37 protein-coding genes and 1 pseudogene (1 of these 38 running past the window's edge) are annotated in these 41852 nt (G+C 48.7%); 16 read left to right on the plus strand and 22 right to left on the minus strand.

Annotation, left to right across the window (positions count from 1 at the left end; all coding sequences use genetic code 11):
* The 7 genes from HMPREF9446_RS13640 to HMPREF9446_RS13670 form a co-directional block, all read left to right on the plus strand.
* Positions 1 to 89, plus strand: the final stretch of a protein-coding gene (locus tag HMPREF9446_RS13640; RefSeq protein WP_009126291.1) for a class I fructose-bisphosphate aldolase. Its footprint begins 964 nt before the window's first position; only the last 89 of its 1053 coding nucleotides appear in the window; the start codon falls outside the window, past its left edge; its stop codon occupies positions 87 to 89.
* A gap of 119 nt (positions 90 to 208) precedes the next feature.
* Positions 209 to 622, plus strand: coding sequence for a hypothetical protein (locus HMPREF9446_RS13645; RefSeq protein WP_009126292.1), 414 nt, complete (start codon positions 209 to 211; stop codon positions 620 to 622).
* 84 nt (positions 623 to 706) lie between these two features.
* Positions 707 to 1357: a DedA family protein gene (locus HMPREF9446_RS13650; protein WP_009126293.1), complete on the plus strand. Its 651-nt coding sequence runs from the start codon at positions 707 to 709 to the stop codon at positions 1355 to 1357.
* Between the two features lie 18 nt (positions 1358 to 1375).
* Positions 1376 to 2023: a DUF47 domain-containing protein gene (locus HMPREF9446_RS13655; protein ID WP_009126294.1), complete on the plus strand. Its 648-nt coding sequence runs from the start codon at positions 1376 to 1378 to the stop codon at positions 2021 to 2023.
* Between the two features lie 13 nt (positions 2024 to 2036).
* Positions 2037 to 3056: an inorganic phosphate transporter gene (locus HMPREF9446_RS13660; RefSeq protein ID WP_009126295.1), complete on the plus strand. Its 1020-nt coding sequence runs from the start codon at positions 2037 to 2039 to the stop codon at positions 3054 to 3056.
* Between the two features lie 93 nt (positions 3057 to 3149).
* Positions 3150 to 4814, plus strand: coding sequence for a putative transporter (locus HMPREF9446_RS13665; protein ID WP_009126296.1), 1665 nt, complete (start codon positions 3150 to 3152; stop codon positions 4812 to 4814).
* A 48-nt stretch (positions 4815 to 4862) separates the two neighbouring features.
* Entirely contained in the window at positions 4863 to 6851 is a 1989-nt protein-coding gene (locus tag HMPREF9446_RS13670; RefSeq protein ID WP_009126297.1) for a fructose-bisphosphatase class III, read from the plus strand.
* A gap of 2 nt (positions 6852 to 6853) precedes the next feature.
* Here HMPREF9446_RS13670 and HMPREF9446_RS13675 read toward each other — a convergent pair whose 3' ends face one another.
* The 6 genes from HMPREF9446_RS13675 to HMPREF9446_RS13700 form a co-directional block, all read right to left on the minus strand.
* Complete coding sequence (locus HMPREF9446_RS13675; RefSeq protein ID WP_039969623.1) at positions 6854 to 8134, minus strand: LA_2272 family surface repeat-containing protein; 1281 nt, start codon at positions 8132 to 8134, stop codon at positions 6854 to 6856.
* A gap of 1 nt (position 8135) precedes the next feature.
* Complete coding sequence (locus tag HMPREF9446_RS13680; protein WP_009126299.1) at positions 8136 to 9692, minus strand: sulfatase; 1557 nt, start codon at positions 9690 to 9692, stop codon at positions 8136 to 8138.
* A gap of 42 nt (positions 9693 to 9734) precedes the next feature.
* Entirely contained in the window at positions 9735 to 11393 is a 1659-nt protein-coding gene (locus HMPREF9446_RS13685) for a long-chain fatty acid--CoA ligase (protein WP_009126300.1), read from the minus strand.
* Positions 11394 to 11542: 149 nt separating this feature from the next.
* Entirely contained in the window at positions 11543 to 12631 is a 1089-nt protein-coding gene (locus HMPREF9446_RS13690) for a GDP-L-fucose synthase family protein (protein ID WP_009126301.1), read from the minus strand.
* 93 nt (positions 12632 to 12724) lie between these two features.
* Positions 12725 to 13804: a GDP-mannose 4,6-dehydratase gene (gmd, locus tag HMPREF9446_RS13695; protein ID WP_009126302.1), complete on the minus strand. Its 1080-nt coding sequence runs from the start codon at positions 13802 to 13804 to the stop codon at positions 12725 to 12727.
* 78 nt (positions 13805 to 13882) lie between these two features.
* A complete protein-coding gene (locus HMPREF9446_RS13700; protein WP_009126303.1) occupies positions 13883 to 15055 on the minus strand; it encodes a dicarboxylate/amino acid:cation symporter in 1173 nt (390 codons plus the stop codon).
* A gap of 127 nt (positions 15056 to 15182) precedes the next feature.
* Between HMPREF9446_RS13700 and gnd the strand changes: the two genes are divergently transcribed.
* The 3 genes from gnd to pgl are packed head-to-tail and all read left to right on the plus strand — an operon-like array spanning position 15183 to position 18889.
* The gene (gene gnd, locus HMPREF9446_RS13705; RefSeq protein WP_039969660.1) at positions 15183 to 16658 is read left to right on the plus strand and encodes a decarboxylating NADP(+)-dependent phosphogluconate dehydrogenase; all 1476 of its coding nucleotides are present in this window, start codon (positions 15183 to 15185) and stop codon (positions 16656 to 16658) included.
* 21 nt (positions 16659 to 16679) lie between these two features.
* Positions 16680 to 18176, plus strand: coding sequence for a glucose-6-phosphate dehydrogenase (zwf, locus tag HMPREF9446_RS13710; protein WP_009126305.1), 1497 nt, complete (start codon positions 16680 to 16682; stop codon positions 18174 to 18176).
* The gene (gene pgl / locus HMPREF9446_RS13715; protein ID WP_009126306.1) at positions 18173 to 18889 is read left to right on the plus strand and encodes a 6-phosphogluconolactonase; all 717 of its coding nucleotides are present in this window, start codon (positions 18173 to 18175) and stop codon (positions 18887 to 18889) included. Before zwf ends, pgl begins: the two co-directional genes overlap by 4 nt.
* A 36-nt stretch (positions 18890 to 18925) precedes the next feature.
* Here the strand turns inward: pgl and pdxH are convergent, their stop codons facing one another.
* The 7 genes from pdxH to HMPREF9446_RS13750 form a co-directional block, all read right to left on the minus strand.
* The gene (pdxH, locus tag HMPREF9446_RS13720; protein ID WP_009126307.1) at positions 18926 to 19444 is read right to left on the minus strand and encodes a pyridoxamine 5'-phosphate oxidase; all 519 of its coding nucleotides are present in this window, start codon (positions 19442 to 19444) and stop codon (positions 18926 to 18928) included.
* A gap of 308 nt (positions 19445 to 19752) precedes the next feature.
* Positions 19753 to 20454, minus strand: a complete 702-nt coding sequence (locus HMPREF9446_RS13725; RefSeq protein ID WP_009126308.1) for a LytR/AlgR family response regulator transcription factor — start codon at positions 20452 to 20454, stop codon at positions 19753 to 19755.
* 11 nt (positions 20455 to 20465) lie between these two features.
* Entirely contained in the window at positions 20466 to 21533 is a 1068-nt protein-coding gene (locus tag HMPREF9446_RS13730; protein ID WP_009126309.1) for a sensor histidine kinase, read from the minus strand.
* A gap of 27 nt (positions 21534 to 21560) precedes the next feature.
* Positions 21561 to 22781 (minus strand): ABC transporter permease, encoded by a 1221-nt coding sequence (locus tag HMPREF9446_RS13735; protein WP_009126310.1) that lies wholly within the window; start codon positions 22779 to 22781, stop codon positions 21561 to 21563.
* Positions 22782 to 22801: 20 nt separating this feature from the next.
* Positions 22802 to 23548 carry an ABC transporter ATP-binding protein gene (locus HMPREF9446_RS13740; protein ID WP_009126311.1) on the minus strand — a complete coding sequence of 249 codons (747 nt, stop codon included), beginning with the start codon at positions 23546 to 23548 and terminating at the stop codon, positions 22802 to 22804.
* 13 nt (positions 23549 to 23561) lie between these two features.
* The gene (locus HMPREF9446_RS13745) at positions 23562 to 24794 is read right to left on the minus strand and encodes an efflux RND transporter periplasmic adaptor subunit (RefSeq protein ID WP_009126312.1); all 1233 of its coding nucleotides are present in this window, start codon (positions 24792 to 24794) and stop codon (positions 23562 to 23564) included.
* A 31-nt stretch (positions 24795 to 24825) separates the two neighbouring features.
* The gene (locus tag HMPREF9446_RS13750) at positions 24826 to 26205 is read right to left on the minus strand and encodes a TolC family protein (protein ID WP_039969630.1); all 1380 of its coding nucleotides are present in this window, start codon (positions 26203 to 26205) and stop codon (positions 24826 to 24828) included.
* Positions 26206 to 26529: 324 nt separating this feature from the next.
* Between HMPREF9446_RS13750 and HMPREF9446_RS13755 the strand changes: the two genes are divergently transcribed.
* From HMPREF9446_RS13755 to HMPREF9446_RS13765, 3 genes are all read left to right on the plus strand, one after another.
* The gene (locus HMPREF9446_RS13755; protein WP_039969632.1) at positions 26530 to 26751 is read left to right on the plus strand and encodes a DUF4492 domain-containing protein; all 222 of its coding nucleotides are present in this window, start codon (positions 26530 to 26532) and stop codon (positions 26749 to 26751) included.
* Between the two features lie 43 nt (positions 26752 to 26794).
* A complete protein-coding gene (locus HMPREF9446_RS13760; protein ID WP_009126315.1) occupies positions 26795 to 28369 on the plus strand; it encodes a cytochrome ubiquinol oxidase subunit I in 1575 nt (524 codons plus the stop codon).
* A gap of 109 nt (positions 28370 to 28478) precedes the next feature.
* On the plus strand, positions 28479 to 29621 hold the full coding sequence (locus tag HMPREF9446_RS13765) for a cytochrome d ubiquinol oxidase subunit II (protein ID WP_009126316.1): 1143 nt from the start codon (positions 28479 to 28481) through the stop codon (positions 29619 to 29621).
* A 57-nt stretch (positions 29622 to 29678) separates the two neighbouring features.
* Here the strand turns inward: HMPREF9446_RS13765 and HMPREF9446_RS18780 are convergent.
* The 8 genes and pseudogenes from HMPREF9446_RS18780 to HMPREF9446_RS13805 all read right to left on the minus strand — a co-directional run.
* A pseudogene (locus HMPREF9446_RS18780) lies at positions 29679 to 29750 on the minus strand (monofunctional biosynthetic peptidoglycan transglycosylase); the annotation flags it as partial.
* 95 nt (positions 29751 to 29845) lie between these two features.
* Entirely contained in the window at positions 29846 to 30520 is a 675-nt protein-coding gene (locus HMPREF9446_RS13775) for an OmpA family protein (RefSeq protein ID WP_039969663.1), read from the minus strand.
* Positions 30521 to 30614: 94 nt separating this feature from the next.
* A complete protein-coding gene (locus HMPREF9446_RS13780; protein WP_009126319.1) occupies positions 30615 to 31943 on the minus strand; it encodes an MATE family efflux transporter in 1329 nt (442 codons plus the stop codon).
* Positions 31944 to 31962: 19 nt separating this feature from the next.
* Positions 31963 to 33126 carry an N-acetylglucosamine-6-phosphate deacetylase gene (nagA, locus tag HMPREF9446_RS13785; RefSeq protein WP_009126320.1) on the minus strand — a complete coding sequence of 388 codons (1164 nt, stop codon included), beginning with the start codon at positions 33124 to 33126 and terminating at the stop codon, positions 31963 to 31965.
* Between the two features lie 29 nt (positions 33127 to 33155).
* Positions 33156 to 34487, minus strand: a complete 1332-nt coding sequence (locus HMPREF9446_RS13790; protein WP_009126321.1) for an ABC transporter substrate-binding protein — start codon at positions 34485 to 34487, stop codon at positions 33156 to 33158.
* 5 nt (positions 34488 to 34492) lie between these two features.
* Positions 34493 to 35284: an ABC transporter permease gene (locus HMPREF9446_RS13795; RefSeq protein ID WP_009126322.1), complete on the minus strand. Its 792-nt coding sequence runs from the start codon at positions 35282 to 35284 to the stop codon at positions 34493 to 34495.
* On the minus strand, positions 35281 to 36054 hold the full coding sequence (locus HMPREF9446_RS13800; RefSeq protein WP_009126323.1) for an ABC transporter permease: 774 nt from the start codon (positions 36052 to 36054) through the stop codon (positions 35281 to 35283). The genes HMPREF9446_RS13795 and HMPREF9446_RS13800 overlap by 4 nt, the downstream gene beginning before the upstream one ends.
* Positions 36055 to 36187: 133 nt before the next feature.
* Positions 36188 to 37579, minus strand: coding sequence for a polyamine ABC transporter ATP-binding protein (locus HMPREF9446_RS13805; RefSeq protein ID WP_009126324.1), 1392 nt, complete (start codon positions 37577 to 37579; stop codon positions 36188 to 36190).
* Between the two features lie 209 nt (positions 37580 to 37788).
* On the opposite strand from HMPREF9446_RS13805, the gene HMPREF9446_RS13815 reads away from it, so the two are divergent.
* A complete protein-coding gene (locus HMPREF9446_RS13815; RefSeq protein WP_039969666.1) occupies positions 37789 to 38553 on the plus strand; it encodes an SDR family NAD(P)-dependent oxidoreductase in 765 nt (254 codons plus the stop codon).
* A 270-nt stretch (positions 38554 to 38823) separates the two neighbouring features.
* Positions 38824 to 39639: a carboxymuconolactone decarboxylase family protein gene (locus HMPREF9446_RS13820; protein WP_009126327.1), complete on the plus strand. Its 816-nt coding sequence runs from the start codon at positions 38824 to 38826 to the stop codon at positions 39637 to 39639.
* A 42-nt stretch (positions 39640 to 39681) separates the two neighbouring features.
* On the opposite strand, the gene HMPREF9446_RS13825 is transcribed toward HMPREF9446_RS13820, so the two are convergent.
* A complete protein-coding gene (locus tag HMPREF9446_RS13825; RefSeq protein ID WP_009126328.1) occupies positions 39682 to 40638 on the minus strand; it encodes a DMT family transporter in 957 nt (318 codons plus the stop codon).
* A 152-nt stretch (positions 40639 to 40790) separates the two neighbouring features.
* Here HMPREF9446_RS13825 and HMPREF9446_RS13830 point away from each other — a divergent pair, with 152 nt between their 5' ends.
* Positions 40791 to 41642: a helix-turn-helix domain-containing protein gene (locus HMPREF9446_RS13830; RefSeq protein ID WP_009126329.1), complete on the plus strand. Its 852-nt coding sequence runs from the start codon at positions 40791 to 40793 to the stop codon at positions 41640 to 41642.
* Positions 41643 to 41852: the final 210 nt, after the last annotated feature.

Consider the following 41852-nt stretch of genomic DNA (forward strand, 5'->3'; position numbering starts at 1 on the left):
AGGCTTTCCAGAAGCCGATGAAGGAGGGCGTGGAGTTGCTGAATACAATACAGGATGTGTATCTGGACCGGACGATAACGATAGCGTAATAGTGAAAGAGGACAGGGTGCGTGAGGTGAACGCACCCTGTTTTCTTTTCAGAGAAGATGAAAATAAAAGTTTGAATGGTTTCTTCTCTTGAAAAATACTTTTTATATTTGCGCCCGCTATGGTGAAGTATATCTTCTATATGTTGTTAGGGTTGTTCCTTATATCGAAGGTGGTGTCGGCTTCCGGTGATATAAAGGAATGCAAGGTGCTACATACCATGGACGCACGGCATGCTCCCGAAAAACGGTATATCCTATCGGAGGGGGACTTCAAGCAGTATGCGTCCGGAGTGCAACATGAATCTTACCATGACAAGGCAGACCATGCCAGTATCGGAAATAACTTTTCGTTCCGTTGTACCTCTCCTTCCAAGATATTGAGGAACCATACAGCCTCGATCACTGCCAGAATCGTGAGGTCTCTGAAGACCTTGCTTCCCGAAGAGAAAATGACTTCCTTTTCATTCGGCATAAATTCTTTCAACTTCTCTTACAGGTATTATGTCTATACCTTGAGGCGTATCCTTATTTAGTGCTTTCCTTTCTTTTTTCAAAGAGGGTTCTATCTCTTTGCGCCTTTCTCTTGTTTTTATGTAAGCACTGATAAATGATACAAAATGGATTTTTTATTGGATTTCATTCTTCATGTCGATCAGTATATGATTGATATTGTACAAGAATACCATACCTGGGCGTATGTCATCTTGTTCTTGGTTATTTTCTGTGAAACCGGTCTGGTGGTTACACCGTTTCTGCCGGGGGACTCCCTGCTGTTTGTGGCAGGTGCCATTGCCGCACAGCCCGATATGCCTGTCGAGGTAAATGTGCTGGCCTTGATTTTGTTTGCTGCCGCTGTTCTGGGCGATTCCTGCAATTATATGATAGGGCATTTCTTCGGGAGGAAGCTGTTCGGTAATCCCGATTCCAGGATATTCAGGCAGAGCCATCTTGAGAAAACACATGAGTTTTATAAAAAGTATGGCGGCAAGACCATTATCCTTGCACGCTTTGTACCCATCGTCCGTACATTTGCCCCGTTTGTGGCGGGGATGGGCAAGATGCACTATTACTATTTCATGCTGTACAATCTGGCGGGCGGGGCGTTGTGGATTGTCATTTTCTGCTACGCGGGATATTTCTTCGGAGACCTTCCCTTTGTACAGGAGAATCTTAAACTGCTGATTGTCGCCATTATAGTGGTGTCGGTATTGCCCGCCGTGGCCGAGGTGGTACGCGCCCGTCTGAAAAACCGTAAACAAACGAAATAATTTTAAATATACACATTTATGAAAAATTCTTTTTTTAGCAGGTTTACACCCAAAGAACCCAAGTTTTTTCCTTTGCTGAAACAATTGTCTGAAATACTGGCTGCTTCGTCGGAACTTTTAGTGGAGAGCCTGAAACATGACTCTCCTGAAGAAAGAACCGGTTTCTATAAGCGGATCAAGGATATGGAACGTGAGGGGGACAAGCTTGCCCACCGGATTCTGGACGAACTGGGAACTACTTTCATCACACCGTTTGACCGTGAGGACATTCATGACCTGGCTTCAAGTATAGATGATGTGATTGACGGCATAAACAGCTGCGCAAAACGTATTGCCATCTATAACCCGCACCCCATCTCCGAAAGCGGGAAGGAACTGAGCCGTATGATTCAGCAAGAGGCGGAATGCATTGTCAAGGCAATGGACGAGCTTGAGACTTTCCGTAAGAATCCGAATACCTTGCGCGGGTATTGTTCGAAAATGCATGACATTGAAAACCAGGCGGACGATGTGTATGAGTTCTTCATCACCCGGCTTTTTGAGGAGGAGAAAGACTGCATCGAACTCATCAAGGTCAAGGAGATTGTATATGAGCTGGAAAAGACGACCGATGCCGCAGAGCATGTGGGCAAGATATTGAGAAGTTTGATTGTGAAATACGCATAAACAGGCACACCACATGGAACTATTAGTGATTATCATCGTATTGGCTCTGATATTTGATTATATCAACGGTTTTCACGATGCGGCGAATTCAATAGCCACTATTGTATCTACGAAAGTACTGACCCCTTTTCAGGCTGTGATATGGGCTGCTTTCTTTAACTTCGTAGCTTTCTTCATAGCCAAATGCGTCATAGGAGGCTTTGGCATAGCCAATACCGTATCGAAAACGGTAGTGGAACCCTACATTACATTACCCATCATTTTGGCGGGAGTGATAGCTGCCATTGTCTGGAACTTGTTTACGTGGTGGAAAGGCATTCCTTCGTCGTCGTCGCATACCCTTATAGGCGGTTTCGCGGGAGCAGCCATCATGGCTCACGGTTTTGAGGCCATCCAGATGAATATCATCCTGAAAATTGCGGCTTTCATCTTCCTGGCTCCTCTGATAGGTATGGTCATTGCGTTCGGATTTACCCTGCTGGTGCTTTATGTCTGCAAACGGGCACATCCCCATGCTGCCGAACTCTGGTTCAAGAAACTGCAACTTGTCTCTTCGGCTCTGTTCAGCATCGGACACGGCTTGAACGATTCCCAGAAAGTGATGGGTATCATTGCCGCTGCCATGATAGCGGGACATTCCGAAGGGTTGGGAATGGGGATAAACAGCATTAATGACTTGCCGGACTGGGTGGCGTTTTCCTGTTTTACGGCCATTTCACTGGGTACGATGTCCGGTGGATGGAAAATTGTAAAGACGATGGGAACCAAAATCACCAAGGTAACCCCTCTGGAAGGAGTCATTGCAGAGACAGCCGGTGCCTTTACCTTGTATCTGACTGAATATCTGAAGATTCCGGTGAGCACGACGCATACCATTACGGGAGCCATCATCGGGGTAGGAGCCACCAAGCGGCTGTCGGCGGTCCGTTGGGGAGTTACCAAGAATCTGATGACTGCCTGGGTACTGACCATTCCGGTGAGCGGATTGCTGGCGGCGGCTGTTTATCTTGTCGTGGCTTTTTTCCTGGGGTAGATTTTAAATGTTAACAATGTTTCTTGCTTAATATTTTTGACCTCGGTAGATACTTTCTATCTTTGCAGCCTGAAACTGTAAATTGAATACACTTTGGACTGGTTGTATAGTTTGTTTGTTGAACACTCCGCTTTGCAAGCGGTTGTAGTGCTTTCGTTGATTTCCGCCATTGGATTGGGGTTGGGAAAAATACATGTTTGCGGCATTTCCCTGGGAGTGACATTTGTCTTTTTTGCCGGTATTGTTGCCGGGCATTTCGGCTTGTCCATCGACCCGCAGATGCTGAATTATGCGGAAAGTTTCGGATTGATTATTTTTGTCTATGCACTGGGCTTGCAGGTCGGTCCCGGATTTTTCAGTTCATTCCGCAGCGGGGGAGTGAAACTAAACATGCTTGCATCGGGTGTCGTATTGATAGGTACGCTGATGACGGTACTAGGCAGCTACAGTTTAGGAATCTCCCTGCCTGATATGGTGGGGATTCTTTGTGGCGCCACGACTAATACACCGGCGCTGGGAGCCGCGCAGCAGACCTTGAAACAGATGGGGCTGGAAGCCAGTACTCCGGCATTGGGATGTGCGGTGGCTTATCCGTTGGGAGTAGTGGGAGTGATCTTGGCGGTACTGGTTATCCGTAAGCTGCTGACCCGTAAAGAGGATCTGGAACTGAATGAAAAAGAGGATGCGAACAAAACTTATATTGCTGCATTCCAAGTACATAATCCCGCTATTTTTAATAAGAGTATCAAGGAAATCGGGGGACTGAATTATCCGAAATTCGTAATTTCCCGTCTGTGGAGGGACGGGAATGTGAGCATTCCCACTTCCGAAAAAGTGATCAGGGAAGGTGACCGCCTGCTGGTGGTAACCTCTGAGAAATATGCCCCTGCATTGACCGTGCTTTTCGGTGAGCAGGAACATACGGACTGGAACAAGGAGGATATAGACTGGAATGCGATAGACAGCCAGCTGATTTCACAACGCATTGTAGTGACGCGGCCGGAACTGAACGGTAAGAAGTTGGGGTCTTTGCATCTGCGCAACCATTATGGAATCAATATCAGCCGGGTGTATCGTAGCGGGGTACAACTGCTTGCCACTGCTGAGCTTACCCTGCAGTTGGGTGACCGCTTGACTGTAGTGGGAGAGGCGGCTGCCATTCAGAATGTGGAGAAGGTGTTGGGCAATGCCGTCAAGAGTCTGAAAGAGCCTAACCTTGTCGCCGTATTTATAGGTATCATTCTGGGACTGGCGTTGGGAGCCATTCCTATTTCCATTCCAGGCATCAGTGCCCCGGTGAAACTGGGACTGGCAGGCGGCCCCATCATCGTAGGAATCCTTATCGGTACGTTCGGGCCGAGAATGCACATGGTAACTTATACGACACGAAGTGCAAATCTGATGCTCCGTGCATTGGGACTCTCCCTCTATTTGGCCTGTTTGGGGCTGGATGCGGGTGCCCATTTCTTTGATACGGTATTCCGTCCGGAAGGGTTGATGTGGATAGGCGTCGGTTTTGCACTGACGGTAATCCCTGTATTGATTATGGGAATTGTGGCTTTCAAGGGGATGAAGGTGGACTTCGGGACAACGGCAGGAATGTTGTGCGGAAGTATGGCGAACCCGATGGCATTGAACTATGCCAATGATACCATTCCCGGTGATAATCCGTCTGTGGCCTACGCTACGGTTTATCCGCTATGCATGTTTTTGCGGGTAATCATAGCGCAAGTCCTGCTGATGTTCCTCATCGGCTGACAGGCCGGTTCAGTCGTAAAGCTTAAAATTGTAAATTTAAATGATATTATGGGAAATATAACTCCGGAAAGTATTGTCAATGACCTGCGTTATTTGCAATTATTGTCACGCAGTTTTCCTACTATAGCGGATGCCAGTACGGAAATCATCAATCTGGAAGCAATCTTGAATCTGCCAAAAGGTACAGAGCACTTCCTCACGGATATACACGGTGAATATGAGGCTTTCCAGCATGTCCTGAAAAATGCGTCGGGTGCCGTAAAGCGTAAAGTGAACGAGATTTTCGGGCATACCTTGCGTGAGAGTGAAAAAAAGGAGATCTGTACACTGATCTATTATCCGGAGGAGAAGTTGCAGCTGATAAAGGAACAGGAGACGGATTTGGATGACTGGTACCTGATTACCCTGAACCAGCTGGTGAAGGTCTGCCAGAATGTTTCTTCCAAATATACGCGCTCTAAAGTGCGTAAGGCGCTTCCGGCAGAATTCTCGTATATTATTCAGGAATTATTGCACGAGTCGAGCATAGAGCCCAACAAACATGCTTATATTAATGTGATTATCAGTACAATCATCTCGACCAAACGTGCTGACGATTTCATAGTCGCCATGTGTAACTTGATTCAGCGCCTGACTATCGACTCTTTGCATATCGTGGGTGATATTTATGACCGCGGACCGGGTGCGCATATTATCATGGATACGCTTTGTGACTATCATAACTTTGATATTCAGTGGGGTAACCATGATATCTTGTGGATGGGAGCTGCATCGGGCAATGATGCCTGCATAGCCAATGTCATCCGTATGTCTTTGCGGTATGCCAATCTGGCGACTTTGGAAGACGGGTATGGTATCAATCTATTGCCGCTTGCTACTTTTGCAATGGATACGTATGGAGACGATCCTTGTACGATCTTTGCGCCGAAGATGAATTTTGCGGACGGAGAATACAATGAGAAGACTTTAAGACTGATTACGCAGATGCATAAGGCGATTACCGTCATCCAGTTCAAACTGGAAGCGGAGATTATCAGCCGTCGTCCGGAGTTTGGGATGGAGGACCGCAAGCTGTTGCACAAGATCGACTTTGAACGGGGCGTATTTGTATATGAGGGGAAAGAGTATCCGTTGCGTGATACCCACTTTCCGACCGTTGATCCCGCTGCCCCGTACCGCCTCTCGGACGAGGAGCGTGAACTGGTGCACAGGATTCACACTTCTTTCATGAACAGCGAGAAACTGAAGAAGCACATGCGTTGTCTGTTCACATACGGCGGAATGTATCTGGTGTGCAACAGTAACCTGCTGTATCATGCTTCAGTGCCTTTGAATGCTGACGGTAGTTTTAAGCAGGTCCGCATCGGAAAGAAAGAATATTGGGGGCACAAGCTGTTGCAGAAAACGGACCAACTGATACGTACCGCCTATTTTGACGAAGATAACTCTGACAAGAAGCAGTTTGCGTTGGACTATGTATGGTATATGTGGTGCGGGCCGGATGCTCCTTCTTTCGACAAGGACAAGATGGCGACGTTTGAACGTTATTTCATCGCAGATAAAGCATTGCATAAAGAGACCAAGGGACATTACTATTCCCTGCGCAATGAGGCGGAGGTCTGTGACCGCATCCTCGATGAATTCGGTGTGGAGCCCGGACCTCATTCGCATATCATCAACGGGCATGTTCCGGTGAAGACCATCAAGGGAGAAAAGCCCATCAAGGCCAATGGAAAGTTGTTGGTAATTGACGGCGGTTTTTCAAAGGCCTATCAGCCGGAGACGGGAATTGCGGGCTATACCTTGGTATATCATTCACATGGCTTGCAGTTGGTGCAGCATGAACCCTTCCAGAGCCGTCAGAAAGCGATAGAGGAAGGACAGGACATCAAATCCACCACCTTTGTCATAGAATTCAATTCCCAACGTATGATGGTGAAGGATACTGACAAGGGAATGGAACTCGTGACCCAGATAGAGGATTTGAAGAAACTGTTGGTGGCGTACAGGACGGGATTCATTAAGGAGAAACAATAGGATCAGAAGAGTACCACTCCGCCTTCTATAATCATCCCTTTGTCGTAGGTCACCCCTTTGGTGTAGTAACGGCTGCCACCATATCCACCGGTAAGGAAAACGCCCAGGCGGTCCGTAAGTCTGTATTCCAGATTGACACGGGCCTGCAGGGCATACAGGCGGGCGGGGATGCCGTAGTTCTTGTTTTTGAAGGTTTCGATATGCTGGTAGCCTAAGTCGCCGCTGATGAACAGTTGCTTGTAAAGGGGCAGTTCCAGACCTGCGCGGTAGAAAAGGGCAGCCGAAAACTTGTCGCCGAAATCAAGGTAGTGGGTGCCTCCTCCCAAGATAGTGTAGAAAAGCCTGTTCTTGAAACGGGCGCCGACATTCAGTTTGGTGGCATTGCCGCCGAAAAGCATCATTTGTACTTTGGTATGGGGATTGGCGTTGACCAGTCCTAACTGGAAGCCGTCCAGACTTTTTTTATAATAGTTGAATAATCCGATCTGAATGCCTTTGGCCCGGATGGCCATGTTGACGGCAGAAAGTTGTACGCCTTTAGCCGTGCCGCCCGTTACGTTACCTAAACCGGAAATCTGGAGACCGGTCATATCGTCGGCTGTGATATTGGCAAGTCCGGCAAGCTGTACACCTTTAAGATCCTTGCCGACGACACTCAGTAATCCGGAAGAGGCAACTCCTTTGAAATTGCCGCCTGAGATATTGGCGAGACCGGCAAATTGCAGGCCGGAGGCACCGTCACCACTGACATTCAACAGGCCGCCCAGGATAACTCCCCGGCTGTTGTCTCCGTTGATGTTTGCCAGACCGGAGAACAGAACGCCTTGGGCATTGTTGCCGGTGATACCTACCAGTCCGGAAACGGATAGCCCGGTGAGGTTATTTCCGTTGATATTGCTGATACCGGCTATTTGGACGCCACGCATGCTTCCGCCCACCATGTTGGAAAGCCCTGCCGTCTGTAACCCGTTGGCATCTCTGCCTACCACCGAGCCAAGCACATTGGCTCCCAGACCATCCAGACGGTTCATGGAAGAGAATATACCGAGATTGAAGCAGGTGCTTCCTACGGTATCGGTGCGTTGGGTAGATATGTTTTTCCACAAGGAGAGATTGATGCCTATCGGACCATGGTCTGTGCGGGGAGTACGCTGTTGTTTCCGGGGAGTGTTTCCGGATGACTTCCGGACGGTGTCGTTGGGGGCACTGCTCCGGTTTTCTTGTGAAAAAGCTGCCCCTGCAAAGAACAGGGACAGTAAGAAGAGTGAAAATATCCGTTTCATATTATTTTTTGATTTCATCGGGCCAGGGAGCCGGTTGCCGGGTAGCACGCAGAATGGGACGTTGTGCATTTACTGACCGGAGATAGTTGCCTAATTTTTGGGACAGTTCGTTGACGAGTTCCGGCTTCTCCGGGGCAAGGTCATGCTGCTCGCTGATATCCGCCGGGACATTGAACAATTCACGTTTGCCGTCTCCGAAATAATATACCAGTTTCCAGTCACCGGAACGAATGGAGCAGGTAGCACCGATGCCGGGACCGGAAGGTCCCCAGCTGTGGGGATAATGCCAATATATATCCCGGTTCTTCATTTCACCTTTTCCGGTGAGCAGAGGCATGAAACTGATGCCGTCCCGTTGCTGTACGGTGGTATAGTTATCTATCCCTGCCATTTCAAGGATGGTAGGGAAAAAGTCTTCGATCATCAGATAGTGGCCGCACTTGCTGCCAGGAGTTACGACACCCGGCCAGCGTACAATCATAGGTTCGCGTACACCACCTTCATAGGCAGAACCTTTTCCGCTGTTGAGCGGGTAATTTTGTGTATGCAGCTGTCCGGCACGGGTATGGGCTGCCAGTCCGCCGTTGTCGGACATGAAAATGAGGATGGTATTTTGCGTGAGGTGATTCTTGTCCAGATAGTCCATGAGGTCTCCCAAGCTTTTGTCCATACCTTCGATGAGGGTAGCGTAGGCGGCTTCTACCGGTGGCAATCCCTTGTCAAGGTATTTCTGGTAAAAGCGCATGTCGGGCTGTATCGGTGTATGGATGGCATAGTGTGCCATATAGAGGAAGAAAGGCCTGTCCGTTTTCTGCGCGTTGTCCAGTGCTTTCATGGCCTCTATGGTAAGGGCTTCACTCAGGAAGGTGTCCGTACCATGATATTTCTCCAAGCCCGGGACAGCGGCCAGCGGGCTCCTGCCGTCTGCTTTATTGCCAAAGTTTTCCTTTCCGTAGTAGCTGGCGGGCGAACCGGCGGCATGTCCGGCGATATTGACTTCGAATCCCATCTTCAACGGATCGGCTCCGGGTGTGCTTTCCGCACCGAAATGTGCTTTCCCGCAGTGAATGGTATGATAACCGTTGTCTTTGAGTAACTCGGCAAGAGAGGTGACCTGTGTGGTCCGTTCCACACCCGGTTCCTGGCAGATGCCGTTGACGTTCCATTCGGGATAAATCATAATGGAGTCCGGTTGCTCATGTGTCGTATTTTTACGTAATGTCCAGCTGGTGACACGGTGCCGGGCGGCATTCATTCCGGTAAAAAGGCTGACCCGTGTGGGCGAACTGACACTGCAGGCATAGGCTTGCGTGAACATTTTGCCTTGCGCCGCCATTCGCTCCATATTGGGCGTATGATACGTGTCATTGTACTTGGTACGCTGTGTCCAGAACGGCAGGGATGTATCCTGCCATCCCATATCATCCACCAGGAACAGAATAATGTTCGGATGTTTTTCCGGAACGGATGCAGCACCGGTGGAAGGCATGCTGCAAACTTCTTCCGCCATACCGCACAACGGCAGCATGGCGGCAGATAGTAAGATTTTGCTTTTCATAAAAGGAATCACAACCTGATAATTGATTTTCTATTGCTTGTCTCATCCTTTAGCCTCTTGGTACAAGAAGCGTTTAATGGATTTTTTGGGCGTTTTTTCAAACTCTTCCGGATAGATTTTCATTTTGAGAATCTGGCTGTATGCAGGAAGTTCGGCGTTAAGGGCGATGCGGTTTTCCTCCATGACCCGTTCGATATCGTCATTATTCAAGCCATGGGCAAAAGCATCGTCGAAATCCGGATAAACCAGGCCGACCAACTTTTCGTTTTGTTGTACGATGATACTTTCAGCTACATACGGCAGGTTGTTCAATTTGTCTTCAATCTCTTCGGGATAGATATTTTGACCGCTTGGACCGAGAAGCATATTCTTGCTGCGCCCTTTAATGGTCACATTGCCTTCAGCATCCATCAAGGCCAAGTCACCGGTGCGCAGCCAACCTTCTTCATCCATAACTTCCCGTGTGGCTTCTTCATTCTTGTAATAACCCAGCATGACATTAGGGCCACGGCAGACAATTTCTCCCGGTATATTTTCCGGGTCGGGAGAGAGGATCTTTACCTCCATACGTGGAGCGGCTTTTCCGCAGGAACCTGCCTTGAAGCGTGACCAGTCCTCGTAGCAGATAATGGGGCCGCATTCCGTCATGCCGTAACCTACCGTATAGGGGAAGTCTATCATGCGCAGGAATTGTTCCACTTCCTGGTTGAAAGCGGCACCGCCTACGATTACTTCCGCGAAATTGCCACCGAAAGCATTGATTACCTGTTCGCGGACAGTCGATTTGATCTTGTCGTTGATGATGGGTACTTTCAAGAGCAGTTTCATGGTCGGCGTTTCCAGCTTGGGCAACACGTTTTTCTTGATAATCTTTTCGATGATGAGAGGAACGGCCACTACCAGATTGGGCTTTACTTCCGCAAATGCCTGGAAGATGATTTTGGGACTCGGCATACGGGTGAGGTAGTAGATGTGGCAACCTACCGCAAATTCGTACAGGAACTCGAATGCCAAGCCGTACATATGTGCCATGGGCAGCATGCACACCAGCTTGTCACCGGCCTTCAACGGCAGCACCTCGAAGGCGAAGTGGGTATTGGACCAAAGGCTGCGGTAGGGAAGCATGACACCTTTGGAGTAGCTGGTAGTACCGGAAGTATAGTTGATAACTGCCAGTTCTTCGGGCTGGTCCTGGTGGTAAGCGACATGTTCTTTACGGAAATTCTTGGGGTATTTCTTGCCGAACATTTCATTAAGGTGTTCGCGTGCATAATCCAGTTTCTCGCTGCGGGAAACGAGGATGGAAAAGTCTGTCATCAGCATGATGCCCTCCAGCAGAGGCATGGCACTTTCATTGAGGTTTTCCCAGACCTGGTCGCCCACGAAGAGAAGTTTCGCTTCAGAGTGATTGACGATGTTATGCACATTGTCCGCCTTGAATTCGTGAAGGATGGGCACGATAACCGCCCCATAGGTCAGTGTGGCGAGAAAAGTGACTCCCCAGTGGGAACTGTTGCGGCCACAGACGGCAATCTTGTCTCCTTTCTTTATTCCGCTTGCTTCAAAAATAATGTGGAGTTTTTCTATCTTGCGGGCTACGTCCTTGTATTGAAGGGTAGCTCCTTTATAATCGGTAAGGGCATCCAGATCCCAATTGTTTTTGATACTGTTTTCTATATAGGCGATAAAGCTCTGTTCCATGTTATTGCACATTTAGTTGAAAATTGTGCAAATATAAGGGTTTATATATAGAAAGCAAACTTTTGGGTGGAAAATTCTTTTGTTATAGAAGCAGGAGTGGAGGGATTATCTACATCTGCACTGTATGATAATCCCCCATTCTTAGTTCCTTATTTTTGATTCTTTCCTAAGTACCAGTTATACATTCTTTGTACTCCTTCTTCGATGTCAATCTTATGATGCCAGCCCAATGAATGCAATTTGCCGGGATCGGTCAGCTTGCGCATGGTACCGTCGGGTTTGGAAGAGTCGAAAGTGAGCTGTCCTTGATAGCCTACGGTGGTCACAATCAACTCTGCCAGCTGGCGTATGGTGATTTCCTTGCCGGTGCCGATGTTGATGTGGCAGTTGCGGATATCTTTTTCTTCAGGTCGGTAGGTGTCCTTGAAATCCACATGTTCCATTACGAAGACGCTGGCATCTGCCATTTCTTCACTCCAGAGGAACTCGCGTAACGGAGTGCCGGTACCCCAAAGTTTTACTTCTTCCCCACTGATGCCGTATTTGCCGAGGATGTCCAGAATGTCTTCCTTGCTGCTGTTTCCGTCAATTCCTTCTACCGGACGGAGATTCATGTCCTTGCGCACGGCATCCCAGTCGTTTTGCTTCAGGCAATGTGCGAGATATATTTTACGGATCATGGCGGGGAGTACATGGCTGCGTTCCAAGTCGAAATTGTCATTGGGGCCATACAGATTGGTCGGCATCACGGCAATGTAATTTGTGCCGTATTGGAGATTGAAACTCTCGCACATCTTCAGTCCGGCTATTTTGGCAATGGCGTATGGTTCATTGGTATATTCCAGCGGAGAAGTGAGCAGTGCATCCTCCTTCATCGGTTGTTCGGCATCGCGTGGGTAGATACAAGTGCTGCCCAGGAAAAGAAGTTTCTTCACGTTATGACGGAAACTTTCACCGATGACGTTCTGTTGGATTTGCAGGTTCTTGTAGATGAAGTCGGCACGGTAGATACTGTTTGCCATGATACCGCCTACAAAGGCGGCTGCAAGGAATACATATTCGGGCTGTTCTTCATCAAAGAATTTACGGACGGCTGCTCCGTCAAGCAAGTCAAGCTCTTTATGGGTCTTTCCCACAAGGTTGGTATAACCTTTTTCCTGCAGGTTTTTCCAGATGGCAGAGCCTACCAGTCCACGATGGCCTGCTACATATATTTTGGCATTCTTATCTAATGACATAATTGTTATGATTTACAATCTTGGTTTTATTTACGATTTTACGATTTACAGATTACGGTTGAAGCTGCTTTTACTGTCAGCTAGGACTGTCTGTCAATGATTGTCACATGTTCTGAGATGCAGTTTCTTCACGAATTTCATATCGTGTTCGGCCATGATGTGTACCAGTTCCTCAAAGCTGGTCTGGCGGGGATTCCATCCCAGTAATGTCTTGGCTTTGGTAGGATCGCCCAATAATTGCTCCACTTCGGCCGGCCGGAAATATTTGGGGTCAACTTCTACCAGCGTTTTGCCCGTTTTCACGTCGATGCCTTTCTCGTTGACTCCTTCGCCTTCCCAGCGAAGTCCGATTCCTACTTCCCGGAAGGCCAGTGTCGCGAATTCACGGACGGTATGCATTTCACCGGTGGCTATGACAAAGTCCTCCGGAGTATCATGCTGCAGAATCAGCCACATACACTCAACGTAATCTTTGGCATATCCCCAGTCGCGGAGGGAATCAAGATTTCCCAAATACAGTTTGTCTTGGAAGCCCTGGGCTATACGTGCGGCAGCCAAAGTTATTTTGCGGGTTACGAAAGTCTCTCCACGACGCTCGCTTTCATGGTTGAACAAGATACCGTTGACTGCGAACATTCCGTAGCTTTCGCGGTAGTTCTTGGTAATCCAGAAGCCATACTGTTTAGCTACCCCGTACGGACTGCGGGGGTAGAAAGGAGTCGTTTCTTTTTGGGGAACTTCCTGTACCTTACCGAACAGTTCGGAAGTGGATGCCTGGTAGATTTTTGTTTTCTTCTCCATGCCGAGAATGCGTACGGCTTCGAGCATGCGGAGCGTACCTACGGCATCTGTTTCAGCCGTATATTCGGGTACATCGAATGATACCTTTACATGACTTTGAGCTGCCAGGTTATATATTTCATCGGGTTGCACTTGCTGAATGATACGGATAAGGGATGATGAATCTGTCATATCACCATAGTGCAGGTTGATGAGACGGCGTTGTTTCATGTCGCGCACCCATTCGTCAAAGTAAAGGTGTTCGATACGCGCTGTATTGAAAGAAGAGGAACGGCGTAAAATACCATGTACCTCATATCCTTTCTGCAAGAGGAATTCGGCAAGGAAGGAACCGTCCTGTCCGGTAATGCCGGAGATAAGAGCTTTCTTCATTCTGATTGTTTTTTAGTTTTAGTTTTTCAGAATGCAAAACTCGTCATTTTTTGTGAAATGACAAAACTTATACAGTTATTAGTATCCGTTGATTTTCTTTCCCGTCATTTTGTCGATAATCAGTGCGATTGCTCCGTCTCCGGTCACGTTGCAGGCGGTACCGAAACTATCCATCGCGATGTAGAGCGCAATCATCAGCGCCTGTGCCGATTCATCGAATCCCAGCATGGATTGAAGGATGCCGAGGGATGCCATGATGGCACCTCCGGGAACACCGGGTGCAGCTACCATGGTGATGCCGAGCATAAAGATAAATCCTGCAAATAGGGGAAAGTCATGGGGCATTCCTTGCATTATCATCAATGCAAGGGCACACGCCACAATCTTCAGCGTGCTGCCGGACAAGTGGATGGTAGCGCAAAGCGGAATCACGAAACCGGCAATGTCCGCAGATACTCCGTTCTTTTTGGCCTGCTCCAGCGTGACCGGGATAGTGGCGGCGGAAGATTGGGTTCCCAGGGCCGTGAAGTAGGCCGGCAGCATTCTTCCCAGTAGCCTGAAAGGGTTCTTACGGACGAATAAGGCGGCAATGCAATACTGGAATACCAACAGGAAAATGTGCAGCAGGAAGATGATTCCGATTATTTTGATAAATACCGTCAATATACCGAATACTTGTCCGGAGTGGGTCATGTTGAGGAATATTCCGAATATATAAATAGGTAGCAAGGGGAGTATTACCGCACCTATCATCTTGACGATGATTTCTTGAAAGTCACGTGCCGCATTTTTCAAGGCATTGTCCTGTAGTCCTGCCAGTCCCAGCCCTAACGTGAAAGCCAGTACCAATGCAGTCATCACATTCATCAGCGGAGGGATGGCTACCGAGAAATAGGGCAGGATACCTTGTGCCTCACTTACTTCTTCCAAAGGGATTCCGGGCGTGATGAGTGAAGGGAAAATTGTGATACCGGTGAAGTAGGAGAGGAATCCGGAGAACAAAGTGGCTCCGTAAGCGATGAGTGCCGTGACCAGGAGCATCCGTCCCGCCCCTCGTCCGATGTCGGCTATGGCAACAGTCACCAATCCCACAATGATGAGCGGTATGGAAAAATTCAGGAATTCACTGAAGATACCATTGAATGTGACAAACAGGCGTACCAATGGGGCGGGGAGGAAATTTCCAAAGAGGATACCCAGGATGATGGCGATAACAATTCGTGGCAACAGGCCGACATGGAGTTTCTTCATAAATATTGAGTTTCAGGTTTGATGAAATAACTTATCGACTACAAATGTACTGTTTTATTTTCGAAATTCATACGAACAAATGCTACAAGCATTTTGTTTCAACATAAAGACAAAATTTAGTATGTATATGGAGAATTTAAATAAAACTGACATAGGACTCATCGGGCTTGCTGTCATGGGAGAGAATTTAGCGCTCAACATGGCGGATAAGGGCTGGAACGTTTCGGTTTACAACCGTACGGTTCCGGGAGTGGAAGAAGGAGTCGTGGAACGTTTCATTAACGGCCGTGCCAAAGGAAAAAGCATCCAGGGCTATACGGATATTTCAGATTTCGTATCTTCCATCAAGGCTCCCCGCAAGATCATGATGATGGTTCGCGCCGGCAGTGCGGTAGATGAACTGATGGAGCAACTTTTTCCTTATTTATCGGCAGGAGACATATTGATTGACGGAGGGAATTCCAATTATGAAGATACCAACCGTCGTGTGGCGCTGGCCGAGAAAAAGGGCTTTCGCTTTGTCGGTGCAGGTGTTTCCGGTGGGGAAGAAGGTGCATTGAATGGTGCTTCCATAATGCCTGGGGGTTCCGAGAGTGCTTGGGAAGAAATAAGACCTGTTTTGCAGAGCATTGCAGCCAAGTCTTCCGACGGTACTCCGTGTTGCGGGTGGATAGGTCCGGCGGGTTCCGGTCATTTTGTCAAGATGATACACAATGGCATCGAATATGGTGATATGCAACTCATTGCTGAAGCTTATTGGGTTATGAAGCAATTGCTCGACTTGAACAACGAACAGATGGCAGAGGTCTTTTCCCATTGGAATGAGGGCAAACTGCGAAGCTATCTGATTGAAATTACAGCCAATATCCTGCGCCATAAAGATAAGGCGGGAGGTTGTTTGATCGACAAGATTCTGGATACTGCCGGACAAAAAGGAACGGGTAAGTGGTCTGTCATCAATGCCATGGAACTGGGTATGCCGTTGGGGCTGATTGCCACGGCTGTGTTTGAACGTAGCCTCTCCGCGCAGAAAGGCTTGCGTGAAACGGCTGCCAAGCAGTTTGTCTGTCAACGTTCACAGGCTGTATATAATAAAACGGAACTGGTGAAAGATATTTATTCGGCATTGTATGCTTCCAAGTTGGTGTCCTATGCGCAAGGTTTTGCTGTATTGCAACGCGCTTCCGATGCTTTTGGATGGAAACTGGATTTGGCGTCCATTGCCCGTATGTGGCGCGGTGGATGTATCATCCGCAGTGTATTTCTGAATGACATCGCTGCTGCTTTTGAGGCGAAAGATAACCCCCGCCACCTTCTGTTGGCTCCTTATTTCAAGAAGGAGATGCAGCAGTTGCTTTCCGGGTGGAAGCATCTGGTGGCACAGTCCATGAAAGAAGAACTCCCGGTACCTGCTTTCTCTTCGGCATTAAACTATTTTTACTCCCTTGTTTCTGCCAAGTTGCCTGCAAATATGATTCAGGCACAGCGTGACTATTTCGGCGCACATACCTTTGAACGGACGGACGAGTTACGCGGACAATTCTTCCATGAGAATTGGACCGGACATGGCGGCGATACGAAGTCGGGAACTTATAATGTGTGAAGATTAAAACAGCTATCGACTATGAATAAATTTGTGATGATAATTTTTGGTGCCTCAGGGGACTTGACCAAACGCAAACTGATGCCGGCACTTTATACTTTATATAATGACCGCCGGCTTCCGGACGGATTTTCCATTTTGGGGATAGGACGTACGGATTATACGGATGCTCATTATCAGGAATATATCTTGGATGAGTTACGCAAGTATGTGTCTTCCAAGGAACAGGTGGAAGGGCCAATGAATGAATTTTGCAGCCACTTGCGTTATTTGACTCTGGATCCTGCTGAAGCAGAAGGTTATGGTGCACTGGACAAACGTTTACAGGAACTGACCGGCGAACAGAATCCGGATAATTTGCTGTATTATTTGGCTACCCCTCCTTCTCTGTACGGTGTAATTCCGCTTCATCTGAAAGCTGCACATCTGAACCGTCCCCATACACGCATCATTGTAGAAAAGCCTTTTGGCTATGATCTGGAGTCTGCACTGGAACTGAACAAGATTTATGCTTCCGTGTTTGAAGAACACCAGATTTACCGTATCGACCATTTCCTGGGTAAGGAAACGGCGCAGAATATTCTGGCTTTTCGCTTTGCCAATGGTATCTTTGAACCCTTATGGAACCGCAATTATATTGATTATGTAGAAATTACAGCGGTTGAAAATCTGGGTATCGAACAGCGTGGAGGTTTTTACGAGGGTGCCGGTGCCTTGCGTGATATGGTGCAGAACCATCTTATACAGCTTGTGGCACTGACAGCCATGGAACCGCCTGCCGTTTTCAATGCCGACAATTTCAGAAATGAAGTGGTAAAAGTGTATGAATCACTCGCGCCTCTTACGGAAGAGGATCTGAATGAACACATTGTCCGCGGACAATATACGGCTTCGGGTATTAAACCCGGTTACCGTGAAGAAAAGAATGTGGCGCTTGACTCCCGTACTGAAACTTATATTGCCATGAAAATCGGTATCAATAACTGGCGTTGGAGTGGGGTACCTTTCTATATACGTACAGGTAAACAAATGCCGACCAAGGTGACAGAGATAGTAGTCCATTTCCGGGAGACACCTCACCAGATGTTCCGTTGTGAAGGTGGGCACTGCCCGAGGGCCAACAAGCTGATCCTGCGTTTGCAACCCAACGAAGGCATTGTGCTGAAGTTTGGGATGAAAGTGCCCGGACCGGGATTTGATGTCAAACAAGTGATGATGGATTTCAGTTATGATAAACTGGGCGGATTACCTACGGGGGATGCTTATGCCCGTCTTATTGAAGACTGCATACAGGGGGATCCTACTCTCTTTACACGCAGTGATGCCGTAGAGGCTTCATGGAGATTCTTCAACCCTGTGTTGAAGTATTGGAAAGAATGCCCGGATGCTCCGTTGTATGGATATCCCGTCGGTACCTGGGGGCCGTTGGAAAGCGAAGCCATGATGCGTGAACATGGCGCGGAATGGACCAATCCATGTAAGAATTTAACGAATACGGATGAATATTGTGAGTTATGAAAAGTTATATATACAGTACTGCTACAGAAACAGCGCACGCACTGATTAAACATCTTGTCGGGATGATGGAGCGTGAGCCGGACAGAACTTTCTATTTTGCATTCAGTGGAGGCAGTACCCCTTCGCTTATGTTTGACATTTGGGCGAATGAGTATAAGGAAGTCACTCCATGGAAGCGGATGCGTATTTATTGGGTGGATGAACGTTGTGTGCCTATGGAGGATTCGGAGAGTAATTATGGAACCATGCGCCGTCTGCTCCTGGATGAGGTGGGGATGCCGGGAGAGTTTGTCTTTCCTATCTTCGGGGATTATCCGCCGGAAGCTGAAGCAAAACGTTATTCGGCACAGGTATGCCGCACTGTACCACTCTGGCGTGGCTTTCCTACTTTTGATGCCGTACTGCTTGGTGCGGGAGATGACGGCCATACGTCTTCCATTTTTCCCGGTCAGGAATACTTGCTTGCTTCCTTTCATCCCTATGAGGTGAGTGTCAATCCCTATAACGGGCAGCAACGTATCGCCATGACGGGCTGTCTTCTGTTTGCGGCAAGGAAACTTGTATTCTTTATTACCGGCAAGAATAAGGCAAACGTAGTCCGTGATATTCTTGATTCTGGTGATACGGGACCGGCGGCTTATGTAGCCCATCATGCCGAAGATGTCGAAATATTTATGGACGCCCAGGCGGAGAAAGCCAGTGGAACTATGTAGAAATTCCCATAGGAAAGAAGTTCTGCCAAGTGGAAATCAAGGCGCCAAACGTACGGTCTGCCAACTGTTGTCTGCCTGCAGAATATATTCAAAACGGTCGTGGAGCCTGCTTTCGCGTCCTTGCCAAAATTCGAATCGGAGAGGAGTGACGGCAAATCCTCCCCAGTTGTCGGGACGCTTGATGGGTTGCCCTGCCAATCGGGCCGCTTCATATATGAAAGCACGCACAATTTCCGTGCGGCTATTTATGATGTGGCTTTGTGGAGAGATTCTTGCACCGATTTTACTCTTGTAGGGCCTGCTTGCAAAATAGGTATCTGATTCTTCCGGTGGGCATTTTTCTGCTTTTCCTTCAATATGTACCTGTCTTTCCAGTTTATGCCACACAAAGGATAGGGAAACGTAAGGATTGACTGCCAGTTGCTGTCCTTTACGGCTTTCATAATTAGTGAAGAAAATCATTTTCCCGTTTTCTACTCCTTTCAGCAGTACGGTCCTTGTCGAAGGATGTCCGTCTGGTGAGACGGTGGCCAATACCATGATTCGAGCTTTCATATTTATCGGTATTGCCAGTATAACATTCGGGGGAGCGTTCTTGTTCTAACTTCTCATTCTTGGAGTTAATAGTTCTTTGCGATATAAGACAATGAGATATACCTAAAATAAAAGCACTTCCTGTCGTTCGCTTACGAAGGAAGTGCTCACACAAAAACTAAACTAGACTTAACTAAACTATTCTATTGGGGGAGTTTCACAACTCCTATCTGTTCGTTGCAAAGGTAAAAAAACATCTTTTAATATGCAATAATATTGTGTAATAAATCGACAAAATAATTAATTTTATCGACAAATAAAAGATTCATTCAGCTTCTTTTTTCCAAAAACTCTTGAAAAGATGACTTGTAACTGTCGCTGATTGGGATATAATTCTTTCCAAAAACGATTCTTCCACGGTCTATTACACGTATTTTGTCCTTTTGGACTATGTAGGAGCGATGTACGCGCATAAAACGTGAAGAGGGAAGCAAGTCTTCCATGGCTTTCATGCTCATCAGAGACAAGATAGGCTTTGCGGAGTCTTCCTCATATATTTTTATATAATCCTTTAAACCCTCTATGTATAGGATTTTCTTCAATTCTATTTGGACAAGTTTGTAGTCGCTCTTTACAAAAATGCTTTGGATTTCTTCTTTGGGCTGTTGCAGCAGTTCAAACCATTGCACGGCCTTGTTGGCGGCCTGCAGAAAATCGACGTAAGAAATCGGTTTCAATAAATAATCCAATGCATTGACCTTATAGCCATCTATGGCATATTGCCCGAAAGCTGTAGTGAAGATGATGCGTGTACCCGGTTCCACCATCTTCGAAAACTCCAGTCCGTTTAATTCGGGCATCTGTATATCGAGGAACAGCAAGTCTATCTTCTTGTCCGGTAATTCCTTCATGGCTTGGACGGCACTGGAATACTTTCCTTCTAACTTTAAAAAGGGGGTCTTGTTGACATAGCTTTCCAGAAGGTTTAATGCTAAAGGCTCATCGTCAACGATTGCACATTTCAGATTCATGGTACTGGTCGTTAAACATTGATTACTAAAATTGACTGATATTCTTTTCCATCCCGGTTCACTCCTCTTTGCCAGCTATACCGGCCGGGATAAGTCAGCTCCAGACGCTTCCGCACCTGTTCCAGTCCGATACCGCTTCCACTTTTGTCTGTCTGGCTTTTGGGGTGGTAGCTGTTGGTTATCTCACAGCGTATCTCTCCGGGACTTTCACTGAAGTGGATGCGGATGAAACTGGGTTCGGTGGGAGAAATGCCATGTTTGAAAGCATTCTCTATGAGGGAGATGAAAATAAGCGGCGCGATTTCAGTATGGCTATCCGGACGGACATCGAATTGCGTTTCTACGCTTACATTGGAAGATAGGCGTATGCGCATCAATTCGATGTAATTGCGGATAAAATCCATCTCTTTGGCGAGCGTGACGAAATTCTGCTGATTGTCGTAGAGGACATGGCGAAGCAGGCGGCTTAACTCTTGTACGGCATCTTGGGCCTTATCCGTATCGAAAGCGATAAGGGCATAAATATTATTCAGCGTATTGAGCAGAAAGTGAGGATTCAGCTGGTTGCGCAGATTCTTCAATTCGGCTTCAGTACGACTTTTTTCCGCTTCGCGGCGGGCGGCTTCGATTTGTGCCCAACGTCCGCTCATCTTGATGGCGGCACTTAATCCTATGGTCAATATCATGGAAAAGATATCACGTAGGATGAATATCCACTTGGGAGGCCCTTTATGTCTTCCGCCTTTTTCCACTGTCTCTTTGCCATAGGTGTGGAATGCATATTCCTGCCATAGGTGGGCGCCGGCGGCAATACAGATGATTAGCAGCGCATTTGCCAGCAGGTACTGCCTGATGCGTCCTTCAAACAGATAGCGGGGGATAAGGAAGAAATAATTCACATAGAACACTATGAGAAAAGAGAGTGGAATAATGCTGCCATGCCGTAGATAGTCTATCCAGGTTATTGTGAAGCCGCTGCGGCTCATCATCAGAAATGGAAAACCGAAAACGATTCCCCATCCGATGACATGTGTCAGGACTTCGATGAGGCGAGGCAGGGAGTTGGGTACTTGTTTCATTCTGCAAAGATAATTCTTTTTCACTCATTATTCATAACGTATTGCCTCAATCGGATCCAGGTCCGCTGCTTTCTTGGCAGGATACCAGCCAAAGAATACCCCGGTGACGGTACATACGGCGAAGGAGAGGAATACACTCCAAGGCTGGATGAAGATGGGCCAGTGGGCTACACTCTTTACTATCCAGCTGGCACCGCAGCCGATGACGACGCCGATCAGACCTCCGGTGATGCTGATGAGGATAGCTTCTATCAGAAACTGGCTCAGGATATCTACTCCACGGGCGCCTACGGACATGCGTAGCCCGATTTCGCGTGTACGTTCCGTGACACTGACGTACATGATGTTCATGATACCGATACCTCCGACAACGAGTGATATACCCGCAATGCAGGCAAGCAGCGTTGTCATCAGATCCGTCGTGGAGTTCAGCATGGTACTGAGTTCCTGTTGGGAACGGATGGTGAAATCGTCGTCGTCGCTCTCTTTCAGCTTATGGTTACGGCGTAATATTTCGGTGATTTCTTCGGTGGCGTTGTCCGTCATGTCTTCGCTGAGGGCGGAGGCAAAGATGCCGCTGAGGTAAGTCTGTGCCAGCAGACGTTTCATGACGGTAGAGTAGGGTGCCAGTACAACGTCGTCCTGGTCCATTCCCATAGAATTGTACCCTTTGGACTTGAGTACACCGACCACGCGGAAAGGAACCTGATTGAAACGGATAATGCGCCCGACAGGGTCTTCGCCGCCCGGAAACAGATTGTCCTGGATGGTCTTTCCGATCACACAGACTTTGGCGGAGGTCTGTATGTCGGCCTCGGTAAACATTTCACCGTTATCTATGGTCAGCTGGCGGATTTCAAGGTAATCCGTGCCGACACCGCTGACGGAAGAGGGGTAGTTGTTGTTGCCTGCGATGAGTTGTCCGCTGGAAGACACGTTGGGACTGACTGCGGAAAGAAAGTTTGTTTCATTGCGCAATGATTCATAATCGGTCAGCTTCAGCGTTTGCATGGCACTGGGATCCTGGCGGACACCACCGCGCATGTCGGCTCCCGGATGTATCATAATCATGTTGGAGCCCATTTCGGAGATTTGTGCCTGGATGCTCTTCTTGGAACCCTGTCCGATGGCAAGCATGGTGATGACCGATGCTACGCCGATGATGATGCCCAGCATGGTGAGGAATGCACGCAGCTTGTTGTTGGACAAGGCACGAAGTGCTATTTTAAAAAGATTTGTTCCGTTCATATCTATAATAATAAGGTGTATTAATCTTCCTCTTGTTTGGGCAATGCAGCCAATGCATCGGCCGCGTCCAGTATGTGGGGGTTGATGCTGTCATCTTTCACCTGTCCGTCACGCAGTACGATGTTGCGGCTGCTGTACTGGGCTATTTCCGGGTTATGGGTAACGAAAATGATGGTACGCCCCTCGGCATGCAGTTTCTGGAACAGGACCAGGATTTCGAAAGAAGTGCGTGTGTCAAGGTTGCCCGTGGCCTCGTCTGCCAGGATTACGGCAGGATTGTTGACCAAAGCGCGGGCAATGGCAACGCGCTGCATCTGTCCTCCGGACATCTGGTTGGACTTGTGTTCCAGCCGGTCACCCAGTCCGACGGCTTTCAGCGCCTCGATGGCGCGTTCCCGTCTTTCGCCGGCCGAGACGGCCGAGTTGTACATCAACGGCAGCTCTACATTCTCCACGGCGGTGGTCTTGGCGAGCAGGTTGTAGTTTTGGAAAACAAAACCGATTTTCCTGTTTCTCAGTATGGCACGCTGCGGTTTGCTCATGGTGCGTACGGAGATGCCATCCAGGAAGTATTCGCCGCTGGTGGGGGTATCGAGACAGCCGAGGGTATTCAGCAATGTTGATTTTCCCGAACCGGAAGTCCCCATGATGGTGACGAATTCACCTTCTTTGATGGTAAACGAGACGCCGCGCAGAGCGTGTACCGTTTCATCTCCCACCAGGAAGTTCCGTTTGATATTCTGAAGTTCAATGACTACTTTGTTCATGATGGTTGTTTTATCATTTACTCTTTTTCTTGTTGTTTCCCGGAGGGCCGGGCATGAAAGGGCTCTTTTCACCGCCTGCTTCCTGGGTCATTGCCGGAGAATCGTTTTCGCCGGGCATATTGCCTAAAGTTGCTTCGGTCACGACAACGGTACCTTCACTGATTCCACTGGTAATCTCCGTGCTGACGCCGTTGGAGATGCCTGTCTCTACCGGATGGGCGGTGAACGTGTTGCCTTCACGTGTCCAAAGTTTGTGTTCTCCTTCGCAATCCTTCACAAGGTCGTTTTCACCGATAAGCGGTTTCTCCGGATTGAAGCGGAGCGCGCGGGCAGGCACACAGAGCACGTCTTTCCGGTCAAGCGTATAGATGGTGACATTGGCTGTCAGGCGGGGTTTCAGTTTCAGGTCCGGATTATGGGCAGAGATAACCACTTCGTAGGTTACCACCGTGCTCGAAGAAGAGGTGCTGCTACTGCTGCTTGAGGTGGCGTCACCCAGGCGTATCTGGGTCACCACTCCTTCGAATACATCGTTGGGGTAGGCATCTACGGTAAAGGTGGCACGTTGTCCTTCTTCCACACCGCCTATGTCGGCTTCATCTACATCGGCCACTACCTGCATCTGTGTCAGGTCGGCAGCAATGGTGAACAAGGTCGGCGTCTCGAATCCGGAAGCCACAGTCTGCCCTGCTTCTACGTCGCGGCTGATGACTACGCCGTCAATGGGGGAGGTGATGGTGGCGTAGGACAAATTCCGTTCTGCCTTTGCCAGAGATGCCTGGCTGCTTTCATAGCTGCTCTTTGCTTTCTGGTAGTTATAGAGGGACTGTTCGTAGTCCGTATCGCTGATGAGTTGCTTCTCATGCAATCCCTTGTTGCGTTCGTAGTTTTTCTGCTGATATTCGTATTCGGCCTTTGCTCCGTTGTAGGCGGCACGCTGGGAGGCGAGTTCGCTTTGCAGGGTTACGCGGTCCATTTCGGCGATCAGCTGCCCTTTGGTGACTACAGAATTATAATCCACATAAATCTTGTCGATAATACCGCTGACCTGTGTACCGACTTCCACTTCGGTGACCGGTTCGATGGTCCCTGTGGCCGTTACAGATTCTGATATCTCGCCTTTGTTGACGGTTGCCGTTACATAAGTCACTTTATGTTTGGCAGATGAACCGCTAAAAAGCCACAGGCTCCCGCCGACTGCCACAGCGGCAAGCGCAGCAATCAGTATGATTTTCTTCTTATTCATGATGTATAATGTATTACGTTGATATTCTTGTTTACAGTTCTATCTTTTCTCCTTGGTAGAACTTCAGCAGCTGTGTGTTCAGTATGGCCATGTATTTGGCTTGCAAAGTTTCCTGCCTGGCATTGAGCAAGTTGCTTTTTTCCGTCAGCAGCTCCACTGTATTTTTCATGCCCAGGTTAAACTGCTCTTGTATGAGGTCATAGCTGGTCTGCGTGCTTTTTAGCTTTTCCACTGCTGCCGCATAACGCTGCTGGGCGCTATTGGCATCAAGCCAGAGGCTTTCAATGGTCTTGTAGAGAGTCTTTTGTTCATCCAACAGGTTTAGCTCACTGGTCTGTTTCTGCAGCTTGGCCTTTTGCACGGCACTCTTCGTCTGCCTGTTGTTGAAGATGGGGACACTGATGCTGAATCCGAGGGAATTGTTCCAATTGCTTTTGACCTGCTCGCCAAAGGTGAAGTCATTTCCGTTGGCATGGTTTGTTCCGATGCCTGCAGTCAGGCTCAGCGTGGGCATATAGCCGGCCCGGGCTATCTTGATATCCAGGTCCGCTGCCTGTACGTCCAGTTTGCCGGCTTCTATTTCGGGACGCAGGCTGAGGGCTGCACGGTAAACATCCAGTTTGGCGGGGAGTGGTGCCAGTACATTCTCGTTGTCAAGGGAAGGGAGGTAGAGGTTCATCTCTTCTTCACCGTCCAGTTCGAGCAACTGTTTCAACTGGAGCTTGTAGTCCTGCAGGGTGGCCTGTGCCGTCACCAACTGATATTTGTCCGTGCTGACTTGTGCTTCCAGCTGTGCCAGGTCGCTTTTGGCGATGCTTCCTGCATCGAACAAGGCACGGGCACGCTCACATTCGGCCTGGCTTACCTCAAGGGTCGATTCGTTCACTTTTACGGTTTCGGCGGCATAGAGTATCTGTACGTAAGTTTGTGCGATGCTCTCTTCGATGCTGTTTTCACTTTGCGATATGTTTAGTTCGGCAATCCGGTTGTTGAGGCGCTGTTGCTTCAAGGTGTTGAGGCGTTTGCCGCCGTTGTACAGGGTCCAGTTGGCATCAATGCCATAGCTGCCGTTGTAGCTTGTCTTGCTCTGGCTGCTGGTGATGTTGTCCCCGTCAATGATGGTGTTCGTCTCGCTGTTGGGACGGTTTACGACACGCTGGCTCACACTTGCCGAGAGACTGGGGAAGAGCGCCGCTTTGGCAGTCTTTACATCCACCCCGGCACTTTCTGCGCTGAGGCGGTTTTTGCGGAGGGTGATATTCTGCTGCAGGGCATAGTCGATGCAGGCCTGCAGATCCCATTGTACCGGCAGGCTGCCGGGTTGCTGCGTGATGCTGTCATTCTGAGCGGCCAATCGCATGCATCCTGCCAGGCAGAGTGTTATCACTGTCAATCTTTTTACGTTCGTCATATCTTCGGTATTCTATTGTTTTACATGGGCAAATATAGAGGCTCCGGGGTTTATCGGCAAAAATGATAGACGTTGGTGTTCTTTTCGTCGTCCAACTACTTTTTTGTACCGACAGTTGGGGCGGCCCGTATTTTTTTGTGCCACCTGGTTGGCACAACTGTGCCTTAGGCGTGGCACGCTTGTGCCAACCCGGTGGCACAAAAAATACGGGCAGTCATCCCCTAAAAGAGTGGGGTAAATTACCCTTGCCTCTAACTTTTTTGCTTTTTGTTTGTTATTTATATAAAAGTATTTTATATTTGTAATGATTATAAATTTGACCTTATGAAGCAAACTGTGATCAGCATTTGGCGATTTTATTTGGAGGGGTTTCGAAGCATGACCTTGGGACGTACCTTGTGGCTTATTATATTGATAAAGCTTTTTATCATGTTTTTTATTCTTCGCCTCTTCTTTTTTCCGAATTATCTGAATACTCCTGCCGTAGGAGCCGATAAGGACGATTATGTCAGCCGTGAACTCATTATCCGCGCTGCCGATGAATGAACCTCGATGAAAGATTGAATATTAATGCTTAATACTTACTCTCATGCTTGAAAACATTGACACTTCTCTGATTGACTGGTCGAGAGCTCAATTTGCCTTGACAGCCATTTATCACTGGATTTTTGTGCCGCTTACACTGGGTCTGGCGGTTATTATGGGCATCATGGAAACGGTGTATTACCGTACGGGTGACGAGTTTTGGAAACATACAGCCAAGTTCTGGATGAAATTGTTCGGTATCAATTTTGCCGTGGGAGTGGCTACGGGGTTGATATTGGAGTTTGAGTTCGGGACGAACTGGAGCAATTACAGCTGGTTTGTGGGCGACATTTTCGGTGCGCCGCTTGCCATAGAGGGTATCTTGGCTTTCTTTATGGAAGCAACTTTCATTGCCGTCATGTTCTTCGGTTGGGAGAAGGTGAGCAAGCGCTTCCACCTTACGGCAACCTGGCTCACGGGGCTGGGTGCCACCATCTCTGCCTGGTGGATTCTGGTGGCCAATGCCTGGATGCAGAATCCGGTAGGTATGGAATTCAATCCTGATACGGCACGCAATGAGATGGTGGATTTCTGGGCTGTGGCTACTTCACCGATGGCCGTCAACAAGTTTTTCCATAGTGTATTGTCCGGTTGGGTGCTGGCCGCCGTATTTGTGGTGGGTGTCAGCTGCTGGTATCTGCTGAAGAAGCGCGACAAGAAGTTTGCCTTGGCAAGCGTGAAGGTTGCGGCATGGGTAGGGCTGTGTGCCGCAGTGTTCTCCGCATGGACAGGCGACGGTTCCGGTTACCAGGTGGCGCAGAAGCAACCTATGAAACTGGCTGCCATGGAAGGGTATTACGAGGGGCGGCAGGGTGCCGGGCTGGTAGCTTTCGGTATCTTGAATCCCGACAAGAAGACGGCTGATGACGGCGAGAATCCGTTCCTCATGCGTATCGAGATTCCCAAGATGCTGTCACTGCTTGCCGAGCGCAGGATGGATGCGTTTGTTCCGGGCATCAATGACTTGCTGAAAGGCGGCTATACATTGGAAGATGGCACGAAGGCGCTTTCCGCGGAAGAAAAAATAGAAAAGGGGAAGAAGGCTATCGGTGCTTTCTCCGCATACCGCACCGCCCGTGCGGCCGGCAATGATGCCGAGGCTGAAGTGGCTGCCAAGGTGTTGAAAGAAAATGTGGCTTATTTTGGTTATGGCTATATTAAAGATGTGAACGAGTTGGTGCCCAATGTGCCTTTGACGTTCTATATGTTCCGTGTCATGGTGATTTTGGGCGGGTATTTTATCCTTTTCTTCATTCTGGTGTTGTTCCTGTCTTACAAGAAAGACCTGGCGGGGATGCGCTGGATGCATTGGATTGCCTTGTGGACTATTCCGCTGGGATATCTTGCCGGACAGGCCGGTTGGGTGGTGGCGGAATGCGGGCGTCAGCCGTGGGCCATCCAGGATATGCTGCCTACCAGTGCCGCCATCTCCAAACTGGATGTAAGTTCCGTGCAGACTACGTTCTTTATCTTCCTGGTGCTCTTTACTGTCATGCTGATTGCTGAGGTGGGAATCATGCTGAAGGCAATACGCAAGGGGCCAAGTACCGCTTCCGGCCATTCTCCGGAAGGGAAGTGAGGATTCCTTGCATCTTCAAAGTTCATTCAATACTAACCATATCCCCACTTCCCGAACTTCCCTCTCTTTCGAAGAGGGAGACCGGGGGTGAGGCTTAACTAATAACATTATGTATTCATTTCTTCAACAATATTGGTGGTTTGTAGTTTCCTTATTGGGGGCTCTCTTGGTATTCCTGTTGTTTGTACAGGGAGGTAATTCACTTTTGTTCTGTCTGGGCAAGACGGAGGAACAACGTAAGATGATGATAAATTCTACGGGACGCAAGTGGGAGTTTACGTTTACGACACTCGTCACGTTCGGCGGAGCATTCTTTGCTTCGTTCCCGCTGTTCTATAGTACCAGTTTCGGCGGGGCATACTGGTTATGGATGATTATCCTGTTCAGTTTTGTGCTGCAGGCGGTCAGTTACGAGTTCCAGTCGAAGGCCGGGAACCTGTTGGGTAAAACTACTTACCGCGCTTTCCTGGTAATCAACGGTGTGGTAGGCCCGGTACTGTTGGGCGGCGCTGTGGCTACCTTCTTCACGGGATCGGAGTTCTATATCAATAAAGGAAACATTGCAGATACGATGATGCCGGTCATCAGCCGGTGGGCAAACGGTTGGCATGGCTTGGATGCGCTGCTCAATCCCTGGAATGTGGTATTGGGCCTGGCGGTATTCTTCCTGGCACGTATTCTGGGCTCGCTCTATTTTATCAATAACATTGCCGACAGAGATTTGGTAGCCCGTTGCCGCCGTTCATTATGGGGAAACACGGGACTGTTCCTTGTTTTCTTCCTGTCATTTGTCATCCGTACATTGGTGGCCGACGGATATGCGGTGAATCCCGAAACCGGTGAGGTCTTTATGGAACCCTATAAGTATCTGACGAATTTCATAGAGATGCCGGTAGTGCTGGCGGTATTCCTGGCGGGGGTAGTGGCGGTGCTTTGGGGAATAATCCGTACCTTGTGGAAGCCTGCATTTGATAAAGGTATCTGGTTTGCAGGGGCGGGTACGGTGCTCACGGTCCTTGCCCTGCTGCTTGTTGCCGGCTATAACAATACAGCTTATTATCCTTCGACCAGCGACTTGCAGAGTTCGTTGACACTGGCAAACAGTTGTTCAAGCCTGTTCACCTTGAAAGTGATGGCTTATGTTTCCATCTTGGTTCCTTTCGTCTTGGCTTATATCTTCTACGCGTGGCGCAGCATTGACAACCGGAAGATTGATGCCAGGGAGATGAAAGAAGGAGGGCATGCTTATTAGTCCCGGTGTTATTTTCCCTTCTTCTTTTTCTTTGCGGATTTATCCGCTGCTTTCTACAAAGGGTATCCACGTGTGATGCCATGCGGGACTCTCTCCCTTGAACAGCTGCTGTACACTGCGGATAACCATCAGCAGAGTGATATAGATTGGTACGATGTGTTGTGTGTCCTCACCTTTCTCCTCTCTCCGGAAGAGTGGGGGGAGAAAGATGAGGCTTTTGATTGTCATTTTCCGGCTTCTGCATTTTTGATCATCTGCTCGCTGGCATACATATAAATTTCTACGCGCCGGTTCTGATCTGCCGACAGGTTGTCATCATATTCCGTATATCCCACACCTTCTACCTTTTTGAATTGTGCAGGAGAGACGCCACAGTCCTGCAAGTAGTTCTCTACAGAATAAGCACGATTCTTTGAAACTTTCATGTTGGCTTCATAAGTGCCTACCTTGTCGGTGTGTCCGATGATGGCAATATCCGTAGTAGGGTCCTCTTTCAGAATCTGTGCAAGCTCACGCAGGGAAGACTTGGCTTCATTGCTGAGAGCAGAAGAATTGAATGCAAATAGGATACCTGCCGCAAAGGACACTTTCACGGCGGGCAGGCCATTGTTGTCGGTAACCTGCTCTACCTGTGCTCCTTCAATCTTGGCGGCTTCGGCGGCTTTCTTGTCCATCTTATGACCGATGGCTACACCTGCACCCGTACCGACGGCTGCGCCGACTGCCGCACCGATGGCTGCTCCTTTTCCTTTGCCGATAAGGCCGCCGATGATAGCTCCCGCCGCTGCGCCCGATCCACCGCCTATCACTCCACCTTTAGTGGTATTGTTCATTGTGCTGCAACTGCCCAGCAGTAAAGCGCTGCATAACAGCAACGCTGTAAATTTCATTTTCTTCATATTTTTACCTATTAGTTGGTTTAACTTAATATCTTGCAAATTTATGTATATAATAACACCGTTATCCTCCATAAAGTTTTTCATTGTACTTTTTTTAGAGAATTTTCCTTTTGATAATCAGAAACCAGGTGGTAAGGATGATTCCTTTGGCAACCGTCGTTCCGCAAACCGCCCACCAGATGGCGTCCACTCCCATGCCCATGTGTACCAGGAACAGCGCTGCCGGAATACGCATATAGTTGCATCCGATACTGACAACGGCGGGAGGCACCGTGCGCCCTAAACCGTAGAATACTCCCTGCATCGTGATTTCCAGCATCATGAACACCTGTGAATAGCCGTCTATGCGCAAATAGTCGCCACCCACACGATAGGCTTCCGCTTCGGGCACGAAGACGGAGAATATTTCACTGCCATAGAAGATGAATGCCAGTGTGCAGATTGTCCCGAATACACCCGTCATCCACATGGTGGTGCGCCATGCCTGCTTTACGCGTGATGTCCGCCCTGCGGCATAGTTCTGTGCGATGAATGTGCTCAGTGCGGTCGAGAAGCCTTGTGAGGTATTCCAGGTGATGGCTTCTATTTGCCCGCCGGTAGTGAAAGCCATCAGTCCGATATGTCCGCCCTGTTCCGAGGCAGTCCGTGAGAGGAACATGTTGACGAAAGCAAACAGCGTGTTCAGCGTGGCTACGGGCAAACCCAATTTGAAGATGCGTCTTGTGTATCTCTTCTTCAAGCGGGTGAGGAAGGGGAAACCGCCGAACAGGTCGTCCCTGCGGCGTAATTGATAGACGAAGATTCCGAATACCGTCGCTTCGGACAGCCATGTGGCAAGTGCGGCCCCCACTGTTCCCCAGCCAAAGCCGAAGATAAAGAGGGGATCCAGAATGATGTTCATGACCAGTCCCGTTCCACTGATGTAAAACGGGGTTTTGCTGCGCCCTGCTGCATTGTAGATGCCGGTGAAGGCAGCGGACAGGAACACGAAAGGCAAGCCTGTTGACACAATGCGCAGATAGGTGACCGCATGGGCCGTGATGTCTGCTTTCAATTCGAAGATACGCAGGATGGGGTGGGCAAACAGGAATAATACGGCTCCCCAGCAGACGGCTATGATAAGAGCGATTGTGATGTTATGGGAAGCAAAGCTGCGTGCGTCTTCCTCGCTCCTTGCCCCGATAGACTGTCCTACGCTGACTTCGGCCCCGACCTTGTTGAGAAGGGCGATGGAGCCCGACATCCATGTCAGGATACCTACCGCCCCTACGGCTGCCACCGCTTCGCTGCCCAGCCTTCCTACCCATGCCATATCCGTGAGGCTGTATGCCATCTGGATAAACGAAGTAGCCATAATAGGCATCGCCAGGTTGAACAGCTGGCGGTTGATGGGGCCTTGAGTCAGATTCTTTGTTCCCTGCATCACTAACCGGCAATCGTTCTTAGAACAATGTGTTTGTCTCCTCCACTAATTTTCCGCCTTGCCATACAGCGCGGATGTTGAGGTCCTTGTCCATGATCAGTACATCCGCATCTTTCTCTTTCTGGAGAGAGCCTTTGCGGTCAAACACTCCCATGATACGGGCAGGGGTTTCAGAGGCCATCCGCAGGGCGTCTCCCAAAGAAACGCCGGCTTTTACCATGGTGCGGATCAGCATGTCGGTAGTGGCGATGCTGCCTGCCAGGGCTGAACGGTCGGCAAGTTTGCACACGCCGTCTTCGATGATGATGCGCGGGTCCTTGATTTCCTTGCTTTCACAGGCGGCATAGGAGAGGGCATCGGTCACTAGGCAGGTATGTTCTACGCCTTTCAGCGTGTAGGCAAGCCGGAGGATGGTAGAGGGCAGGTGGATACCGTCGGCAATGAGTTCGATGGTCATCCCGTCTGTCAGATAGACACTTTCTACGGTTCCCTCATATTTGTATTCACGGCGCTTATGGAAGCCGGGCATGGCATTGTAGAAGTGTGCCGCATGGGTGAATCCTGCTTCGTAGGCTTCCCTGATGCCGTCATATTCGGCTTCGGTATGGGAAGCGGCAACGAGAATGCCCTTGTCGTGCAGGTAGCGTGCAAAGTCCAGGGCTCCCGGCAGTTCGGGAGAGGCATCCCAACGGCGGATGCACCGGGTGCTTTCTGCAAGTTCCTTGTATTCATTCTCGTCGATTTCCTTCACTTGTCCGGCAAATTGTTCTCCCGCCATTTTGGGATTGAGGTAAGGGCCTTCTATGTGCAGTCCCAGTATGGGGCTTTCGGGTTCTTCCATCAGTTGTTCGCAGATTTTCGCCGCCTGGTGCAGCTTGCTGAAAGGAGAAGAGGAGAGGGTAGGGAAAATACTTGTGGCCCCGTGGCGCAAGTGTGCGTTGACGGCACCACGGAAAGCCTCCTCGGTACATTCCGTAAAGTCGTGCCCGCCACCGCCATGCGCGTGCATGCACACGAATCCCGGAACGATGTACATGCCTTTGGCATCAATCATCCGGGCACCGATCAGTGCGAGGTCACAGTTTGTTACTTCAAGGATTTTTCCGTCCCGCATCAGGACGGAACCTTCATTCAGCCAGCCTTGCGGGGTGAATATACGTCCGTTTATAATCTGAGTCAGCATTTTGAGATTTATGATTTTAGATTTATGAATTAGGTTGTTCTTTTTCTTCTTCTCCGGCGATGGCGCTGTTGCTGTTTGTATTTCCGGATTTTGGCATATACCAGCCAGACAAACAATACACCGAATACGGAGAATATCAATAATACGATTCCTGTATTGAGATTGTCGCCTTTCACACGGCTCCACATTTCGAGGACCAGTTCGGTACGGTCGCCGAAGTCGCGTATCATGGCGCAACGTTGCACGACCTTCTTGTCGGGATACTGGACGGGGTTGATCTGTATGCTGTCAGCTCCCGGACCGAAGAAATAGCTCAGGTCGGAGAATTGCTCTAGGGTCGTGTCGGTCTTCGCTTCCAGGATTTCGGGCGTTGCCACGGCACTGACATAACCGATGGCATCCATGTTGCGCATGGCTATTCCGGGTTGGCAGAGGTAGTTGATGAAGTAGCTTGCCGCCTTTACGTTCCTTGAATATTTAGGGATGACCCAACCGTCGTACCAGATGTTGCTGCCTTCTTGCGGAACCTCGTAATCCAAGTCTACCCCTACGGCGGCGGCTTCTTCGATGGCCCAGACAGCGTCACCGCTCCACGTCAGGTTGAGCCAGGTTTTATTTTTGGTCATCATCTCCTTGCCGAAGTCGGCTTCCCAGCCGGAGATGTTGGGCTTCATGGCTTTCAGATACTTTTCTGCGAGGTCAATCGCCTTGGAAGAGTTGTTATTCATCAGTTGTTCCACGGTGACGGTGCCGTCTGCCAGTTGCTTGGCGTGGGCGTAGATAATGGCAGTGCCGTAAGCGTCGCGATAACTGTCCTTCATCAGGATTTTACCTTTATTCTTGGAATTCCAGAGGCAATGCCAGCTGCCGGCTTCTTCCTTGCTGATGAAATTCTTGTTGTAGAGTATGCCGGCGGTTCCCCACATATACGGTACGGCATAATCTGTGGTGACACGTCCCGGCTGGCTGGTTTTGTTCAGTTCTTTCTGGATGTAGGGAGAGACATTGGGCAGATAATCCGGAGTCTTCCCGAAATTACGGTCAATCGGAAGGAGCAGATCCTTCTTCAGCATACGCTCGATGATATATTCCGACGGGCATACGACATCGAAATCTTCGTGTCCGCGTTCAATCTTGGTAAGCATGATTTCATTGATGTCGAACACCTGGTAGATGATACGGATCTCTTCTCCCGTCTGCTGCTTGTACCAGGCAGGAAACTCGGCAAGGACATCTTCGTCGATGTAGTCTGCCCAGTTGTATATCTTCAATATGCGGCTGCGTTTTTCGTTGGAATGCTCGCAGGAGGCGAACATTGCGATGCAGCACAGTAGAATCAGTAGGTTCGTTAGTCTTTTCATTCCTTTTATTCTTTTTTCGACTTTTCGGCACGTTTGTTGATGACAATCAGCAGTACCAGTACGGTAACGAAAATGAGGGTTGACAACGGGCGTAGCTCCGGTGTCAGGCCGCCTTTGCGTGCATCGGCGTAGATGTAGGTGGAGAGAGTTTCAAGCCCTTCGTTTCCGATGGTGAAGATGGTTACTGCAAAATCGTCGATGGAGAGAGTGAAGGCAAGGATAAACCCGCTTATCATTCCCGGCAGTATCTCCGGCATAATGACTTTGCGCAATGCCTGGAACGGGGTCGCTCCCAAATCGAGGGCAGCCTCATATACATTCTGGTTCATCTTCTTCAGCCGTGGCATGACGCTGAGAACCACGTAGGGGGTACAGAAGGAGATATGCGCCAGTACCACCGTCGTAAAGCCCTGCGATATGCCGAAACTGACAAAAAGCAGAAACAGCGATACACCCGTGATGATATCTGCGTTCATCATCGGAATGGCATTGGCGAAGTTCATCACTTGCCGGGTGCGCTGCCGGAGGTTGAAGATGCCGATGGCTGCAAAGCTGCCCAGGAGGGTACTGGCGGTGGCGGCAATCAGTGCGATGACAAAGGTGTTTCCTATCGCACTCATCAGCGAGTGGTGCATGCCGCCCGTGAAGAGTGAGCTGTACAGTTTGGTAGAGAATCCCGTCCAGTTGCCCAGTACCTTGGCTTCGGTAAACGAGAATATCATGATAATCAAGATAGGCGAATAGAGCAGCGCCAGCAGCAGCCACAAATAGCCTTTGGCAAGAATACGTGTCATCATATCACACCTCCGCTTTCATTGGATGCGCCGTCTTCTTCGTTGGTAAAGAGGATGGTGATGCCTATCAGCAACAGCATGATGAGCGAGAGGGCGGCTCCGTAGTTCCACATTCCGTTATAAATATTCTCCTGTACCGTGGTTCCGAACAGTTTGATGTTGTTCATCGTCAGCAGTTCGGCAATGGCGAAGGTAGATACCGTGGGCATGAAAACCATCACGATACCGCTCATGATGCCCGGCATGGAGAGGGGAAGGATTACTTTCCCGAATACCTTCACAGGGGAGGCTCCGAGGTCCTGTGCAGCTTCTATCAGATTGTGATCCATCTTCTGCAGGGTGTTGTATATGGGGTAAATCATGAAAGGCAGGAAGTTATAGACCATGCCGAATACCAATGCGCCTTCGCCCAGCGGCAGGTTCAGAAAATCAAACAAAGCCACGGTGGCAAGGGTTCGTATGAGGATATTCACCCACATGGGCAGGATGAAGAGCACCACCATGGTGCGGGAGGTATTGAATTGCTTCTGGCTGAGGATGTAGGCAGCCGGATAGCCCAACAGCAGACAGGCCAGGGTCGTGATTACGGCGATTCCGATGGAATAGACAAATGTGTTCAGCGCTTCGGGGTGCATCATGAATTTGCGGAAGTTGGCAAGGGTGAAAGCACCTTCGGCATCCGTAAAGGCATACAGCACGATGAGCAGCAGCGGCACTATTACAAATACAAGCAGAAACAGCGCATAGGGTACCGTCCAGTTACGCCGGCGCATGAAGAATGAAGCGGGAGAATATTTTGATGACATGAGTCATATTTATTACTTATAGTGAATATTAAAAATGTCTCTTTACTATCTTTCAAGGAAAAGCAGTAGTTCCTTTACTCTGCTGATTTCTCTCCTTGCCTTAGGAGAGAGGCCGGGGCTTTACCCGTATGTTTTCCGGTGCGATGGTGATGCCCACGCGGTCACCGTCGTCCCACACGTCATTGGTATCGACGAAGATATCCTCGTCCCAGTCGGTAAACACCGTAAGGTGGTAATGGTTTCCCTTGTAAAGAATGAATTTCACTTCACCCGTCAGTCGTCCGTCCTCTTCATTGTCTTCGAGAATGACGTTCTGGAAGTCGATTTCCACAAGAACGGGACTTTCGGGGGCGATGTCCGTCACTTCCCTGCATTCGAAGCTGCAGCCCAGGAATTCCACGTGGGTGGAGTCTGTCAACTTGCCCTCGAAGGTATTGCAGGTACGCTCTTTCTTCATGACGTGGATGTCGAAAGGCTTTACCAGCAGGCCGACTTCGCGTCCGGCTTCAAAGCTGTGGTAGTCCTGCACCATGAGTTCGTAGCCCTCATGCGTCTGTACCAGCATTTCGTAATGCACGCCCTTGAAAATGCAGCTGGTGACGGTACCTGTCAGTTGGGCGGCATCGGAAATGTCGAAGATATAAATGTCTTCCGGACGGATGACGACATCCACTTGTGTCTGTTCGCCGAAACCTTCATCGACACACTCAAAGTCGTGTCCGCAGAAAGTGACGGACTTGTCTTTGATCATGACACCGTTCAGAATGTTGCTTTCACCGATGAAGTCGGCCACAAAGGAGTTGATAGGCTCGTTGTAAATATCGGTAGGCACCCCCGTCTGTTGTATCTTCCCCTCACTCATCACGACGATGGTGTCACTCAGGGTCAGCGCTTCTTCCTGGTCGTGGGTCACGTAAATGAAGGTGATGCCCAGTTTCTGGTGCATTTCCTTCAATTCCATCTGCATGTCCTTGCGCATCTTCAGGTCCAGTGCGGCAAGCGGTTCGTCGAGCAGCAGCACTTCCGGTTCGTTGACAATGGCACGGGCAATGGCTACACGCTGTTGCTGTCCGCCGGAGAGTGAATCTACGTCACGGTCCTCGTAGTCGGTCATGCCTACCATGCGGAGTGCCTGTTTCACTTTCTTCCCGATAGTGGCTGCGGGCATCTTTTTCAGCTTCAGGCCAAAGGCTATGTTGTTGAATACGTTGAGGTGGGGGAAAAGGGCGTACTTCTGGAATACGGTATTCACCGGCCGTTTGTGCGGCGGTGTCTGGGTGATGTCCTTTCCGGCAATGGTGATTACTCCTTCCGATGCTGTCTGGAAACCTGCTATGAGGCGCAGCAAGGTTGTCTTTCCACAACCGGACGGTCCCAATATTGTAACAAACTCGCCCTTACGGACAGACAAGTTTACATCATTCAGCACGGCTTTGTCGCCAAAAAATTTTGATACATGTTCCACACCGATGATGCAGTCGGACTTTTGCATAAGCGTTTCTAAAGTTTATCTAAACAGATTAAACAAATCTCAAGCTTTAAAAAAAGCGGAGGCAAAGGTACATAAATTCTTGTACTTTTTCTTTTGTTTGCCCAAAAAGAAGAGGAGTCCGAAAAGAAAAAGTCCCGGAAATGCAGCCTTGATGCAAAAGAAAAGTATTTTTGTACTCTGATATGGATTTAGAACTTAAAAATAGCAAGATGGAAAAGAAAATTGTACTTATCACCGGAGCCTCTTCAGGAATAGGCGAAGGTTGTGCGCGTAAATTTGCCATGAACGGTTACCGCCTTATTCTTAACGGGCGTAATGTGGAGAAACTGGTTGCCGTGAAACAGGAACTGGAAGAGAAATACCATGCCGATGTTTTCCTGCTGCCTTTTGATGTACGCGACCGTCAGGCTGCCCGGATGGCTCTTGACTCGTTGCCTGCCGGATGGAAGGAAATCGATATATTGATAAACAATGCCGGACTTGTTATCGGCGTTGACAAGGAGCACGAAGGCAATCTTGACGAATGGGATGTAGTGATTGACACGGATGTGAAGGCATTGCTTGCCATGACTCGTTTTGTGGTTCCCGGCATGGTAGAGCGCGGGCGCGGCCATGTCATCAATATGGGTTCCATTGCCGGTGATTACGCCTATCCGGGAGGAAGCGTGTATTGCGCTTGCAAGGCTGCCGTCAAGGCGCTTTCAGACGGACTGCGCATCGACTTGGTAGATACCCCTGTACGTGTGACGAACATCAAGCCGGGACTGGTGGAGACCAACTTTTCTGTGGTGCGTTTCCGGGGTGACAAGGAGGCTGCGGATAATGTATATAAAGGAATTCGCCCGCTGGACGGTGACGATATTGCCGAAGTGGTTTATTTTGCCGCTGCCGTGCCCGGACATATCCAGATAGCCGAAGTGTTGGTGATGCCTACGAATCAAGCTACGGGGACCATCACCTACAAGCAGAAATAAGACGCTCTGTTTATCTTGAAGAAATGAAGGGAAATCCTTCAGCGTCGTAAAGGTGAGGTTGAACAACGTAAAGGTGAACTTTGAAACCATTGTACCATAAGCTTTTCTTTCATTTCTATTGGGCGGAAGTTGTTCATTTGAATAACATTACATATAGCTTTATTACTGAATCGGGGATTTGGGTATAAATATCCGTAAATCATATACAAGCCGACTTGTTCAATCGCAGTAAATTTGCAATCAGAAAAAGAACCATGAAATAGAACGGCTATGAACAGGATTTTTTTAATTTCAGTATTCAGTATTTTAACATTCAATGTTATGGCACAGGAAAAGATTGTACAGACGGCAGGGCGCACCCAACTCGGTGAGTTTGCCCCCAAATTCGCGGAACTCAACGATGATGTCCTTTTTGGCGAGGTGTGGAGCCGCACCGACAAGCTCGGCCTGCGTGACCGCAGTTTAGTAACGGTTACCTCCCTTATCAGTCAGGGGATTACGGACAATTCGCTCGTGTTTCACCTCCAGTCGGCAAAGAAGAACGGTATTACCCGTACCGAAATCGCCGAAATCATTACCCATATCGGTTTCTACGCGGGTTGGCCGAAGGCTTGGGCGGCGTTCAACCTCGCCAAAGGCGTATGGGCAGAGGACGCCACCGGTGAAGATGCCAAAGCCACGTTCCAGCGTGAGATGCTTTTTCCCATTGGAGAACCGAACACTGCATACGCGGAGTACTTCATCGGTAACAGCTATCTTGCTCCCGTATCGCGCGAGCAGGTTTCCGTCTCTAACGTCACTTTCGAGCCTCGCTGCCGTAACAACTGGCATATACACCGCGCTACTAAAGGCGGCGGACAGATGCTTATCGGTGTTGCCGGTCGTGGGTGGTATCAGGAAGAAGGCAAGCCGGCAGTGGAGATTCTGCCCGGTACGGTCATCCATATTCCGGCTAACGTGAAGCACTGGCATGGCGCCGCTTCTGATGGTTGGTTTGCCCATCTTGCTTTTGAGGTTCCCGGTGAGAATACTTCTAATGAGTGGCTGGAACCGGTGACGGATGAAGAATACGATAAACTTGAATAATATCGTCCATACTCCCGTAATTCAAGCAATTGCGGGAGTTTTTTATCCGGCTTCCTCCTTTGTGCGTATGGCTTTATAGGATTCCAGTTCCTTCCTGCTTCGGCTTGAAGTAACCAGATAGACACCGCCGAAAATAAAGATAACTGCCATCCCCTTGATAAAATTGAAAGAGTCCATCCCCCAGCAGACAGCAACAATGCAGGCTACAAGCGGCTGGATATAGTTGTACATGCCTGCTACGGTCGGGCGGAGGTTTTTCTGTCCGACCACGATCAGCATATAGCTGAGGAAGGTAGCTCCCACAACAATAAAGGACAAGCCGCCCAGTTCGGGAAGATGCAGGCCGCTCCAGTCCGTATGCATCAGGCTATCGGCGGAAAATGGCAGGATGCATATGAAAGCATAGGTGAACATCCACTTCATAATAGTCACCAGCGAATATTTGTTCACAAAATCCTTATACAATACAATGTAAAGGGCATAGCAGAACTGCGCCAGCAACACCAGCAAATCACCCCATATCATTGTGCCGCCTGTAGTTGCCGATGTTTCCTGCCCGTTCTGTCCGTTTCCAAGTATCAGTAACAGCGCACCGCTTGCTCCGGCTGCAATGCCCAGCACTTTCTTGCCGGTAATGGGCTCTTTCAGTATCAATGCTGCCAGTACCATGGCCCATAGAGGCATACTGGTAGTAATGATGGAGGCATCACCGGGTGAACTTAGACTGACACCGAATATGAAACACCCTTGATTGAATACGATACCTAAAAGGGCGGCAACAAACAGGCTTGCCAAGTCCTTATGGCTGACATGCTCCGGTTTTTGAAAAAAAGAAGTTATCCAGAAGAGAATCATTGCGCCCCCGATACGTAAATCTGTTACGACAAGAGGCGTGACTGTTCCTCCCAACATGATAAACTTGGATATGGGAGACATCAGCCCCCACATGGCATTCGCCCCGAACATGGCGGCGTGTCCTTTCCAACAAATCTTTTCCATATGCTATTGTTATGTCTTTACCTGGCCTCTATGTCTCTCCGGTTGTCAATGGGTTTGTCATGAGCCGTTTCTGATATTTTTTTGTGCAAAGTTAAGTGTCATGGAAATGAAGATTATTGTATTTTTGCACTATAAACATGGAAAAATAAACTATGTGGAAAGAAAATCTATATCAGCCCGTTGAAATACTTTTAAGGGAGCACGATACATTTCCGATAGGGGAGCACCAGCATTCCTTTTTCGAAATGGCTTATATACTGGAAGGTACGGGGAGTTTTGTGGTCAATACCGTAAATGGCGGGGAAGAACATCATGATTATTGCGCCGCTGATTTATGTCTGATACCGCCCAATAGGGTTCACCTGTTTCAGACCCGTTCGCATAGCTGTTATTTGTTTATCCGGTTTACGGAGAATTATGTGACCGATTATATAAACAGATATGCCGAGGACGCTCTCGATATACAAGCCGGATACTGTATCCGATTTCAGCAGGGTGATGCGGAAACGATTCACTGCCTGATTGAACTTGTTGTCAGGGAGGTATCTGAGAAAAAAATGATGTCAGACTATCTGCTGAACTACTACGTGAACAGCATTATTGTGCTTGCTGTAAGAAATCTTTCCACATCAGCCCCGGAACATGACAATACGGACAAGGCGCAGTATATGCTAAGATATATCAGGCAACATATCCACCAGCCAGAACTTCTGAAATTGAATATTGTGGCTGAAAAATTTCATCTTTCCCCCACTTATGCAGGACGTTTCTTTAAACGGAATTTTGGAGAGGATTTCAAACAGTACATTCAAAAAAGCAGGTTGAAAACAGTGGAAGACATGCTTGTTGGTACTCAAATGAGCATTAAGGAGATTTCAAACAGAATGGGCTATACTGATCCGTGTTACTTGCATAAGTTGTTTCTACAATATCACCATATGACCCCTTTGCAATACAGAAAGAAAAATAACGATATACACTTACCTGTTGGTGAGGGAAAATGATTATTACGTTGGTAACAAGATGAATGTTGAAGGATACAAAAGGCAATAAAAAAAGTTCCACAAAACATTGATTTTGTGGAACTTTCATTTTTTTTGTCGCCGTTTGGCTTTTCTCTTATGTGATTCGCTTGGGATTCTCCTTAGAGAATTACCATGCTGATATTTAAAACTTTATATGGGTCAACGTAAAAACCTGAGGGGGTAAAATTA

The sequence above is a fragment of the Bacteroides fluxus YIT 12057 genome, from assembly GCF_000195635.1.
GTDB lineage: Bacteria > Bacteroidota > Bacteroidia > Bacteroidales > Bacteroidaceae > Bacteroides > Bacteroides fluxus.

What these genes read in the sequence shown, in the direction of transcription:
- HMPREF9446_RS13775 (WP_039969663.1), bottom strand. Translation starts at nt 30,520, where the DNA reads ATGAAGAAAATGAAATTTACAGCGTTGCTGTTATGCAGCGCTTTACTG.
- HMPREF9446_RS13795 (WP_009126322.1), bottom strand. Translation starts at nt 35,284, where the DNA reads ATGATGACACGTATTCTTGCCAAAGGCTATTTGTGGCTGCTGCTGGCG.
- HMPREF9446_RS13730 (WP_009126309.1), bottom strand. Translation starts at nt 21,533, where the DNA reads ATGAAACAAGTACCCAACTCCCTGCCTCGCCTCATCGAAGTCCTGACA.
- zwf (WP_009126305.1), top strand. Translation starts at nt 16,680, where the DNA reads ATGAATAAATTTGTGATGATAATTTTTGGTGCCTCAGGGGACTTGACC.
- HMPREF9446_RS13760 (WP_009126315.1), top strand. Translation starts at nt 26,795, where the DNA reads ATGCTTGAAAACATTGACACTTCTCTGATTGACTGGTCGAGAGCTCAA.
- nagA (WP_009126320.1), bottom strand. Translation starts at nt 33,126, where the DNA reads ATGCTGACTCAGATTATAAACGGACGTATATTCACCCCGCAAGGCTGG.
- HMPREF9446_RS13735 (WP_009126310.1), bottom strand. Translation starts at nt 22,781, where the DNA reads ATGAACGGAACAAATCTTTTTAAAATAGCACTTCGTGCCTTGTCCAAC.
- HMPREF9446_RS13750 (WP_039969630.1), bottom strand. Translation starts at nt 26,205, where the DNA reads ATGACGAACGTAAAAAGATTGACAGTGATAACACTCTGCCTGGCAGGA.
- pgl (WP_009126306.1), top strand. Translation starts at nt 18,173, where the DNA reads ATGAAAAGTTATATATACAGTACTGCTACAGAAACAGCGCACGCACTG.
- HMPREF9446_RS13800 (WP_009126323.1), bottom strand. Translation starts at nt 36,054, where the DNA reads ATGCGCCGGCGTAACTGGACGGTACCCTATGCGCTGTTTCTGCTTGTA.
- HMPREF9446_RS13680 (WP_009126299.1), bottom strand. Translation starts at nt 9,692, where the DNA reads ATGAAAAGCAAAATCTTACTATCTGCCGCCATGCTGCCGTTGTGCGGT.
- pdxH (WP_009126307.1), bottom strand. Translation starts at nt 19,444, where the DNA reads ATGAAAGCTCGAATCATGGTATTGGCCACCGTCTCACCAGACGGACAT.
- HMPREF9446_RS13700 (WP_009126303.1), bottom strand. Translation starts at nt 15,055, where the DNA reads ATGAAGAAACTCCATGTCGGCCTGTTGCCACGAATTGTTATCGCCATC.
- HMPREF9446_RS13725 (WP_009126308.1), bottom strand. Translation starts at nt 20,454, where the DNA reads ATGAATCTGAAATGTGCAATCGTTGACGATGAGCCTTTAGCATTAAAC.
- HMPREF9446_RS13645 (WP_009126292.1), top strand. Translation starts at nt 209, where the DNA reads ATGGTGAAGTATATCTTCTATATGTTGTTAGGGTTGTTCCTTATATCG.
- HMPREF9446_RS13780 (WP_009126319.1), bottom strand. Translation starts at nt 31,943, where the DNA reads ATGCAGGGAACAAAGAATCTGACTCAAGGCCCCATCAACCGCCAGCTG.
- HMPREF9446_RS13820 (WP_009126327.1), top strand. Translation starts at nt 38,824, where the DNA reads ATGAACAGGATTTTTTTAATTTCAGTATTCAGTATTTTAACATTCAAT.
- gnd (WP_039969660.1), top strand. Translation starts at nt 15,183, where the DNA reads ATGGAGAATTTAAATAAAACTGACATAGGACTCATCGGGCTTGCTGTC.
- HMPREF9446_RS13765 (WP_009126316.1), top strand. Translation starts at nt 28,479, where the DNA reads ATGTATTCATTTCTTCAACAATATTGGTGGTTTGTAGTTTCCTTATTG.
- HMPREF9446_RS13830 (WP_009126329.1), top strand. Translation starts at nt 40,791, where the DNA reads ATGTGGAAAGAAAATCTATATCAGCCCGTTGAAATACTTTTAAGGGAG.
- HMPREF9446_RS13675 (WP_039969623.1), bottom strand. Translation starts at nt 8,134, where the DNA reads ATGAAACGGATATTTTCACTCTTCTTACTGTCCCTGTTCTTTGCAGGG.
- HMPREF9446_RS13660 (WP_009126295.1), top strand. Translation starts at nt 2,037, where the DNA reads ATGGAACTATTAGTGATTATCATCGTATTGGCTCTGATATTTGATTAT.
- HMPREF9446_RS13745 (WP_009126312.1), bottom strand. Translation starts at nt 24,794, where the DNA reads ATGAATAAGAAGAAAATCATACTGATTGCTGCGCTTGCCGCTGTGGCA.
- HMPREF9446_RS13825 (WP_009126328.1), bottom strand. Translation starts at nt 40,638, where the DNA reads ATGGAAAAGATTTGTTGGAAAGGACACGCCGCCATGTTCGGGGCGAAT.
- HMPREF9446_RS13670 (WP_009126297.1), top strand. Translation starts at nt 4,863, where the DNA reads ATGGGAAATATAACTCCGGAAAGTATTGTCAATGACCTGCGTTATTTG.
- HMPREF9446_RS13690 (WP_009126301.1), bottom strand. Translation starts at nt 12,631, where the DNA reads ATGTCATTAGATAAGAATGCCAAAATATATGTAGCAGGCCATCGTGGA.
- HMPREF9446_RS13790 (WP_009126321.1), bottom strand. Translation starts at nt 34,487, where the DNA reads ATGAAAAGACTAACGAACCTACTGATTCTACTGTGCTGCATCGCAATG.
- HMPREF9446_RS13815 (WP_039969666.1), top strand. Translation starts at nt 37,789, where the DNA reads ATGGAAAAGAAAATTGTACTTATCACCGGAGCCTCTTCAGGAATAGGC.
- gmd (WP_009126302.1), bottom strand. Translation starts at nt 13,804, where the DNA reads ATGAAGAAAGCTCTTATCTCCGGCATTACCGGACAGGACGGTTCCTTC.
- HMPREF9446_RS13740 (WP_009126311.1), bottom strand. Translation starts at nt 23,548, where the DNA reads ATGAACAAAGTAGTCATTGAACTTCAGAATATCAAACGGAACTTCCTG.
- HMPREF9446_RS13685 (WP_009126300.1), bottom strand. Translation starts at nt 11,393, where the DNA reads ATGGAACAGAGCTTTATCGCCTATATAGAAAACAGTATCAAAAACAAT.
- HMPREF9446_RS13755 (WP_039969632.1), top strand. Translation starts at nt 26,530, where the DNA reads ATGAAGCAAACTGTGATCAGCATTTGGCGATTTTATTTGGAGGGGTTT.
- HMPREF9446_RS13805 (WP_009126324.1), bottom strand. Translation starts at nt 37,579, where the DNA reads ATGCAAAAGTCCGACTGCATCATCGGTGTGGAACATGTATCAAAATTT.
- HMPREF9446_RS13650 (WP_009126293.1), top strand. Translation starts at nt 707, where the DNA reads ATGGATTTTTTATTGGATTTCATTCTTCATGTCGATCAGTATATGATT.
- HMPREF9446_RS13655 (WP_009126294.1), top strand. Translation starts at nt 1,376, where the DNA reads ATGAAAAATTCTTTTTTTAGCAGGTTTACACCCAAAGAACCCAAGTTT.